Origin of the sequence: Paraburkholderia sp. EG286A, assembly GCF_040965375.1 — a bacterium.
Lineage (GTDB): Bacteria > Pseudomonadota > Gammaproteobacteria > Burkholderiales > Burkholderiaceae > Paraburkholderia.
Genome location: NZ_JBFRCB010000006.1, coordinates 283,259 through 339,723, shown reverse-complemented (window position 1 = coordinate 339,723; position 56,465 = coordinate 283,259). Strand labels below are relative to the sequence as shown.

Sequence of the window (56,465 nt, the reverse complement as noted above, 5' to 3'; positions counted from 1 at the left end):
GAGGTTTGAATTGTTCAGCCGCGCATCGCTGACGGCATGTCTGGCGCGGAAGGCCTCCCACCGTTGACGGCACGTCGCTGTTAAGTGTCTTCGCCGTCAATGTCGGGATAGCCGTCGAACGTTTCCTTGATCAGTTGACGCAACCAGATGTTGGCGGGATCGTTGTGGAAGCGCGGATGCCAGTGCTGGCGCAGCGCGAAAGGCGGCAACGCCACAGGCGTTGGAACGATCCTCACTGTTCCAAGCTTTGCGAACACATTGGCGAGTTCGAGCGGAACCGTTGCGATCAGGTCTGGCTGTGCGTTGATCAGATGCGGCACGGCAAGAAAGTGCGGAGTGCTGAGGTAGACGTGACGCTTGATGCCGTACTCGTCGAACGCGCTGTCGTATGCTGCACTAGCGCGACCAGTCAGCGAGACGACGATGTGCGGCATGCTCTCGAACTGCGCACGGCTGATCGTCTTGCCTACCGCCTTATTGCGGACACTGACCATTGTCACGAAGGAGTGCAGAAACAATTGCTGCTGAAACAGCCCGTCGGGTGCCGCGTGCACGGAGCCGAGCGCGAGATCAGCTTCTCCCGCCGCGAGCGTTGCTTCGATTAGCTCAAGCGGCATCTGCACTGACCGCACCGTGCAATTCGGTGCGATCTTGCGTAGTCGCTTGATCAGGGGCGGCAGAAAGACGAGTTCGCCCATGTCGGTCATGCTGAGCACGAACGTACGTTGTGCCGTGGCGGGGTCGAAGCTTGCCTGTGAAATGACGCGCTCGCGCAATGCGGCCATCACTTCGGAGACCGTTTGGCCGAGTAGAACGGCCTTCTCCGTCGGCTCCATGCCAGCCGACGTCTTGATGAACAACGGATCTTCGAAGAACGCTCTCAGCCGGTTGAGAGCGTGGCTCATTGCGCCTTGTGATAGCCCGACCTCGGTCGCGGCTCTCGTCACGCTGCGCTCGCGAAGCAGCGCATCGAACAGGACAAGCAGGTTCAGGTCCAGATCGCGGATATGCATTGGGTGCATTCACCAAATTAATGCCATTACATTGACGCATGATTAACGCAACCCTATCGTTGCGTCAAGTGTTCGAGAAAACCAGATAACGAATCAAATCAGGAGACAAATGATGTTCATCAAGAACACGTGGTATGTGGCCGCCTGGTCGCATGAAGTCGAAGGTGAGACGTTGTTCTCCCGCACCATAATCGGCACGCCCGTCTTGCTGTATCGGAAAGAGGACGGTGAGATTGCAGCGCTCGCAGATCGTTGTTGCCATCGCGGCGCGCCGCTGTCCATCGGGCGGCGTGAGGGTGACTGCGTCCGTTGCCTCTACCACGGCCTGAAGTTCGACGGCAACGGCGCATGTGTCGAAGCGCCGGCACAGGCACGAATTCCGCCGCAGGCGAAGGTCAGACAGTTCCCTGTCGTCGAACGTCATCGATGGATCTGGGTCTGGATGGGGGACCCCACGCTGGCTGATCCTTCCACGATTCCAGATACGCACTGGCTCGACGATCCGGAGTGGCGCTCGTTGCCCGGCTACATTCACTACGACGTCAACTATCTGCTCATTTGCGACAACCTGCTGGACTTCTCTCATCTGCCATACGTACATCCGACAACGCTCGGGGGCAGTGAGGATTACGCCACTGTTCAGCCCAAAGTCGAGCGAGCAAAGGATGGCGTGCGTATCACGCGCTGGACCATCAATACCGATCCGCCGGCATTCGCGGCTGCGGTACGGGATTGGGACGGTAAGGTGGACCGCTGGAATATCTACGATTTCACGATTCCGGCAATTCTGCGAATGGACTCTGGCATGGCGCCGACGGGAACGGGCGCACAGGAAGGCGTTCGCGTTGGTGCGATGGAGTTTCGCGGTTGTCAGGCCTTGACGCCCGAAACCGAGAATTCGACTCACTACTTCTTCGCTCATCCGCACAACTTCGCAATCGATCAGCCGGAAGTCACACGATCGATTCATCAGTCCATCGTCAATGCTTTTGACGAAGACCGCGAAATGATTACGGCCCAGCAACGTAATCTCACGCTCGACCCCAACTTCAAGATGATGGCCTTTGGCATCGACGCGGCCCTCTCACAGTTTCGCTGGGTTGTGGACAAGCGGTTGGAAGAGGAGGGCGCCGCGGTCGGCGAGAGAACCGGGGAAACCGCGTGATCAACGTGAGGGTTGCACAGATCGTCGAGGTCGCCGAGGGCATCATCGACATCGAACTGCGCAGAACGGACGGTCTGGCGCTTCCTTCGTTCGAGCCAGGTGCGCATGTGGATGTGCATCTGCCTGACGGGATGGTGCGTCAGTATTCGCTCCGTAACGATGCGCACGATACGTCTCACTATCGGCTTGGTGTCGGCCGTAGTGTGAAGTCGCGGGGTGGCTCGGCGTGGCTGCACGAGATGTTACGAAGTGGCGATACGCTGCGCATCAGCGAACCCCGCGTGCTCTTCGGGCTCGCGCCGGAAGCGCCGCGTCATCGCTTCGTCGCGGGCGGTATCGGTATCACGCCGATCCTGAGCATGATCCAGTGGTGCCATCGACACAAACTGCAGTGGCAACTGAGCTACTGCGTGCGTTCCAGGGCGCACGCAGCTTATCTGGACGTACTCGGCGCAATGGGGGGCGACGTGCGTCTGTACATCGATGATGAGGTGGCGTCGCCTCACGATATCGGCGGCATGCTCGCTGGCATGGACCCCGCCGAACACATCTACTGTTGCGGACCGGGTGGACTCATGGATGCAGTCGGCTCGCACGCCGTTGAACGTGGTATCTCCCCGGACCGTGTTCATTTCGAGCGATTTGCCGCACCAGCCGTCGATCGCGTGAACGCTGCTGATGCAGCCTTCACCGTCGTGCTCGCAAAAAGCGGCGCGAGCTGCAAGGTTGCAGCTAGTGAATCGATCCTCGAGGCGCTCGAGCGCAACGGCTTCAATCTCCCGTTTTCGTGTCGCGAAGGGCTATGCCGAACCTGTGAAGTGGGCATCGTATCGGGAGAGGCTGAGCATCGCGACTACGTGCTGAGCGACGAAGAGCGGCGCGAAGGGCGTTCGCTCATCGCTTGTGTATCAAGGGCAGCGACTGAGGAAATCGTCATCGACCTGTGACGCAACGGCGGGCTAATCCTTATTTCTGACACGCCGCGCCGACGGCTCCTGTCACGGCACTGGTATCGCTGCATCCGCGATAGACGCAAACGACGTGTAGGCGGGTTGGCGGGTTGGCGGTGCGCCAGGGCGCTCCTCGCCGCACGCTGGTTCCCACATCAATTTCAATGCATACAACCGGGAAAGCAATGTCTTCTCCTCCCATTCGAACATCGAGCCACTACGCCTGGCTCTTGGTCTTTGTACTCTTCTGCGCAAGCGTGGTGTCGTACCTGGACCGGAACATACTTTCGCTGTTCGTCGGTCCGATCAGAAGCGAGCTCGCCCTTTCGGACGTTCAAATTAGTCTGTTGCAAGGCCTCGCGTTTGCCCTCTTCTACGCCGTAATGGGATTGCCGTTCGGGCGGCTCGTGGACAGGCGATCGCGCAAGAACATCGTCGCGATCGGCATAGTGCTGTGGAGCTTCATGACAATCTGCTGCGGTTTGAGCACAAACTTCTGGCAGCTGTTTTTCGCGCGGATGGGTGTGGGCATCGGCGAGGCCTGCCTCGCGCCCGCAGCGTTCTCGATGATTGCCGATTCCTTTCCGCGGCAGCAGCGGGGTCGTGCGATCGCAGCGTACAACATGTCCAATTTCATGGGCGTCGGCGCTTCCCTCGTGTTTGGGGGGCTTGTCATCTCGATGCTCGCGAAGGTCAGGGAAATGGGTTGGCTGGATCTGTCCAGCATCCAGACCTGGCGGCTGGTATTCGTCATTTCCGCGCTACCCGGATTGTTGATTTCGTTCTTCGTCTTTGCGCTCAAGGAGCCACAGCGGCGTGAAGTCATGCATTCGCCCGCTGATTCAACGACGCGGGAGGTGAGACTGTTGCCATACCTTCGCCGCCATAAGGGGGCGTTCGCCAGTGTCTTTCTCGTCTATATGCTCACGGCAATGGTCGGGTACATCATCGTCGCCTGGGCGCCTTCGTTCTATATGCGACATTTCGGCATGCCTGCGGCGAGCGTTGGTCTCACGATGGGTGCTATGACGATTGCAACTGGCGTAAGTGGGTGCCTGCTCGGTGGCGTCGTCAGTGACAAACTGGCCGCTGGTGGGACGGTCGGTGGCCGATTCCGCATTCCCCTCGTCTGGTGGCCGCTCGGCGTTGTCGCTATCGTTGGGATGACCCAGGTTGCGAATGTCACTGTGAGTTTTGCTTGCCTCGGGCTGTTGACGTTCTCAAGCGCCCTCGCGTTTTCAAGCGCGCAAGCCGTGATTCAGGATGTAGTGCCTAATCAAATCCGAGGCCAGGCCACAGCACTGTATTTCATCTTCGTCGGAATCATTGGCTTGTCGATGGGACCCACCGCAGTCGCGCTCGTTACGGAACACGTGCTTGGGGACAGCAAGCTTCTCGGCAATTCGCTTGTGATTGTAGTCGTCCCGATCGCTTTCGTTGGATTCGTGGCATGCGTTGCCGGCCAGCGTAGTTATCAGAAGGCGAAGCGAGAAATGGCCGATGCACTCGCGACCAACTTTGGCGATTCCGCTAGCTCCACGGACAGGTTAGATGTCGGGCAGCCTCGCGCAGCAGAGCAAGCCTGAACGACCTCTATCCGCAATGGACGCGTGACGCCCGGTCAGATTGGAGGGCGCGTTCGCATTCGGGCAGAGGACTGGCACCACAACTTCAGCGCACGGGTCTAGGCTTAGGTTGACGCGGTTGTACCAGATGGGCGCAGCGTCAAACGCAAATCTGTTTGCGGTGGATATTGGAGTACGCCGCAACCTTCAGGCGGAGCGGCTCGTGATGTATAGGTGAATTTCGGGTAGCGATGGTGGGGCTGCCGCCCCACCGTCCCCTGTAGCGCGGTGACTGGGCTACTGCGAATCCGGCTGCCAGTACGCGCTGACATACAGACCGTTGTCTACCCGCAGCGGAATAGGCACGAGCCGCTGACCTGTGCAGGGCCCGGAAATGCATAGTCCGGTGTCGAGCGTAAATTGAGCGCCGTGTCCGTGGCAGACGATACGGCTAGCGGCGCGGTCAAGGTACGCATCTCGCCGCCAGGGGAGTGAGGCGCCGGGCCAGTGCGGGCACGAGTTTCGGTATGCGCGCAGCAGTTCGGGCGTGCGGATAACGAAAAAATCGTCGATGCCGCGCTTCTGCAAATCGAAACCGCGTGCGCCGTTCAGAGGCAAGGCGTTCAGTTCGCAGAGACGAATCCACAGTTCGGCGGCATCAGGCATGGTCAACCGCGTTTAGGCTTTCGGAGCCGGCGGTCCACCCGGCGCCCATGTATCGCGGCGCTGGAACAGGAATTCCTGCGAATTCTCCGCCATTGCCGGTGCTACGCGCGGCACCCACGAATCGTCGAGTTGGTCCATGTCCGCGTCGTATTCGATGTGGCAACCCATCGGGCTATTGAAGTACCAGAACCAGTTGGACCCGAATCGGTGACGGCCGGGGCCCCAGAACGATTCGTAGCCCTTTGCCGCAAACGCGTATCCCGCGCGCAGCACGTCGGACGGTCCGCTCATATGGAACGTGAAGTGTTCGCAGCCCTGCATGAAAGCAGGCGTCTGGATGAAGAACAGGGTGTGGTGATCCAGCGTGCCCTGCGGACGCAGGAACGGCCCCATGCCGGTGAAACGGTCGTTCACGCGGAATCCGAGCCGATTGACGTAGAAAGCCTCTGCCTTGTCGGTGTCGGGCACGAAGTAGACAACGTGCGAAAGCGTGAGCGGCAAAGGGGGCGGTTCGTCGCGATTGGCCGATGTGCCCGTAACGTTAAGGCCGCGGCGAGCATCGCCGGGCGCGTTAATCAGTTCGGGCGAATGTACCGCTACGCGCCGGACGGAGACCTGGAAGCCGAGGACAAACCCCATGTCGTCAACGGCTTCGATTGAGCCGTCGTCGAGGAACCGGACTTCGCGATCCTTGCCCAGTTCGCGCGCGATTTCGTCGATCGCTGCCTGGTCGGCGACACCGTAGATCGTCTTACGCAACTGGTTGGCCGTAGGTAGCGTCCAGGCGGGGAGCGTCGGGTCATCCTTGTGGCGAATGATGACACCCGTGCCGTCGACGGCCTCGAATGTGCCGTCGCCGGTTGGCTTCAGGCCGTAGTCCACAAGAAACGTCGAGCAGCTTTCGACGTCATCAACGCCAAAAACAAGAGTGTCGGGTCCAAGGATTCTCACAGTAACTGTCCTGTCGGTAAGAGAAGAATGCGTGTCGCTAAATACGATACGGTGTGGGCCATAATATTCTTCTTACCTGCCGCGAAGCAAGCCCAATTCGCATTCAATACGAGCGATTCTGCATGAGGAAAAACCCTCACTAACAAGACGAGGCGTATCGTATATATAATCGATCGCATCCCTAACGCGGATGCACATTACCGCTGCCCATCAGCGGGCTGCGCATCCCCACACACTGGAGCCAAAGAATGAAGCTGGGACGAATTGCTGTGAACGGGCCGGACGGAGACGTTCCCCGCCTCGTGCTGGTCTTGCCGGAAGAGGGGCGTGTTATCGATCTGAAGCGTGCGTCGACCCTGGCGCTGGAGAAGCAAGGCGCCACGGCAGAAGCAGCGCGTCGGCTTTCGGAGGCGCTGTTTCCTGGGAGCATGTCGGCGGCAATAGGCCTCGGTGACCGCTTTCTCGATGCAGCACGACGCGCGGACCGCGAACGCCCTGACGAAGCATCGCTCCCGATCTCCGAAGTGAAGTGGCTGCCGGCCAGCGACCCGTCGGTGGTCCGGGATGGCCTGACGTTCATCGGGCACATCAAAGGCTTTCACGAGAAGATCGGACACAAGCCGCACGACAGCCTGCTGAAGGTTCCGGGCTACTTCAAGGGGACGCCGCATACCGTGATCGGCCACGATGCGGATGTGCCGTGGCCCGGCTACATCGAGCGGATGGACTACGAACTCGAACTGGGTTACGTAATCGGCCGACGCGGCGGCAATCTGAAACCGGAAAACGCGCGACCGTACCTTTTCGGAATCACGGTGTTCAACGACTTCAGCGCGCGGGATCGACAGTCGATCGAAATGCCGATCCAGATGGGGCCGACGAAGTGCAAGGACTTTGCCTATGGGATCGGACCGTGGATTACGACGATCGACGAATTTGCGGATCTCGACGCGATTCCGATGGAAGTCAGGGTCAACGGGGAAACGTGGGGCAAGGGCACGAGTGCGAACAAGCTGTGGACGGTGGACGAACTGATTGCCTGGGCTAGCCTCGGCGAGGTGCTCGAGCCGGGCGATGTGATCGGCTCGGGGACGATGGGTGGCGGCTCGGCTCTGGAGCTCGATCGCAAGCTGGCTCCCGGCGACGTGGTCGAACTGGAGGTAGGCGGCATCGGCGTTCTGCGTAACCGTATGGGCCAGCCGCAGACGGGCCTGTGGTGGCCGGAGGAACGCGCGCCGTTTATGTGACCCAGCGCGAATAAAATTACTTCAAGGAGACACAGTCATGGCTACTCAATACAAAGTCCTGATCGTTGGGGGCGGGATCGGTGGCATGACCCTCGCGCACGGTCTCGCACGCGCCGGTATGGACGTGCGAGTCGTCGAGAGCAGCCACCGTACGGATCAACAGGGCACAGGTATATCGCTGCTCGGAAACGCATTGCGCGCGCTCGATCGCGTTGGTCTTGCCGACAGTTGCATCGCAGCCGGCTCGGGATGGGACACGGTCAGCGTTCACAATGACGCGGGTGAAGTGCAGAACGTGCAGCGCCCGCCGCGCACTTTCCGGCCGGATGCGTCAGGTGCGATGGGCATCATGCGGCCGAAGCTTGCGGAAGTGCTCGAGGGACACGCTCTGGCAAGCGGCGCGCGCATCGACTATCGAACGACGGTTGAGGACTTTGAGCAGCACACGAATGGTGTCTCGTACCGTCTCTCGAACGGTGATACGGGGCATTGCGACTTGCTCGTCGCGGCCGATGGTACTTACTCGAAGACCCGAGCGAAGGCGTTCGGAGAGCAGTACCGCCCAGCTTACGCCGGGCAGGGCGCGTGGCGCTTTACCGTCGAGCGTCCTGCAGGCTTCGACGGCTTTATGCTTTACAAGCATAAGGACGGTCGCGCCGTTGGTGCGCTCCCGCTCTCGGACACGCTGTGCTACTACTTTTTTCTCGAGAATGCGGACGTGCACGTCCACATGCCGCAGGAGAGGCTCAGCGAGATGTTTCGTGAGCGTCTCAACGGTTTCTCTGCGCCGGACCTGCGCGCAGTAAGCGATCTTTGCGACGGCACGCGGTACCTCAGCTATCGCCCGTTCGATATTCTCTTCATGCCGCAGCCGTGGTATCGGGGTCGTGTTGCTCTTCTCGGCGACGCCGCGCATTCCGTTACACCGCAGTTGACTTCGGGCGGTGGCATGGCGATCGAAGACGCGGTCGTTCTTACGGAGGAGCTGAGCCGGCATTCGACCGTGGACGCTGCACTATCGGCGTATGTCGAGCGACGCTGGGACCGTGCGAAACGTGTTTTCGATATCTCTCTCGCTATCTGCGAAGCGGAGAAGAATCCTGCTTCGGATGGACGAAGGGCGGTCGAACTTTTGTTCGAAGGCTACGGCGTACTTGCGCAGCCATTCTGAGTGACGTCAGGGTACTGCTCATAGTTAGACTCGCCGCGGGGTGGCAGGGCCGATTGAGGCCCCGCGGCGCAGTCGCGTTCCAAGTTGCTGAGTTTCGCCGATTCCTTTATCGCGGACAGACATCTTCCTCGTGGCGACGCGACACAGGACATTGCGAGCAGATTTTCCGCGTTTCAGATCTAGAAATGTTGGGGAGGGTCGGTGGAGAGTTGCCTTCATTGATCAGGACTACAACTTATTATGAATATCCATTCTCTAAAAATCGGAACGCGACTGACTGCAGGTTTTGGAATCGTGCTCATCCTCAGTGGCATCGCAATCTACGTAGGATTCTCCGGCCTCAACGATCAACGTCGTAGCGCGGACTATGCGACATCCGACGTCTACGCCGCTCTGGCGACAGTCCATGCCGACGCGCTGCTTGATCTCGACAGTGCGCGGCTGGTTCGCAATTTGATTCTACGGACGGACGCAAAGGCGATTGCCGGCGATCTCACAAAGCTCGAGCAGATCAAAGAGAAGTCCGATGAACTGATGGCCCGTCTCGGTCGAATGGTCGATACGGAAGAAGGAAAGCGGCTATACCACAATGTTGCTCTCGCACGAGGGAGATACGGTGTCCATATTGGCAAGGTCATCGAGCTTGCGATGCAGGATAGAAAGGCTGAAGCCACAGCCATTCTGTATGGGCCAGACGCCGACTTGCAGGAGGCCTATCTCACTGCACAACGAGCGCTAGCCGCATATATGGAGTCGCGCATGGCGGCGGCGCGTGCGCAAATTGTCGAAGTCTCTGAGCACAGCGCGCTGTGGCTTCTCGTATGTGGTTTCATTGCACTCGCAGCTGGCGCTGGACTCGCCTGGTACGTGACACGATCGATTGTTCGCCCACTTTCAGATGCGGTGCGAGTATCGGAAGCTGTCGGGACTGGTGACCTCACAACCGTGGTATCGACTCGATACAGCGACGAGCCGGCGCAGGTCATCCGCGCACTTGGAAACATGAGTGAGAATCTCGTTCAGCTTGTCAGCGCGGTGCGTGCCGGTTCGGATCAGATCTCGATCGCGTCGAAAGAAATTGCGGTGGGGAACATGGACCTGTCCTCACGAACAGAGCAACAAGCGGCCTCGCTTGAGGAAACCGCAGCGAGCATGACGCAGCTGACGCAAACCGTTCGTCAGAACGCCGACAACGCGCGCCAGGCAAACAGTCTCGCCGTCAACGCAAGTGATCTCGCTGAATCAGGAAACGCGGCGGTTCAGGGCATGCTGCAGACGATTGAAAAGATCAGTGGTAGCTCGAACAAAATCTCGGATATAACTGGTGTCATCGAAGGAATCGCATTCCAGACGAACATCCTGGCGCTGAATGCCGCTGTTGAAGCCGCCCGGGCCGGAGAGCAGGGCCGCGGATTTGCCGTGGTAGCGGCCGAAGTGCGCAGCCTGGCTCAACGTTCGGCCGCGGCAGCCAGGGAGATCAAGGACTTGATTGGCTCGTCAGTTTCAATGATCAAGCTCGGCGAGGAGCAAGCCGCGAACGTGGGACTCGCGGTCGGTCAGGTCAAAGTGGCGATCGGCGACGTTTCGGCAATCGTTGGCGAGATTACGACTGCGTCTGAAGAACAGGCGGAGGGCGTGGAGCAAATCACCCACGCCGTAACCAGTATGGACGGGATGACGCAACGAAATGCCGCTTTGGTCGAGCAGGCGTCGGCGGCCGTACATGCACTCCTCGAACAGGTCACCCAGCTCAATGCCTCTGTTGCTGTATTCAGGATCGGCTAGCCCCGGCGAGAAGACGAGGACGACCAGCGACTGAGGTTGACGCGCTCCCCAACCAAGCGGAGCAAAAAAGGTCTTATCAGTTGTGAAGCCACGGTGGCGACGCATAGACGGTCATGCGTTGTGTGTGTCGCCGTTCGCTCAGCGTGCTCCGAACAGCCGGATTCGGACCGACTGCAAATGCTCGCGCATCAGGTGCTCGGCCTTGCCCGGGTTATGCGCGCGAATGGCATCCACGAGCAACCGATGCTCACCGTCGGTATCGTGTCGGGGACCGGTCTGCGCGGCGAAAACTTCCTCCATTCGCACGTCGAGATTGACGCGAACCTGTACGCGCATTGTGTCGTACAGCATCAGTAGAAGGGTGTTGTGCGTCGCTTCCGCGATGGTGCGGTGCAGGTGCTCGTCGAGCCGCTTCCACGGGACGAATGGACCGGTGGCGGCCATCTCTGAGAGGCACTGATCCATCGCGGCAATATCTGCGGATGTGGCATGAACTGCAGCCTGTGCGGCCAACTGCGGCTCCAGCACGAGCCTTGCCTCAATGATGTCGTCGACGCTGATCGACGATGACCACGATTCGTCGTCCGGCTTCACGTGCCTCGGACCGATGAATGTGCCTTTGCCAACGTGGCGCCAGATGAGCCCTTCGTCCTCCAGCCGCTTGAGCACTGTGCGTAGCCGTCCTCGGGACACACCCAACGCTTCGCTGAGCTTCGGCTCGGGGGGCAGGCGCACATCGCCGCTGCTCGCTACGTGACCTTCGATGTATTCGCGAAGCCGAAGAACATCGTCATCAATCAAGTTTGCTTGTCCCGACATCTTCAACGACCTCCCGCCGAGGGGTCTTCCTGTTCATGGGTTTAAGGGGGGTCTCCAGCGCCATCGCGTCGGGACGGTGCAGTTGAGACCTATCGATTGATTGGCAATTTCGTCGAATTGAACGCATCAATGATCTCATCATTATGCATCATGTCTCCCGGTCACGCGAATGATGCGCCAATTGTGGCGTTAATGGTGCATCAATGTAAAAAATGATGTGTGATAAAGCTTGCATTGATTCGGTTGCGGCGTGTAGCATCAACCTCAAGACAAACGGCCCCGACTAGCGGGGCATGGAGAAATCGCATGTGGAGCAACTTCTTGCGCGGATTGCGCTCGGGCGCGGCGATCGTGGAGTCGGCGCCGGCTGCCGCTTCGACGGACTGGACGATTGAACCCGCGCATACCCATATCGGCTTTACGGTTCGGCACTTGGGATTGACGCGTACTCCTGGAATCTTTCGGCGCTTCACTGCGGGTCTTGTCTTCGACGAGAAGCGCGTGGAAGCGTCGCGAGTGTCGTTTGAAGTTGAGGCCGCGTCGATCGATACCGCTTTCGATATGCGTGACGAACACCTTCGCGGCGCAGACTGGTTCGATGTGCAGACATATCCGACGATTGCCTTCGTTTCGCGCTCGGTGCGGCACGTGGAAGGGCGCCGATACGTGATCGACGGCGATCTCACCATACGTGGCATTACTCGTTCGACCTCGTTCGATGCGACTCTGATCGATCGTGCGCTTAACCCGTGGACGCAGAGCCCGGTCATCGGATTCGAGGCGACGGGGAGCATCAGCCGTGCAGCGTACGGAATGGATGCAATCCCGCACGCACTGTCCGACGACGTGCAGTTGACGATCGCGACCGAGGTTTCCCCGCAGGCCTGACCGCACTCTGCGTTATAGGACAGGCGGCTGGATCGCTTCCAGACCTCGCGATCGAATCGACGCCTTGCTCCAACGCTTTTCCACTCTCTATGTACCAACGGGGTTGCGCAGCGATCGGCGGCCCCCCCAAGATGGATTGAGACACTTACCCATGAGCACTAATCCGTTTGCCCCCGTGTTTGTCTCCAGCGATGCTGCTAGCGCAGTGTTCGACTGGTCTGATGCAGTCCGCGCCATTCAGTCCGCGTACGCGCGCCCGATTCCACCCAAATCGACGCCGCCCCGGACCGTTGCCGTCGCCGGCAAGACCTGGCTGCGCACGCTGCCGGCTGTTCCGGTCGGCGGTCGCTACTACGGCGCGAAGGTGATGGGTATGGCCATGGGTTCGGCTGCACCGGGGGTTGAATACGTGATCGTCCTTTTTGACCAGGAGACGAGTCGCATAGCGGCGTTCGTCGACGGCAATCTCGTGACGGGTTTTCGCACCGCGGCTACCTCTGCTGCAGCGCTCGACCGACTTGCGCCGGAGGGGCCGGCACGTCTCGCCGTGCTCGGCAGCGGTCTGGAAGCGTCGATGCATACGCGTGCCATCGCGAGTGTGCGCGAACTGACTGAGGTCGTCGTCTACAGCCCGACGCCTGAGCGTCGCAGCGCTTTCGCCGAAGCCGTCACGCGCGATCTGGGTGTCTCGGCGCGCGGTATCGCATCGGCACAGGAGGCCGTGGCTGGGGCTGACCTTGTGCTAGCGGCGGCTCGTTCCCGCGATGAGCAGCCCATTCTCTTCGGCGACTGGCTCAAGCCAGGCGCAACCGTCGTGTCGATTGGCTCGACGATTCCCGAGCAACGTGAAATCGATGTGTCGGTCGTCGGGCGCAGCGATCTCATCGTGTGCGACATGCTCGAAGAGGTGCTGGAGGAGACCGGCGACATGCTTGCGGCGCAAAAAGCCGGCATTGCGTTTCACGACAAGTCCTTCAGCCTTGCCGACCTTATGGGCGGCGCGATCGATGATCGTCTGAAAGACGCGCGCAATCGTATGTACAAGTCGGTGGGCGGCGGCCTGCAGGACATCGTCGTAGCCGAACTGATTCTCACAAAGGCGCTTGAGGCGGGCCTCGCCACGCCGCTGCCGATCGAATTCGAAACCAAGCGCTAAAGCGCACGGGATTCCATACCAACGCAGACGAAAGGAGCACTGCATGGCTCGCTACACCAAAAATGAAGCTCGCGACTGGGCGCGCGAACATCTCGTTGGCGTCGCCAACGTCACGATTCCGACAATGACGTCGGACTTCAAGCGGATCAACGAAAAGGCCGTTCGCCACGACGTCGAACTGGCCATCGAGCATGGATTCGTCGGTTCGTTGTCTTGCTCGGAAGTCGCCATCACGCAGGCGCAGTACGGGGAGTTCTGCGAGATCATGGCGGAGCAGGCCGCGGGACGCCTCGTGATCGTGCACCACGCCGTGTTCAACACGCTCGAGGACAACATTGAGGCGGTTAGGCTGGCAGAGGCCGCCGGCGCGGATCTCGTGCTGCTCGGCTATCCCCCGTTTTTCTACCCGAAGTCGTACGACGAGGTGTTCGAGTACACGAAGGCCATCTGTGCCGCAACGAATCTCGGCGTGATGGTCTTTCCGTTGCCGGCGTGGGGTTTCTCGCGCCTGCACCCGGCTGACATTCCGGTGCCGGTGCTGCGTCGCATGGTCGACGAGATTCCGAACGTCGTCGCGATCAAGGCGGAGGGCGGCTTGCCGTACATCATGTCGGCAATCGAGGTGCATCGTGAGTTTCATGAGGAAGTCGTCATCTCGTCGCCGCTCGAATATGAATATGTGCCTCTCGCGCAGGTGATGGATATCCCGTTTTGCGGCACCAACTACTCGTCCTACTACGGGCCGCTTCTGCCGCGCATTCACAAGCTGATTCGCGCCGGCGAGTACGACCAGGCCACGCAGCTCTGGTACCAGATGGACCCCGCCCGTAAGGCCTTCGCGAGCCTGCCGATGGCGGCCAACGGCCTGCTGAATCGCATGATGTGGAAATACCAGGGCTGGCTGCAGGGCTACAACGGTGGTCCCATGCCGCATCCGACGCAGCGTGTCTACCAGCGCGACATGATGGTGTTGCGCAAGGGCCTCGAAGCGGCAGGCCTGAACCCGACCCGAGATCTCGACGAGGCCTTCTTCATCGGCCGTAACCCCGTTTGAAGGCCGACAGTCATGAGTGAACCGATTGCACTACCTCTGAAGGACCCGGAACTGCTGCGGCAGGCAATGCTGATTGGCGGCGAATGGGTACAGGCCGACAGCGGCCAGACGCTCGAAGTGCGCAACCCCGCAACGGGCGAGTTAGTCGCCCGGGTGCCGAACGGCGGCGCGGAAGAAACCCGGCGCGCCATTGCTGCAGCCGAACGAGCCATGCAGGGATGGCGCAAGACGCTGCCGAAGGACCGCGCAAAGGTACTGCGCGCGCTCTACGACCTGATGCTCGAGAACATCGACGACCTCGCCGTCATCATGACGGCGGAGCAAGGTAAGCCCCTCGTTGAGTCGCGCGGTGAGATCCTGTACGCAGCTGGCTTCATCGAGTGGTTCTCGGAGGAAGCCAAGCGCGTCTACGGCGACATCATTCCGCATAACGTCGATGGCCGTCGAATCCTCGTGCAGAAGGCGCCGATTGGCGTGTTTGCGGCGATCACGCCGTGGAATTTCCCGTCCGCGATGATTACCCGAAAAGCCGGACCGGGATGGGCAGTCGGTTGCGCGGGTGTCATCAAGCCCGCGAGCCAGACGCCCTTGTCCGCGCTCGCACTGGCCGTGCTCGCCGAGCGCGCGGGGCTGCCGCCTGGCGTTTGCAATGTCGTTACGGGATCAGCCCGCGCGATCGGCGGTGAACTGACCGCAAGCCCGGTGGTCCGCAAGGTGTCTTTCACCGGATCGACCGAGGTCGGGGCGCAGTTGCTGGCACAGTGCGCGCCGACCATCAAGAAGACGAGCATGGAGCTTGGCGGCAACGCGCCACTCATCGTTTTCGACGACGCGGACGTGGATGCTGCTGTCAAGGGCGCGTTGGCTGCGAAGTACCGCAATGCGGGTCAGGCTTGTGTGGCGGCCAATCGTATTCTCGTGCAGTCGGGTGTCTACGACGTATTCGCAAAGAAACTCGCCGACGCGTCGGCTGCCCTGAAGGTCGGTAATGGCATGGAGGCGGGGGTCGTGCAGGGACCTCTGATCAACGAAGATGCCGTGCGTAAGGTCGAAGAGCACATCGAGGATGCAGTCGCCCGCGGCGCTCGCGTGGTAGCTGGTGGCAAGCGCCACGCGCTCGGTGGTTTCTTCTTCGAACCGACCGTCCTGGCTGACGTACCTCACGATGCCCTGATCTTCAGCGAGGAAACCTTCGGGCCAGTTGCGCCGCTGTTTCGATTCGAAACGGAGGAGGAGGCCGTTGCATTGGCCAATGACACGCCGTTTGGGCTCGCCTCCTACGTTTTTGCCCGCGACGTCGGCCGGATCTTCCGTGTGGTCGAGCAACTCGAGTTCGGCATGGTAGGGGTCAACGAGGGAATGATCTCGACGGAGGTCGCGCCGTTCGGCGGGGTGAAGACGTCGGGCCTTGGCCGGGAAGGCTCGAAGTACGGTATCGACGACTACCTGGAAATCAAGTACGTGGCGCTGGGCGGTCTTTGAAGGTGCTGGCGCGTCGGGAAAATTAAGGTACGATGTGTCTTATAATTGCTCCGTGCTGCCAGGACGACACGTCGTCGCCGGCGCCCCGCCCACTGTGGGCGAGCGTCGGCGATATTGCCCGCCGATTTTCCGTTACGCCAATGAAGACAAACGCTCAGCTTCCCGTTACAGCAACGGCCGCGGCACGGGGTGCCGGCCGGCCGCGCAGCGAAGAGGTCCGCACGCAGATTCTTGCTGCGACGGTTCGGCTGCTCGAGACGCGCACGATTCAATCCATCTCGATTGAAGCGATTGCGAAGGAGGCGGGCGTAGGGAAGGCGACCATCTATCGCTGGTGGGAATCGAAAGCTCTCGTCGTGATCGATGCGTTCATGGAGCATCACATCGTCAAGACGCCGATGCCGCACAATCTACCGCCCGGCGAAGCAATCGCGTTGCACCTGGTTTCGTTAATTCACGAGTACGCAGGATGGTCTGGCAGAATCGTCGCGCAGATCATCGCAGAGGGGCAAGCCGATCCGGCCGTGCTGCGTGAGTTCCGAGAGCGGTTTCACTACGGACGCCGCGCTCTGATTCGCGAAATGCTCGAAGCGTGGCGCAGCACGGCGCGCATCCCCGTCCCTCCGAACATTGAGACGCTTGGCGAACTTCTATACGCACCGGTTTATATGCGCCTTCTGCTGGGCAATGGTCCGTTAGACGACCATTTCGCTCAGGAGCACATCAGTTACGTCTACGGCTTGCTGGGCGTCGAAGTGCCGAATATTGTCCAGTTGCGCGCCGACCAGAAGCGAAAGGCGACGGCCAGGAAGGCTACCGCTGGCGCGCGGTGAACCAACGAGCCGTCAGGCAACGCCGACTTGGACCCCGTGCGGTGTTGTTGGCACGTGTCGCCTCGTTGGCGACACTCAACGTCAACGCGGTGACTAGGTTGGTATTGGTCGAGGCGATTGACGTTGTGATATCCGATAACCGGGACTCCGCGGCGAGGAGGCCCGCGCTACTGGGGTTCACTTGATCCTGTCGACGTGTGGGCCGTCCTGATCGCCTCAACTCGCTTTACCCTCTGGCATATAAACGCGAACATTCGCGGCTCGGCGCCGAGGGGCAATACTAACGGAATAGAAGTAGAGTCTTCGTTTCCCTTGGTAATGGCGAGCGCGCCCGTTCGGGACTGAAGACCTGTCTGGCAAAAGATGTGTGACCCAACACCTAAGCGATCCGATGAAGTACGGTAATTATTCCGCAGTCCTTATAGAATGGAACCAAGCGGAGAACTGGCTTGCCTGGTTCGTCGACGTCGAAAGAGCGATATTTCGGTCCGCCGATGGGAAATTGCGGTCGCTGGTTGGAGTGTCCCTCGCGCAGTCCAAAGTGATAGCGTTCCTGGCCCATGGTCAATCCATGACCCTGGTCGAGCTTGCCAATCAACTAGGTTGCGACACGGGCGCGTTATCCCGGCTTGTGTCGCGTCTCGCGGCTGGCGGGGTAGTGGCCAAGACCCGACACGCACAAGACAATCGCAGTTGGAGCATTGCTCTGACTGAGCACGGTCTTACGATGGCGGAAGAGGCCGCAGCGATCCTCAAGGAATTAGATGCGCAGCTTCTCGGCGAGCGGAACGACGACGGGCCGCGTTTTGTGACCCTTCTCAATCGCGTTCTTTCGAATAGCTCAGTGTCGAAGACGGTGTTCGGGAGCGAGCACTGTGAGATCTCGCCCTAGTGCGGAGTTAAGGCGACGCCGAGGTGATTGGCTGGACGGTTGCGACGGCGTGCTCACTATGACCAAGGAGCCGATGCGATGGGTCGGATTGCCTTAACCGACACGCGCAGCGGGCTAACGCGTTGAGAATTTTTCGACAGCCCGCGCATCTGCAGTCAATGCACCACTATTTGCCCTTTGCATAGCCGGCTTGCACGATGACCTGCACCAGGACCTCTAACTGCCCATCGATCTCCTCCTGTGCAACGTCGAACAGATCGAACATCCCCATCCCCCGCAAGCTCGCGAAAACGAAGCCGGCAAACTGCGGTGGATTCGGATGCGTGGCGGCCACCTCGGGGAAACACGTGATAAAGCGCGCGAAGAACACAGGATCGGAACGGGCCCGATTCGCATCAATTTTCGCAAATAGTTCCGGGGACGCCTTACATCCGAAGAACAGGCTCCACGCCGCGATGTAGCTTGGAACGCCGTAGATCGTTTTCCATGCCAGGTGCACAAACTCGCGGGCGCGCTGTTCAAGCGGCAGCTCGAGCGGAGGCCAGACCACACCGTTGTCTGACAGTGGAGCCATCACTTCATCGATGAGTCGCTCCATCAGGATCTGGCGATTGGCGAAGTGATGCTGCAAGGCGCCGAGTGTCACGCGCGCCCCTCGTGCAATGTTCTGAAGATTTGTGGCTTTGAACCCCTTTTTGTGCAAGAGATTCATCGCTGACTGGATGATGCGCCGACGGGTCGCATCGCTGCGCTCTTCCTGGGTTCTGCGCGGGGCCGCGCGGCGTGTCGGTTCGGTATTCGTAGCGGTACTCATGGCCAGCCTGTCGTGTGCGTGCGGCTGCAGTGTATTACGGGAAGCCCTAGGCGGGCGACCCGTGACCCTGTTTCAAGGGTATACCACAAACAAGTAACATTAAATTCTTATTGTGTCGTTTTTTGGCCGCTCCTATACTTGCCGGAAAGTGCAGTCGGCTTGATGTCATCGACCAGCTAAACCGCGACTCGCGGGCTCTGCCGTCATCAAACAATAAATAAATATTGTTTGATGACGGTGCGGTACCTGAACTCGGCAAGTGCCACAAGGTGCCAGATCGTTGCGCGACAAGTCACGGCACACCCGACCTTTTGTTAGTTTTCAGGAAGCTTCCATGCCCACACCTGCCGAGCACAAGACGTCTGACTACATGTTCACCTTCGAATGCCCCGATCGACTGGGCATTCTCGCAAAGGTGTCGAGCCTGCTGTACGAGCAGGGCGCGTTCGTCACGGAGTCGTTTCACTATGGCGACCCGCAGACCGCGAAGTTCTTCGCGCGCATGGTGTTCGACGACCACGTGCTCAAGGGCTCGATTGACGACCTGCGCGCGAAGCTGACGGTCCTCGCCGGGGAACTGGAAATGGGCTACGCGCTACGGCCGGCAAATTATCGTCCGAAGGTTCTTATCGCCGTTTCGAAGTACGACCACTGTCTGAACCTGCTGTTGACCAAGTGGCGAGCCGGTGCACTCGAAATCGACATCGTCGGTGTTGTGTCGAACCACAACGATTGTCGCAGTCTGGTTGAGTGGTATGGCATCCCGTTCCACCACTACCCGATTACGCCGGAAACCAAGCCCCAGCAGGAAGCGCAGATCCTCGATCTGTTCGCCACTACCGGTGCTGAACTGCTCGTGCTCGCACGCTACATGCAGATCCTGTCGGACGATCTGAGCCGCAAGCTCGAAGGGCGGGCCATCAACATTCACCATTCGTTCCTGCCGGGTTTCAAGGGCGCTCGTCCGTACCACCAGGCCCACGACCGGGGCGTGAAGGTCATCGGCGCGACCGCACATTTCGTCACGAGCGATCTCGACGAGGGCCCCATCATCGCGCAGGAGGTCAAAGCCATCGATCACACATACAGCGCGGAGGACATGGTCCTCGTGGGCCACGACACCGAGGCGGTGGCACTTGCCCATGCAGTTCGCCTGTTCAGTGAAGGTCGCATCTTCCTGAACGGCCATCGTACCGTTGTCCTGTAATTGAACCGCGGAAGAGGTCTCGCTTGGAACACTATTCTTTCTGGTCGATCGCGAAGCACGCGCTGTCCGGCCATCGTAATTGGACGCCAGCGTGGCGCTCCCGCGAACCGAAATCTCGATATGACGTCGTCATCGTCGGGGGAGGGGGGCAAGGCCTCGCCACCGCGTATTACCTTGCAAAAAATCACGGTATTACCAATGTCGCGGTGCTCGAGAAAGGCTGGCTCGGCGGCGGTAACACTGGGCGCAACACGACTGCCATCCGGTCGAATTATTTCTACCCGGAGAGCACGAACTTCTTTGAGCGCTCGCTGCAGCTGTATGAAGGCCTGAGCAAGGAGCTCAACTACAACATCATGCTGAGCCAGCGTGGTGCCTTGACGCTCGCTCATAACCCGCACCAGATGGACAACCTCGAACGCTGGTCGAATTCCATCCAGCTGCAGGGGATCGATGCCGAGATGCTTGATCTGGACCAGATCCGGGAATTCATGCCGGCACTGGATACCAGCCCCAATGCCCGTTTCCCGATTCTGGGCGGGTTCATCCAGCGCCGGGCAGGCGTTGCGCGTCACGATGCGGTTGCCTGGGGTTATGCGCGTGGCGCAGACAACCTGGGCGTCGACATCATTCAGAACTGCGAGGTGACCGGTCTTCGCATGAACGGCAACCGGATTCAGGGCGTGGAAACCAGGCTCGGTTACATTCACGCCGACAAGGTTGTGATCGCGGTTGCGGGGCACTCGTCGGTGATGGCGAAGATGGCCGGCCTGTCGTTGCCAATCACCAGTGTCGCGTTGCAGGCCATGGTCAGCGAGCCTGTTAAGCCCATCCTCGATGGTCTCGTCGTGTCGCCGCTTGTGCATTGCTACGTGAGTCAGTCCGACCGTGGCGAGATCCTGATCGGCGGTCGAGCCGATGCGTATCCGTCGTATGGGCAGCGAGGGACGCTCCCGGCGCTCGAAGACACCTTAAGCGCTGGATTGAACCTGTTTCCGGCATTCAGCCGCCTGAAGCTGATGCGTCAGTGGGCAGGCATCGTGGATATCTCGCCCGATACGAGCCCCATTCTCGGCAAGACGTCAGTGACTGCACTGTATATCAGCACCGGCTGGGGTACCGGCGGTTTCAAGGCGATCCCCGTCGGCGGAGAGACGCTGGCATACACCGTAGCCAACGATCGCCCGCATCCTCTTATCGAGCCATTCGGCATGGACCGCTTCGCAACCGGTCGTTTCGTCAATGAAGCCGCAGCCGCCGGCGTCGACCACTAAGCGAGAAGAATCATGTTACGCATCCCCTGTCCATACTGTGGCAGCACGCGCGACGAAGACGAGTTCACGTACGGTGGGCCGTTTGACCGCGTGCGGCCGGCGGCGCCGCAAGCACTCTCGGACCAGCAGTGGGCCGATTACCTTTTTACGAGAGACAACGTGCGTGGAAAATCGCTCGAACGTTGGCGCCATACCTTCGGCTGCCGGCAGTGGTTCGGCCTCGAGCGCGACACTGTCAGCCACGCGCTTGTTCGCGTCTTCACGTTAGACAGCGTTTCGCAGACGAGCGAGCCTAGCGGCGCAATCACCGGGGGCATCCATGAAGCTGCGTAACCGCGCGCGCGTATCGGTGTACGGACGGCCGGTCGACGCGCAGCGCCGCAAGGTGCCATTCACTTTCGACGGCAAGTCCTATGAAGGACTTGAGGGCGACACGCTCGCCGCGGCGTTGCTCGCAAACGGCATCGATATTGTCGGCCGAAGCTTCAAGCTGCACCGGCCGCGCGGCATCATGGGCAGTGCAGTCGAAGACCCGAACGGACTCATGCAACTCGAGTCGGGCCGCTTCGACGAACCCAACGTCCGCTCGACGATGATGCCGCTGTACTCTGGCCTGCAAGCTGCGAGCCAGAACGCCTGGCCGAATGCAAAGCATGACGTATTCGGCGTGATGGATCGTTTCGCGAAGCTGTTGCCCGCGTCGTTCTATTACAAGTCGATGATGTGGCCAAACTGGCACTTCTACGAGCGATTCGTGCGTCCTATTGCGGGTCTCGGCAAATCGCCGAAGCTGCCCGACGCGCAAAATTACCAAAAGCGAAACGCTTATTGCGATCTGCTTATTGTCGGCGGTGGTCCGGCGGGGCTATCTGCGGCGCTCATCGCTGGGCGCGCGGGACTGCGCGTGATGCTTGTGGATGATCGTGAAGAGTTCGGCGGGTCACTGGCTGCAGAGCGTTTCGATGTTGACGGCGTTCCGGGCGTGCAGTGGGTCGAGAATACGATCGCGCTGCTCAAGCAATTGCCGAACGTACAGTTGCTGCCGCGCACCAATGTCAGTGGCTATTACGAGAACAATGTCCTCGTCGCAGCGCAACGCGTGAACAATCACCTCGGACCAAATGGCCAGGCCGGACGCCTCCGGGAACGTCTGTGGCGCATCCGCGCGCGTTCGGTGATCCTCGCGACCGGCGCTATCGAGCGTCCCCTCGTCTTCGCGAATAACGATCGCCCCGGCATCATGCTCGCGTCGGCAGTTCGCACATACGTGAACCGCTTCGGCGTCGTGCCCGGCTCGCGCGTCGTCATCGCAACAAACAACGACGATGCCTACCGGACTGCGATTGACCTGCACGCGATCGGCATCAGGTCACTCTGTGTGGTCGACACACGCTCGAGCGTTTCGCAAAGGCTGGCCGCTGAACTGAAACGGTCGAACATCGAGCATTACGTCGGCTACGCTATCCGTGACGTGGTGGGCAAGCGCAAAGTCAGGGCAGTCAAGCTGTCGCCGCATCTCGGCAACGGCAAGCTAGCCAGCGAGATCACAACGGTCGACTGCGACCTCGTTGCGATGTCCAGCGGCTGGACGCCGACCATCCATTTATACAGCCAGGCCGGTGGCACCCTGCAGTACAAGGAGGCTGATGCGTGCCTCGTGCCGCTTACCTGCGGGCAGTCGGTGCGTGTGATCGGCGCTGCAAATGGTGATTTTGCGCTGACGACATGCCTTGAAGCCGGCATCGAAGCCGCCGAATCGGCCGCGCGGCAACTTGGCGCAGAGATCGCTTCGACTTCCGTCGCACCGAAGACACATGCGGCCGAACTCGAAGCACTGAACATCGAGCCCTACTGGTACACACAGAGCACGCGCACCGACAAGCAATGGCTCGATTTCCAGTACGACGTGAAGGTGTCCGACATCGAACTGGCGATGAGCGAAAACTTCCGTTCAGTGGAGCACGTCAAGCGCTATACAACGGGCGGCATGAGTGTCGACCAGGGGAAATCCAGCAACTTCAACATCCTTGCCGTCATGGCCGAGTTGAGCGGCCAGCCGATCGTGAACGTCGGTACGACGCGCTTCCGCCCGCCGTACCAGCCGGTGACGATCGGTGCATTTGCCGGCAATACGGTTGGCGAGCTCTATGCGCCGTGGCAGACGCTGCCGTCGGTTGCATCGCATCGGGAAGCGAAAGCCCGGTTCGGCGACTACGGATGGCGTCGGCCGGACTACTATCCGCTAGGCCAAGAAGACATCGTAGCGGCGACGCGCCGAGAGGTGTTCGCCGTGCGCAATGGTGTCGGCATCTTCGACGGCTCGCCGCTCGGCAAGATCGAAATCAAGGGGCCGGACGCGGCCACATTCCTGAACCGCGTCTACGTGAACAACCTTGCGACGCTGAAGCCTGGCTTTGCGCGCTATGCGATGTTGACGAACGACAACGGCGTGCTGATCGATGACGGCGTCGTGGTGCGGCTGGCGGAAGACCACTACCTGGTTCATGCGACGAGCGGTGCCGTCGCGCGCGTGGCCTTGCTGCTGGAGGAGTACCTGCAATGCGAGTGGCCGGACTTGCGCGTGCACGTCAATAACGTCACGACGCAGTGGGCCAACGTCACGGTGTCCGGTCCGAAGGCGCGCGATGTGCTGACACAGATCCAGTCGGACATCGACTTCTCTGCGGAGCGCTTTCCGCATATGCACTTCCGTAGTGGGACGCTCGCAGGCGTGCCGGTGCGTATCCTTAGAGCAAGTTTCACCGGCGAGGTCACATACGAAATCTCGGTTGCGGGCCGCTACGGCAAGTCGCTCTGGGATCTCATCGCTACGACAGGCAAGCCGCTCGGTATCACGCCGTACGGTATCGAAGCGCTTGAGGTGATGCGAACCGAAAAGGGCTATCTGCACGTGGGAGCCGATACCGACGGAAATTCGAATCCGCTCGATATCGGTTGGGCGAAGATTATCGAGAAGAAAGCTGACGACTTCATCGGCAAGCGCTCTCTCCAGCGACCGGCCGACAAGTCCGGCAATCGTCTCGAATTCGTTGGTCTGGAATCGGTCGATCCAAAGGCGAAGTTGCCCGTCGGTGGTCATTTCGTCGATGCGGGCGATCTGAAAGTCCCAGCCGCTTCACATGGCTATGTAACGACCTCGTGCATAAGTCCGATGCTCGACAAGGCAATTGGTCTCGGCATCCTGCGCAACGGAGCGTCGCGTCTGGGTGAGGTGGTGCACATCTACGCGAAGGGCAAGATCATCGCAGCCCGCGTCGTGCCAACCGCGCATTTTGATCCGAAGGGGGCGCGTCTCAATGGATAAGCTGATCGCACGTTCGACAGTAGCGGAGCAGTTCGCGGATGCGCGCGTTTTCCCGATCCGGGCAGACGGGCTGCAGATTTCGGAACTGCCACTTGCTGGCATCATCCGCGTGCAGGGGCGCACGACGCACGAAGCATTCCGGACGCAGGTCACCGCAAGCCTGGGTGTCGGCGTGCCGACCGCCGAACGAGTATCCATTGGCACCGATGTCCGGCTCGCATGGGCAGGGCCGAACGAATATCTGTGCTTTTGTGCGCTCGATGCTGAGGAGAAGCTCCTGTCCGCATTGACGGCTGCGCTTACCGGGCAATTTGCCACCGTAACGCTGGTTTCGGATAGCCGGATCGGCTTTCTTATCAAAGGGCGTGAAGCCCAGGCTTTCATCTCGAAGGGCTGTTCACTCGACATGTACCGCGAGAGCTTTCCTGTGAACCGTGTTGTTACGACGCGATTTGCCGGACTGCCTGCCATGTTGATGCACAGAAGCGAAAGCGAGTACGCCGTTTATTTCGACATCGGGTATGCCGAGTTCGTACTCAAGTGGATGTTGGACGCCGCAGCGGAGTTTCTCGAGGCGACACCCTGATTCTCCATTGATTGTTCGGTAGAGCAGGGGCACGTGCGATCCGCGTGCCCCCTTATGGAAATACTTCAATTCTTTCTGTTTTGGATGACTAATCATGGCTGATCTTTTTGAAAATCCGATGGGTCTGATGGGCTTCGAGTTCGTCGAATTTGCTTCGCCTGTGCCCAATGTGCTCGAGCCGCTGTTCGAAAAACTCGGCTTCACGCTCGTCGCAAAGCATCGCTCGAAAGATGTCGTGCTGTACCGCCAGGGCGACATCAACTTCATCGTCAACCGCGATCCGAAGAGTCCGGCAGCGTATTTCGCCGCAGAACATGGCCCCTCGGCGTGCGGTCTCGCGTTTCGCGTGAAAGACTCGCACCAGGCTTATGAGCGGGCACTCGAGCTGGGCGCGCAACCGCTCGACATGCCTACCGGGCCGATGGAGCTGAAACTGCCAGCCATCAAGGGTATTGGCGGCGCGCCGCTGTATCTGATCGATCGCTTCGAAGACGGACAGTCCATTTACGACATCGACTTCGAGTTCCTGCCTGGCGTCGACCGCCGCCCGAATGGGCACGGCTTGAAGCTCGTCGACCACCTGACGCACAACGTCTATCGTGGGCGTATGGCGTACTGGGCGTCCTTCTACGAGAAGCTGTTCAATTTCAAGGAAATTCGCTACTTCGACATCCAGGGCGAGTACACGGGCCTCACCAGCAAGGCCATGACTGCGCCGGACGGCAAGATCCGGATTCCGCTCAACGAGGAAGCGAAGCAGGGCGGCGGCCAGATCGAAGAATTCCTTCTGCAGTTCAATGGTGAAGGCATCCAGCACGTCGCGCTGCTAACGGATGATCTCGTCAGTACGCTCGATAACCTCCAACTGGCTGGCGTACCCATGACGACTGCGCCCAACGAGTACTACTACGAGGCGATCGAGACGCGACTGCCCGGTCATGGTCAACAGTTGCCTGAACTTCAGGCGCGCGGGATTCTGCTTGACGGTTCGACGCAAGGCGGACAGAAGCGACTGTTGCTGCAGATTTTCTCGCAACCTGTGCTCGGCCCGGTGTTCTTTGAGTTCATCGAGCGCAGGGGCGACGATGGTTTCGGCGAAGGCAACTTCAAGGCACTGTTCGAGTCGCTCGAGCGTGACCAGATCGAGCGCGGCGTATTGAACGTCGGAGAAAAAGAGTGAAGATCGACCGGATCCACCACGTCGCATATCGGTGCAGGGACGCGAAAGAAACGGTTCTCTGGTACCAGAAGATGCTCAACATGGACTTCGTGCTCGCCATCGCCGAAGACCACGTGCCATCAACCAAGGCGCCAGACCCGTACATGCACATCTTTCTGGATGCGGGCAGCGGCAATGTGCTGGCGTTCTTCGAGTTGCCGACGCAGCCGGAGATGGGCAGAGACCCGAATACGCCTGCCTGGGTTCAGCACATCGCGTTCCGCGTGAAGGACCGTGCTGAATTGCTCGAGTTCAAGGTGCACCTCGAAGCAAACGGCGTCGAGGTGCTCGGTGTCACCGACCACGGCGCGTTTCATTCGATCTACTTTTTCGATCCCAATGGGCACCGCGTCGAACTCGCGTGCCCAGACCCGGACGAGGAAGCGATGATTCGCAGACTCGACGCGGTGAAATGGGACATGCTGGATGAATGGTCAAGGACGAAGCGTGCGCCGAAGCACGCGACGTTTTTGCACGCGAACGAATTCGATCAGGCAAGGTAATGGCAAACCTCGACAGCTCACACGATCCGGCTCTGCGGAGCTGGGTCGAATCGGCCAACGATCCAGCAAGCGATTTCCCAATCCAGAATCTGCCGTTTGGCCGCTTTCGGCGCACCGACGAAGCAGACTGGCATGTCGGCGTGGCCATCGGCGATCAGGTGCTCGAACTCAAGCGCGCGGGGCTGATTCAGCGCGATGACATACACGAGGTGATGCGTTTGCCCCGTGCAGCGAGGCAAGCGCTCCGCAGCAGCATCTCGTCTGGGCTTCGCACGGGTAGTCACGAGGAGGCGCAATTTCGCGCGGCACTCGTGCCTCAGGCGCACGTCGTAATGGGGTTGCCGTGTACGGTCGGTGATTACACCGACTTCTACACGAGCGTTCATCACGCGACGACAGTCGGCAAGCAATTCCGTCCGGATAACCCTCTGCTGCCAAACTACAAGTGGGTGCCGATCGGGTACCACGGACGAGCATCGTCGATCGACGTCAGCTCGCCGGACCTTGGTCACACCTTCAGTCGGCCGCGCGGGCAGACGCTTGCACCGGGCGCGTCGGAACCGGAGGTGGGGCCGACGCAGAAGCTCGATTACGAACTCGAACTCGGCATCTTCGTCGCGGCTCCGAATGCGCCTGGCGAACCTATTCCCATTGCGGATGCCGACGATCACGTGTTCGGACTCACGCTTTTCAACGACTGGTCCGCACGCGATATCCAGCCTTGGGAGTATCAGCCACTCGGGCCGTTCCTCAGCAAGAATTTCGCGTCGACAGTATCCCCGTGGATGGTGACGCTCGACGCGCTTGAGCCGTTTCGGATGCCGTACCAGAGGCCGGCAGGCGACCCGGAACCGCTGCCGTACCTGGATTCGCCCGGCAACCGCGAGCGCGGCGCGATATCCATTGAACTCGAAGTCTGGCTTCAGACGGAGACGATGCGTGCCGCGGGACATGTGGGTGATCGCATCAGCCGCTCGAACTATGGCGAGGCCTATTGGACCGTTGCACAGCTTCTCGCACACCACACGGTCAATGGGTGCAACCTGCGTGATGGAGATCTGCTGGGTACCGGCACATTGTCTGGCCCCACGCCCGATGCGGCCGGCTCGCTGCTTGAATTGACCACAGGCGGCCGGAACCCGATCACGCTCTCGAACGGTGAGACGCGCGGATTCCTGCTCGACGGTGACACGGTCATCTTGCGCGCCTGGTGCCAGCGCGATGGCTTCCGCAGGATCGGCTTTGGCGAATGCCGCGGTACGGTGCTTCCCGCACGTCGCGCCTGAAATGCAGGCAAAGGAGTACTCAAGTGATCCAGGACAGGGCGGCGATCGTGACAGGGGCGGCCTGCGGCATCGGACTCTCTGTGGCCCGGAAACTCACGGCGCGGGGCGCAGGACTTGTGCTGCACGGACTTCGTAACTCCGGGGATGTAGAGCCGTTGCGTTCATCGCTAGCTGATCAATACGGCTTGCTCGTGATCGACCAGTGCGCGGACTTGAGTAACTCCGGTGAAGCCGTTCCGTTCGCGTGTTCGCCAGTTCAGGATGCGATCACGGACATTGCGCTCCCCTTAAACGGCAGCTGGGCCACGCGTTACGGGAACGACGAATGAGTCATGGTGTGCGCGATTCAATTGCGGTGTTGTCCGACGGTGAGCGCAGTAAGTGCGTACCCGCGGTTGATGCGGTCCGGCTGATTCGGCCGGGAGCGACCGTCGCGACTGGCGGGTTCGTCGGGATCGGTTTTCCAGAGGCGGTCGCGGCTTCCCTCGATGCGTTGTACCTCGACAACGACGTGCCGGCCGACGAAAAGCCTGCCGATCTCACATTGATGTACGCGGCTGGCCAGGGTGATGGAAAGCATAGAGGCCTCAATCACTTCGGGCACGCCGGACTTGTCCGGCGTGCGATTGGCGGGCATTGGGGACTCGTTCCGAAGCTACAGAAGCTTGCGCTCGAGAATCAGATTGAAGCGTACAACTTGCCGCAAGGCGTGATCGCACACCTGTTTCGCGACATCGCTGCGGGCAAGCCGGGACACCTGAGCCGTATTGGTCTCGGAACCTTCGTCGATCCGCGCCACGGCGGAGGCAAGCTCAATGCGCGCACGACTGAAGAACTCGTGTCGATCATGAAGGTGCGGGGCGAGGAGTTCCTGTTTTATCCGGCACTTCCGATTGATGTCGCGATCCTGCGCGGCACGACAGCGGATCCGGACGGCAACGTGACGATGGAGCGCGAGGCACTGACGCTTGAAACCCTGTCAATCGCCATGGCTGCACGTAACAGCGGCGGCCTCGTGATCGTCCAGGTCGAGCGGCTCGCGGCCCGTGGCGCCCTGAATCCGAGGCAAGTAGAGATTCCGGGCATCCTGGTCGACTGCGTCGTAGTAGCCGCGCCTGACCAGCATCAGCAGACGTTTGCGACCGACTACGATCCGGCCTACTCCGGCGAGCTGCGCGTGTCGACCGGCGGTGCGATGCCGATGCCGCTGGACCTGCGCAAGGTCATTGCGCGTCGCGCGGCAATGGAGCTTCGCGCTGGGAGCGTCGTGAATCTCGGCATCGGCATGCCAGAGGGTGTCGCGTCGGTGTCGAGTGAAGAAAAGATTTCAGATCTATTTACGCTGACCGCTGAGCCGGGCGTCATTGGCGGCATACCGGCAGGCGGCCTCAATTTTGGGGCGGCAGTCAATCCACACGCGATTATCGATCAGCCGTACCAGTTCGATTTTTATGACGGCGGCGGACTGGACGTTGCAGTGCTCGGCCTCGCGCAAGTGGACGCCGCAGGCAACGTGAATGTTTCCAGGTTCGGATCGCGGCTGGCCGGCGCAGGAGGCTTTATCAACATCAGCCAAAGCGCAAGGAAAGTCGTCTTTGCCGGGAGCTTCATGGCAGGCGAATGCGACGCCACGATCGAGTCGGGTGTTTTGCACATTACCCGCGATGGTGGTGCGCCAAAATTCATTGCAGAGGTCGAACATCGCACATTCTCTGGCTCGCGCGCGACAGAACAGAATCAGGAGGTGCTATACGTGACGGAGCGATGCGTGTTCGAACTGCGTGAGGAAGGCCTTGTGCTAACCGAAATCGCACCGGGTATCGATCTGGAGCGAGACGTGCTTGCCCACATGGCGTTTCGACCGCAGATAGACGGCCCGCGGCGGATGGATGCGCTGATCTTCCGTGATGAGCCGATGCAACTGCGCAGGCTGCTGGTCGATCTGCGGTTCGACGAGCGCTTCGCATACGACCCGGCGAAGAATGTGCTCTATCTGAACTTCGCGCAACTGGAAATCAAGAGTTCGGGTGTCATTCAGGCGATTAGCACGAAGGTCGCAGAAATTTGCGCACCGATTGTTGCACAGGGCCGTCGCGTTCAAGCCGTGGTCAACTACGAGGGCTTTGCACTCGACCGTGATTTTGAAGATTCGTATTCAGAGATGGTGCACGACTGCGTACAACGCTACTACGCGAGCGTGACCCGGTTCACCACAAGCGCATTCATGCGCGCGAAGCTTGGTGACGCACTGTCTCGACGCAAGCTTGCTCCCTGTATCTTCGAAAGCGAAGCTGAAGCAATCGAAAATCTATCGGTGGTGCAGAAGGGAGGCCTGTAGCAAGCATCGTTGTACCCGAATTCAGAGTGATCGGGACGGCACCGTTGCGCCGTTTCGTTGGCGCAGCCGATGCCGCTGCCCTGGTGTCAGCCGTGAAGGCGTCGCGCGACATCGGCAACGCGCGACCCGTACAGCTTTGCCGTTTCCAGGTCGCCGACGGCCATTTCGTCTGCGCTCGCGTCGGCAGGCGTTTGTACAAGAACGCCAACGGAACCGCCCAGGTTATTGACGTCATGACGGCTGGAGGATTTTCCGTTTGCTGGCAACAATCCGAGGCTGACCCATACGCCGCCGTGCTGGGATGCAAGCGTTTGAAGGTAGATCAGTGTGACCTGCTTGTCGCCGTTAAAGCTCGCGCTGTTGGTAAAACCGCCGAATACCTTGTCTTGCCATTCACGCGTGTACCACTTTTTTGAAGTTGCATCCGCAAATTTTTTGAACTGCCAGGGGACCGAGCCCATATAGGTTGGCGCACCAAGGATGATGGCATCGGCTTCGGAAAGGGCTGCCCATCCTTGTTCGTCAACGTGGCCGTCGGAATCGACAGCGACAAGGAGCGCGCCGGCGCCCTCGGCGACCGCTTCGGCTACACGCTTCGTGTGACCATAACCAGAGAAGTAGACAACGACGGCCTTCGCCATGAATGCTCCTGTTCAGATGTGGAATTTAAGTGGCCAAATGGTAGAGATTCAAAACACTGCGCACAAGAAGGAACCGTGATGTCAGCTAGTTACCCAGAGGAAACCTCACTGCGGCAAGTCTCCGCACCAGGTCAAGAAGTGGGCAGGGATGCTTCCCGCAGCTATAGCGTTTATCAAGAAGGATGTCCCGCGCGACTGATATTCGAGCGACTGGCAGACAAGTGGGCGTTGTTGGTCGTGAGGCTACTGAAATGCCGGCCGACGCGTTTCAATCAGTTGCGGCGCGAGATCGAGGGGGTATCACAGAAGGTGCTAAGCCAAACGCTGCGAAGACTCGAACGTGATGGTCTCGTAAGTCGCGAAGTGATTACCAGCATGCCCGTTGCCGTCGAGTACTCGCTCACGGAGTTGGGAAGGACGCTTGCTGAAGCCATCGAGCCGCTGACGGCCTGGGCCGTCGTGCACATCGAGGACGTACTGTCCGCTCAACACCAATATGACGCGCAGACTGCCGGTCGCGCGCGATAGCAGAAAGCCCGGTGCCGGGCGGATGTTCGTCCCTGGGTGAACCGATGCGCCGTGCAGCACTCCAGACGGCGCACCGGGTTGGACGTACGCCTTAGAATTTGTGGCGGATTGCAACGCGCACGGCAGTTTGGACGTCCGTGCTGGAAGGTCCACCGAGCGCAGCCTGCGCCTGCGCGCCGAATGCGTGATCGTGCGCGAGCGCGCCGACCAGGTACACGTCGGTTCGTTTCGACAGGAAGTAATCGGCGCTTAGCACAAGTTGGTTCGCGCTGCCAAGACCGTTGTTCCGGTGCTGGTATTGAAATCCGCCGCCCACTTGCAACTGTGGGACCCACTGATAGGTGGCGCCGCCTTCATAGGTCGTTGCACGATCCTTTGTGCCGCTGGATAGTTGAACGTCCGTGACGAGCGCGAAGAGTCGTGCCTTGCCTATGTTGTACGCAGCACCGCCCGCGAATTCCCGTGAATTGGCGGTGGCGGTCGCATTGTGGATCGACATGTACGCAAGCGACCCACTGAACGGGCCGTTGTCGTAGTTCAGCACAAAGTTACTGGAGCTGTTCGTGCCGAGCGAGCCGGCGACATTGCCGAAACCATACATCGCGCCGAAGTTGAAGCCGGCGAACGTCGGTGACTGGTACTTGACCGAATTGTTCACTTCGTCGCCCCAGACGCGGTTGTCGAGCACGTAGCCGCCGGCAGCATAAGCTGGCAGGCTCCATGCGAGCAGTCCGGCAGGTGTGTTGGCGCCGATGGCATAGGCGGGCAGAATGTCACCAATGAAGTCATACTGGCGGCCGAGTGTCAGCGTACCCCAGTTGCTGCTGAGACCAACGAATGCCTGGCGTCCGAACATAAGCCCACCCTGACCTAGTTGTCCACTGCCGACGTCGAAGCCATTTTCCAGGGTAAAGATCGCTTTCAGGCCGCCGCCAAGGTCTTCCGAGCCTTTCAGGCCCCAGCGACTGCCTTGAGACGAGCCGGAAACGAACTGCACCACCGAGCCGTGACCAGCCGGTGTCACGACGTTGTTGGTGTAGGTCACACCCGCATCGATCAGGCCATAGAGCGTCACTGAGGACTGGGCAAAAGCAGTGCTGCTGCAAAAGAGTGCGGCAGTAAGAATCGTTTTTTTCATTAGTAGTTCGAAATTATTTGGTGCGGAATCGGGATGCGATTCCGGTTCTGGTCAGCAGAAGCTGGATAGGTTCATTTGAGCGATACTGTGTCGATAGGGACGAACTTGCCACCCTTCGCTTCGTACAATGTCACGTTCGCGGTGCGAAGATCGCCCTTGTTGTCGAATGCGATCTTGCCGGTCACGCCGTCAAAGTCGACCTTCTTCATGGCGGGCAGATAGTCGGCTGGCGCCGTCGAATCCGCGAGGCGCATCGCATTGATCAGGGCCCAGGTCGCGTCATAGGCGTACGGTGCATAGAGCACGACGGTACCGTATTTCTTGAATTTCTCCTCAAACGATTTGCCCTTCGGCATGTGGTCGAGCGGTTGCCCCGATTCAGCCGACACGGTACCTTCGGCATCGGTTGCGCCTGCCAGCTGGATGTACTTGTCGGTTTCAATTGCCTCGCCAACGAGTGGCATCGTCATGGCCAGACTCGTCATCTGCTTGCGCATCGGTCCCGCCTGCGCATCAACGCCGCCATAAAAGATTGCCTGCGGATTCTTCGATTTGAGTTCGGTGAGAATGCCGCGAAAATCGATAGTCTTGTCGGTCACGAACTGACGATCGACCACGTCCACGCCGGCTGCCTTCAATTCGCTGGCGACTACGTCGGCGATGCCCTGACCGTAGGCGGTTCGGTCGTCGACGATCGCAACGCGCTTGTAGCCTTTCGTCTTCGCCAGGTACTGTGCGACTACGCGGCCGACGGAGCTGTCGTCTCCGATGACCCGGAAGGCAGTTGCAAATCCCTGACGGGTGAGTGTGGGGTTGGTAGCAGACGGCGAAACCTGCGGAATTCCGGCGTTGGCATACGTCCGCGATGCGGGGATGGTCGCGCCGGATGTGAGGTGTCCAACTACGCCACTGACTTTCTCGTCGACGAATTTTTGTGCGATTGTGACAGCCGTTTTCGGGTCTGCCGCGTCATCTTCCGCGTCGAGAACAAAGTGCACGGTGCTGCCCTTGATCTTGATGCCGGCGGCATTGGCGTCGTCGATTGCGAGTCGAACGCCGTTTTCCGCATCTTTTCCAACGTGGGCGACCTGGCCCGTCAGCGGTCCACCATATCCAATGGTGACAGTCTGGTCGGCATGAGCAATGGCTGTCATGGCTGCCATGCAGGCCAACGCGAGCGCGGTTTTCGTTGCCGTTTGCATGTGGTTTACCTCTGCAGGTTATGTATAAGTAAAAAGATCCTCAGGCTGTGCGGGGCGACAGTTGTGGATCTCTGGTCAGTGGAACTGAACGAACATCCCGGCTCGTCGATACGCTGCAGCCGAAACGGCGTGGCGGGACGGCACTCGCAAACAATGGACAGTTCTGTACGTAAGATAAGATTTCCAATATTTTTGAGCAATCTCTTTTGTCATTTGTGGCGTAGTGGTTTACGCCCCTGCAGTATCCGCCGGTAACCTGGTGACTTCAGGCTAGCGCTTGCGGCCATTGGAGCCTAGAATGTGCCGAGGAAAGGCGGACACCGTTTGAGCCATGTAGTGCTATCCGCGGTAGGGACGATGAGATCGGCCCGGGTGGGACTTCCGCATCACGTGGATTACAAGGGGTGTTTGTTAATGGGCAAAGGTGTCCATTGTCTGTTTATGTAGATCTACCGCCGATGAAGGAGCGCAAACGGGGCGGGTCGGACGGAGCCACGGCTCAGAGGCGCGGGTGTTGGCCGGAGGGAGCGAGTGCTTGCTACGGCAAATCAACTTGGACCAGTTACGGGTGCAGCGTGAAATGGTAAGTGAGAAACCAACGAGGAAGATGACCAAGGCGGCTCGACCTGTCGTCGACCGTACTGTCTGGCTTGATGCCGCACGGGCAATTTTGATTGAGCAAGGTATCGACGCCGTCAAGGTCGAACCGCTAGCTACGATGCTGGAAATAAGCCGGAGCAGCTTCTACTGGCACTTCAAGAACCGACAGGAATTGCTCCACGCGTTGATTGAATACTGGACGGAGGTCAACGATCGGGTGCTCCGGTCGCTCGTCGAACCTGACGAGTCGCATCCGAGGGGGCGGGAGCAGTTGGCGAAGGCACGGTTGCGACAGCTGGTGAACCTTTTTGTCGATGAGCGGCAGTTTTCGTCGGAATTCGACATGGCAATGCGCGAATGGGCTCGAAAGGACACGGCTGTGGCGAAGGAGGTTGCGCGGATCGACCGCGAACGCATCGCCCATCTGCAGAAGATCTTTCAGGAGATGGGGCACTCCAGGCCCGATAGCCTCATCCGCGCGAAAATTCTCTATTTCCACCAGCTTGGCTACTACCTGACGGGTATCAAGGAGAGCCAGGAGGTACGCAAGCGCGTTGCGCCGCGTTACCTGGAAGTGCTGAGCGGAATCAAGCTCTGAATTGGGCGCATACAAAAGAAGCGGCGACGCACGGCGCGTCCCGCCGCTCAAATCGGCTTTCCTTTCTCTTAGCGTACTTAAGGGCGGTGGCGCTCGCACGCCATCGCCGTCAACTTGAAGCCGGGATCGGCGGACCCGCGGCCCCGACGCAGGCCAGTGTCTTACCGCGAGACCTTCGCGAACGCGTGTGCAACATACTCCACGTTGCTTTCGTTAAGCCCGGCGATGCAGATGCGGCCGGTCGATACCGCGTACACGCCGAAGTCGGTCTGAAGTGCGGCAACTTCCTGAGGGCTCAGCCCCGTATACGCGAACATCCCACGCTGTTTGACGATGTGCTCGAAGCCCCGTTCGGGAATGGCTTCGACCAGCGAAGCATGTAGTTTCTCGCGCATGGTGACGATGCGAGTTCGCATTTCCTCCAACTCGTCAGTCCATTGCTTGTGCAGCCCGCTATCAGAGAGGACCGTGGAAATCAGGCGCATACCTTGTGTCGGCGGCGAAGAATAGTTGCGCCGAATTGTGAACTTTAGCTGGCCGAGCACGTTGCTCGTCTGGGCCGAGTTGGCACAATGGATGGTCAGCGCACCGCATCGCTCACCATAGAGGGAGAAGATCTTCGAAAACGAGCTACTGACGAGAAAATTCAAACGGCGACGCGAGAGATCTCGGACGACATAGGCGTCGTCCTCAAGGGTGGCAGCAAACCCCTGATACGCGATGTCGACGAATGGGATCAGATTGCGCTCCTCGATGATGTCGAGAATTTGCGTCCATTGTTCGCGCGTCGGGTCGACGCCCGTCGGGTTATGGCAGCACGGATGCAGAAGCACGATGTCTCTTGGTTTGAGATTACGCAGATCCGCTGTCATCCCCTGGTAATCGAGCCCTTTCGACTGCGCGTCGTAGTAGCGGTAGCGGCCAACCGCGAAGCCAGCACCTTCGAAGATGCCGACATGATTGTCCCAGGTCGGATCCGTCACATAGACTGCGCTCGACGGGAAATGATGCTTCAGGAAGTCAGCGCCGACCTTCAGCGCACCGCTACCGCCAATCGATTGCACGACGGCGAGCGAATCGGAAAGCGATTCCACCTGTGTGCCGAAAAGGAGTGCGGCTACGTGTGACCGATACACGCTATCGCCCTCAATCGGCAGATAGCTTGTCGGCGCGTTTGTTTCGAAGACACGCGACGCCGCTTCACGTACGGACGGAAGCACAGGAATGCGGCCGGCTTCGTCGTAGTAGATGCCCACGCCGAGATTTACCTTCTGTTCGCGTGGATCTAGTGCGTACTTTTCCATCAGCCCCAGGATCGGATCGCCCGCAAAAGGCTGGACATTCGAGAACATGTAACTTCCTCAATAAAGATGTGATGATGCGGCTGACTGCGGCCGCGAGTACGCCGTCTGATCGGTTCGCGCGCAGCGTGACGCTTCGGCAACCAAGACCTCATTGTTGGGTCATTCGTTCGCCTTCGCCGATTAGGTTCCCGCTTTCTTCGTCGATCACCTCGATGCGGGCACGTCGCACCGGCCAGTTCGCCAGGTCGTCGAGCACAGTCGAGATAAACCGTCCGACGGTCGAGGTGTCTGCTTGAAGCAGGGCGTCGCGCATGACGCTGTAATCGACAACATCCGCAAGTTCATCATCTGGGGAGGTCGAGTTCTCGTACGAGACCCAGATCTCAACGTTGACGACGGGTCGACCTGCTGGCCCCGCGTACGTCACCGCCTTGCAGCCGCGAAGAAACAGACGCCGGCACGTACGGGCCCAGTCATCCCCAAATTGAGTCGTCTCGCTCATGGTGTCGTGGGAATCGCTCTGGGACCCAACAATAGACATATATGTACGGAGATTACATCCACGCGATAGGCGCATCAACAAAAAAATAAAGGGTGCTACGCGTAGATACGTGTGGTAACTTCCGCTTCAATGATTATGTACGGTTGTGTCCAATGTCATGGAAGCGGGAGAGCCTAAGGTGGCTATGAGTCAGGCGAAAGTAATCGATGGTGTGGCGGTCTCGAAACAATTGCGCGACGAAGTGTCGAAGCGCGCGGCGGCGTTGAAGGTCATTGGGGTGACGCCGGGGCTTGCGGTCCTGCTGGTCGGGGATGATCCGGCAAGCGCCGTGTACGTGCGCAACAAGGTCAAGGCCTGTGAACAAAATGGCCTGTATTCGCGGCTTGATCGGCTGCCCGCCACCGCGTCGGAAGAGGATCTGCTTGCCAGGATCGGGGAACTGAATTCGGACCCCAGTATTCATGGCATTCTCGTCCAGCTTCCTCTTCCGGCACACATTGATAGCCATAAGGTGATCGAGGCCATCGCAGCAGAAAAAGACGTCGATGGCTTCCATGTCGCTAACGCGGGCGCTCTTATGACCGGGCAGCCGCAGTTTCGGCCGTGTACGCCGTATGGCGTGATGAAGATGCTCGAAGCCTACGGTATTGCCGTGACGGGCAGGCACGCGGTCGTCATCGGCAGATCGAACATCGTAGGCAAGCCGATGGCGCTGATGCTCCTTGAGGCGGGTGCAACGGTCACCGTTTGTCACAGCAAGACTGCGGATCTGGGCTCTTACACGAGATCGGCAGACATCATCGTTGCGGCCGTCGGGAGGCGGGCCATCCTGACGTCGGATATGGTGAAGCCGGGTGCGACGGTCGTCGACGTCGGGATGAATAAAAACGACGAGGGAAAATTGTGCGGTGACGTTGACTATCCGTCTGTCAGCGAGGTGGCGGGATACATCACACCGGTTCCGGGCGGGGTGGGTCCCATGACCATTACGATGCTGCTGGTCAACACGATCGAATCTGCTGAGCGCACTGCGAGGCGATGATGATGATCATTGTGTCTCTCCTCGGGCGCAGCCGCCGTCGCAATCTTGTCTCAGCGCGTGACGTTTCCGCCTGACGATATTCGTTTCCCACTCCAAGTGTGTATGAAGCTATATAGCTATTTCCGTAGCTCAGCGTCGTTTCGGGTACGCATTGCGTTGAACCTGAAGGGACTGTCTCACGAATACGTGCCGATCCATCTGGTGCGCGGAGGAGGTGAGCAGCTCGCCGCCGACTATCGTCAACTGAATCCAGACGGGCTCGTCCCGACGCTTGTTGACGGTGAGGCCACTCTGCAGCAGTCGCTGGCGATCATTGAATACCTTGACGAGCGGTATCCCGGCCAACCGCTTTTGCCGGGGGATCCCGAGGCGCGGGCATACGTACGTGGACTCGCGTTGCAGATTGCGTGCGAAATCCATCCGCTCAATAACCTGCGCGTGCTGAAGTATCTGCAGGACGAGTTCGGCATCAGCGAGGATGCGAAGAGCGCCTGGTACCGGCACTGGGTTGAGGCCGGGTTCGAGACGCTTGAAGCACGGCTCGCGCGTGACACCTGCACCCGCGCTTTTTGCTATGGCGACACTCCAACGATTGCGGATATCGTGCTCGTGCCGCAAGTGTTTAACGCCCATCGCTTCTCGATTGACACCACACGTTACCCGACGCTGCATCGGATCCACGATCAGGCGATGCAGCTCGATGCGTTTGTCAACGCATCCCCATCCCGTCAGCCTGACGCGGGGTAGGTGGAGGGCATCGCTCCGTGAGTCCGCGGACTGCCACGACGACAATTCCTTGTCCGCAGACGAAACCTTGACAGCTGACCTGCTTTTGCTCGCGGCGCGGCTCCGTCCGCGAGCCGTTTCGGTTTTGCCGGTTGTTCTGGCGCGCAGCCAGACGCGTACGCGCACGACGCCGCGTGTCGCTGATCCGGCTCTTTTTACGCATTGGGCTCCTGATCGCTGCATTCACGTGCAGCCGGGAGCGCGCCACTGCCGGTGAACAGCGGCTCGCGGCGGTCCGGAACGGCCCGTCAGTTACATAAAACAATAAACGTGTATTGCAACTTGCAAATTCCTGTTTTAGACTTGGCTCATGAATCGTCGTAGACGGTTGATTTGAATGGGTTTTTAGGGTTTTCACCTAGATCATGCCACGCCAGATAGACAGAACTCCCGCTGATGACCAGACCAACGGTTGGAGCGCCTTGTTGCCGACGCGCAAGCCACAGCCGTCGCTTTTCGGTGAGCACGTGTTCGACTGGGTCATTGTGGGCGCCGGGTATGCCGGACTCGCCGCAGCACGAACGCTCGCTTCCCAGCAGCCCTCAGCTTCCATCGCCGTGATTGAGGCGGGTGAGGTAGGTGAGAACGCGTCTGGCCGCAACTCTGGCTTCGCGATCGACTTGCCGCATGCGTCCGGTGTGTCGGAGAAGTCGGTCGAGGAGGGGCGCAGTGCAATCCGCGTCGGTCGCTACGCTTTGGACGAATTGAACCGCCTGATTTCTGGCAACCAGATTGATTGCGACTGGGAGCGGCGCGGCCGTTACCACGCCGCGGTCACGCCCGAGGTGGCCGGCAGCGCGTTGAAAACATACGCATCGAACCTCGAGACATGGGGGGAGCCGTATGAGTGGCTAAAGAGATCGGAGATCGAATCTCGTCTCGGGACGCACTATTACGGCGATGCGATTTTTACGCCAGGCACCTATCTGCTCAATCCGGCCGCACTGGTCAGAGGGCTCGCAGACAGTCTTCCGTCCAACGTCAAGCTGTTCGAGCGCTCGCCGGTCACCGAAGTGGAATTCAGTGGCTCGTCCCCTTACGTCAAGACGGCGCGCGGAAGCGTCCGGTTCGGAAAGCTGATCCTCGCAGTCAACGCGTTTTCGCAGTCATTTGGCGTGTACAAGGAAAGGCAGATTCCGGTGCTCCTGTTCGCGAGCCTGTCGAAGCCGCTGTCGGACGAGCAGATCGCGAACATGGGATCCGACAGTTCGTGGGGAATTACGCCAGCGCACGGTGTCGCAGGTTCGACAGTTCGACTGACGAGCGACCGGAGATTGATGATTCGCCAGGGTTTCGAATATTCGCCGTCGTTGCGGACGACCGACGGACGCCGCGAGGCAGCGCGCGACACGCACCAGCAGTTGCTCGGCCGCCGCTTTCCGAACCTCGGTGCACTCGAAATCGAGCACTTCTGGATGGGTTGGCTCGCGGTGTCCCAGAACCATGCTCCGGCTTTCGGTCAGATCTCGGACAACGTGTACGCGACGTCTTGCTGTAATGGCTCGGGCATTGTTCGCCACACGGCGGCGGGAATGTTGATCGCCGATCTCGCACTTGGCCGGGAGAATCCGCTGATCGACGATTTTCTGGCGCAAGGCACAGCCAACTACATTCCGCCGCGACCACTTCGCGATGTCGGTGTCGGGCTCACGATCTCATGGGATACGTGGAGGGGGCGCGGCGAGGAGTGACTTTCGGACACTATGATGGTTTTTTGATAGATATTTTTAAGTATTACTAAGGAGACGATTCAGATGAAGAGCATCAGATTGATCAAGGGCAGCACGATCGCCACCGCCGATCGTGGTGGCGCAGCCAACGGCGTTGCCGAGATTTCGTGGGCGATTGGCGACAACGAAGGTGCCGCATTGCCTTGCGGTTTCGGCGCGTGGGATGAAGCGCTCTGCGAACCGAAGACCCTGGGCTATGACGAAGTCATCCTGGTTCTCGAGGGGGCGTTCGGTGTTGAGGCGAGCGACGGCACCCGGGTGCAAGGCAATCCTGGTGACGTAATCGAACTCTCCAAGGGTGCGACCGTCAAGTATTTTGGTAGCAAGGCGAAGTTGTTCTTCGTGACCAACTAAGCAGCGGAGGAAACGATGCACAGCACTTCTTCGTCGGGCCACCTTCAGCGTCGGCTCAAGAACCGTCACATTCAGCTCATCGCGCTGGGTGGCACAATCGGTACCGGACTTTTCCTCGGATCAGCTGGCATCATTGAGCTCGCCGGGCCGGGTGTGATTCTGGGCTATACCATCGGCGGCCTGATCATCTTCTTCATCATGCGCTTCCTCGGCGAGATGCTGGTCGAGGAGCCGACCGCAGGCTCATTCAGCTATTTCGCGAACCGGTACGTCTCACATTTTGCAGGCTTCATGTCCGGCTGGAATTGCATTGCGCTCTACGTCCTGGTGGGGATGCTCGAATTGACCGCTGTCGGAAAGTTTATTCAGTTCTGGTGGCCTGGCATACCGACATGGGTGACGGTGGCGGTGTTCTTCGTGTTGATCAATTCGGCCAACTTCATCAACGTAAGAATCTACGGCGAGTTCGAGTTCTGGTTTGCGTTGATCAAGATTGCCGCCGTGCTCGCGATGATCGCTGTCGGCGCCTATCTTCTTGCGACGACGCACAACCCGAACCAGTCCGTGACGAATTTGTGGGCTCATGGCGGATTCCTGCCGCATGGTATCTCGGGATTGGGCATGTCCTTCGCGTTCATTATGTTCGCGTTCGGTGGCGTCGAGATGTTAGGTTTTGCCGCAGCAGAGACCGATGAGCCGCGCAAAGTCATCCCGAAGGCGATTAATCAGTTGGTCTACCGCGTGCTGGTCTTTTATATCGGCTCTATGGTAGTTCTGCTGTCGCTGACTCCGTGGAATACCCTGGTGGATCAGCTTAGGGCCGGCGGAGGTACGTACAGCAGCAGCCCGTTTGTTCTGGTTTTCTCGGGAATTGGCGAGCATCTCGCTGCGAACGTCCTGAACTTCGTGATTCTGACGGCAACCCTGTCCGTTTATAACAGCATGGTCTACAGCAGCAGCCGACTGTTGTATGGCATGGCCCGCCAAGGCAACGCGCCGAAATCACTCATGCAGGTCAACAAGCGGGGAGTGCCTGTTCGAGCAATTGTTTATCCCGGCATTGTCACCGCCTTTTGCATCCTGCTGAACTACGTGGCGCCTGCTGGTGTAATCGAGCTTCTCATGTCGCTCATCGTCGCCGCGCTGGTCATCACGTGGGTCGTTATCATCGTGGCCCATATGGGCTTCCGCAAAGCGAGCAAAGAACGGGGCGTTTCCGCGCGATTCCGTGCACCTTTTTCGCCGCTGTCAAACTATGTTTGTCTGCTGGCGATGGCTGTGGTGGTCGTGGTCATGTTGATGACGCCCGCCATTCGCCTGTCTGCAGTGGCGATTCCGGTCTGGATTGCAGTTGTCTACGCCGCCTACCGCATTATCTCACCGAAGGCATCACCTGTCGTTGCCGTAGACGTTACGTGAAATGAGCGTGACTGAACCGTGACTGGTCTCTTCGGCGCCGGGCTCGACAAAGCCTGAGTTCGGCGCCGATTAGCCGACCGTCCCGGTTATCGGACTTTGATTGATACCCGCTTTGCTGGCATCGACAATCATCCGGACAACTATCTCGAGTTGCTTTGTTGTTGTCTCTTCCTCGATCTGGAAGAGTCGCATGATCGACAGTCCACGCAGAGCGGCGAACACCACTGCAGCAAAATGCTCAGGTTCAGGGTGAGTCCGGGCAATCTCCGGAAACGCGGCCACGAAGTGTGCAAAAAATAATGGATCGTGCTTCGCTCTGTGCTCTTCGATTCGCTTGAATAGCTGTGGGGAAGTCTTGCATCCAAAGAAAAGACTCCACGCCGCAATATAGCTCGGTGGGCCATAGACACTCTTCCAGGCCGAGTGCACGAATCGGCTCGCACGCTCTTCGAGGGGCAGTTCAGCCGCGGCTGCAGGCCATACCGTTCCAAGTTCACCGAGCGGCTGCATTACTTCATCTACGACCCGCTCCAGTAGTGCATTTCTGTTGCCGAACTGATGCTGAACGGCGCCAAGTGTGACTTTGGCACCTCGCGCGATCTCCTGCAAATTCGTTTCCTGAAAGCCAACCTTCTGTAGCAGTCGAATCGCGGACGCGATGATTTTTCGCTGGGTGGTCTCACTGCGCTCAGACTGCGTGCGCGACTTCTGCGGGGATCTCGCCGACCGGGTCGATGGCTTATTCATGATCTCTTCCAGACGTGTTTCGTTATACGATTAACGATTATTGCATTCTACATATTCACCCGATGGAGTCGTGGTTCCGCGGAGCAGGGCGCCGACTTCCATTCCGCAGTCCTCGAGCCTCTGCCGGATGCGTAGCGATTTTTACTCGGTGCGGCCATGTTCGTGATCAACGACGCGCACTTACATCACTACGTCGCGGACCCGCAGGTCCCAATCAGCTGCGCGGATGAGGCCACATAACAGGCGGTGTGATGCGGCGACGCGAACGGCTTGACGGTCGTACCCGTACTCTCGCTGACGAACTCACGGACCTGAGCGAAGGGCAGGACGAAATTCAAAGCTATCTGGCATTGCGCGTCGCCGCTGCTAAGCCGCTGGCGCGTCCGGCAGGACGCTGAAGAGTTAGCGGCGCCTTCGCGTCGCACGGTGGGGACCGGCGGCGTGGCGTGGGCGACTCGCCCGCCAACTCCTTCGTGGCGTAATGCATCGCGACCACGCAGCGCGATCGATGCCATTTACGCCGGCGATATGGCGCGCGTGGATCGGAGGCCGCGGGTCGGTTTGCGTGGAAAGGATACGTGACGATCCTGTCGTGCTTGTCCTCGGTCGTAGCCGTTCAGGTGAGCCGGATTTTCGGCTGCACGAGGCCGTTGATTCGCTCAGCGGTCCACAGCATCGTTGCTTTGCCGAAGCCGTGCAACGCCTGCTGATGCCTTCGGTAGAGCATGGTGTGACTGAGCTGGGCGAAGCGGCCCTTGATAAATCCGCCGCGGAAGAAGCCGAACTGCCCGAGCGTGCCGAAAGCGTTGTAGTCGCTCAGTGACACGAGCGCGCCGAAGTCGCGAAATGCAAAGGCGGGCAACGAACCGCCAGTGAGCCAGTTGGGCAAATGCTTCGCGAGATGTTGTGCCTGTTGGGTCGCGACCTGAGCGGTTGGTGCGAGCGGGCGATCACTGCCCGCGAGCGTCAACGTCGAGCAATCGCCCAAGGCGAACAGGTTGTCGTCCTCCAGCGCCTGCAAGGTTGGCCTGATGGAGATCTGATTGGAGCGATTGATTGCGATCCCATCCAGTTTGCCGAGGAAATCAGGAGCCTTGACACCGGCCGCCCAAACCATCAAATCGGCCTGTTGCTTGCTGCCGTCATCCAGCCGAAGTCCGTCCGGGTCTGCGGCGGTCACCCGCGTGCCCGTTCGGACCGTGAATCCGATATGTCGAAGCTGTGCCTCGCTGGACTCCGATACTGCGGAGGGAAATGCTGCGAGAATGCGCGGGGCGCTCTCATACAGGGTGAGATTCAGCCGTGAGCGGATACCGGGATCGCCATAACTTGCTGCCACTTCGAGCAAACGGCTCAATTCTGCCGCCAGTTCGACGCCGGTCGCGCCAGCGCCGACGATCGACACGCGCAGCGGTTTGTTCATCACAACGCTCTGCAGGATACGAATGCGCAGTGCCTCGTTGAAAACTTCGGCCTGTGCCTGGCTGTCGATGAAATGACAGTGATCGGGTACGCCCGGAGTACCAAAGTCATTGGCGCGACTACCCAGGGCCAGAATCAGCACATCGTATTCGACGGTGCGTCGGCCGATGACGATTTCGCCTGATGACGAGCGCAGTTCAGCCAGCTTTACGACACGCGCATTGCGATCTAGACCTTCCATCTCGCCGGGCTGGTAGCTGAAGCCATGGTCGCGGGCGTGGGCGAGGTAGATGACCTGCTGTTGCTGGACATCGCGAGTGCCGGCCGCGATGGTGTGCAGCATAGGCTTCCAGATGTGTGTCGCACTTTTGTCGATCAACGTAACCTGAGCGCGGCCGTTGTGGCCTAACGTGTCACCCAGCCTCGTCGCGAGCAGAAGTCCAGCGATGCCGCCGCCGACGATGACGATCCTGGGGATTTGGCGCATAGTCAAATATTCTACGAGTGTTGAATTAAAATGATGTTACGGTCTCGATGCCTGCATGTCAAACCTGAGCGCTACCCGGCGCAACGCCGTACTCGTTAAAATCGGGGCCCACCTATAGGAAGCTGTGCACCCGCGAATGAAAGATCCTGCCGACCCGGTCAAGCACGACACAATGACTCCGACGCTGCGCCGGTCTCGCGGTCGCCCCGCATGCAGCGAAGCAGGCGGCGCCGAAGCATTGCTTCGCACAGCGCGGTGGTCATTCGCCAGAAGGGGTTATGAGGCCACGAGCGTGCGCGATATCGCCAAGGCTTCGGGAGTCGACCCGGCGCTGATCAAGCATCATTTCGGTTCAAAGGAGGCGCTCTGGATCGCGGTTGTGGAGCAAATCGCCGACGAAGCGGCGGCGATGACCGCGAAAACTGCCGCCCTGCAGGAAATGGCAGGCTTAGGGCCGCGAGCACGCGTTGAGCATGCAGTGTCAATCCTCATCGACCAGGTGTTTTCGACCCCTGACGTGGGCATGCTTTTCTCGACTGCCGCGACAGAGACAGGCCAGCGCCTCACTCTGCTGATTGAACGAGTGGTGCGACCGTTTCATGACGTGTTCGTGCCGCTACTCGTTGATGCGATTGAGGCTGGTGAAATCTCGCCCCAGGACCCCGAGATCCTGTTTGCGATCGTGGCGAACGGGATCAGCAAAACGGTCGCCTATAGCCATGTACTGGGTTCGTTCTCGTCCTTGCCGCGTCGCCCTGACGAATTCAAGCGCGCCGTTCTAACAACGGCTCTAACCATTTTGAGGTGAATTGCTGTAAGCACGCCCGGCGGCGTTTCTCAGATCGCACCGGATCGATCCAGTTTGCTCGTCAGCTGCAGGGCTGAGAATGGCGAGATCGCGATCACGCACCGGCGTGTGCAGATGATCGCGGCTAGCTTTCTGCATGGCCCGCGTTGCCTTCCCGCGCTTTGAGCCCTTCGTGGCCGCTTGCTGGCGCGCCCAGTAACGCACCCATCATCGCGGGCGAGTCCCGGTTCCACGCTCTGGGATTCGCCACCGCTGGGCGCCGCGCGCCGCGTTCTCACGACTACCCTTTCCCCCTAGCATGCTCCCGAGCGTGCGCCACATTGCGCGCACGTCGAGCGTCGCTTGTCGTTGCATGCGTGCCTTGATGGCTCGAGCATGACACGGCATTTGGACAGTGTTTCGTTATACGAAGAAATATTCAGGAGACTGTGCGTGAAGATACCGCGCATCAAACTATTGAGCGCTGTGGCTATCGCTTTGCCAATGGCCGCCCATGCCCAAAGCAGCGTGACTTTGTATGGCGTGCTAGACGCTGGGTTCCTCTATGCGAACAACGTGAATGGATCGCAACAGTACGCAATGACGGCGGGCTGGTTCCAGGGCAACCGCTGGGGTATCACGGGCGTTGAGGATCTCGGAGGCGGTTACCAGGCGATCTTCCGGCTGGAAAGCGGCTTCTCGCCGCTTAACGGCTCGATGAGCCAAGGCAATGCCTTGTTCGGTCGCCAAGCCTTTGTCGGCATTGCGAGCCCCTATGGCACGGTGACACTCGGCCGTCAATACGATGCCATCGTCGATTATGTGGAGCCCGCGCGCGCGAGCACAGCTTTGCTCATCAACCATCCCGCCGAATTTGACAATCTCGGCAACGATTACCGCTTGAACAACGCTGCTAAATTCTCGAGCGTAAGCTACGGCGGCTTCAAGTTCGGCGGCATCTTCAGCACGGGCGGCGTGGCCGGCAGCTTTGAAAAGAACCGTGCTTGGTCACTAGGCGCTTCCTATGCGCACGGGCCGCTTTTTCTCGGTGTCGCGTATTTGAATGCGCGAGACCCGAACTTCTCCTACTACGGCAACAACCCTGCTTCGAGCACGACGGGGAGCAACATGTCGTCGTATCGCATCTTCTCCGGATATGCATCCGCGCAGACGCTGGAAACGCTCGCCGCCACGGTGGGCTACTCAAGCGGGCCGGCAAGTATCGCTGCGACCTATACGAACGTGCGCTTCAGTGGGCTCGGAGCTATCGCCGCGCTCGATGCCAACGGTTATCGTGGTACCGCCGCGTTCAACACGGCGGAACTCGCGCTCGGCTATTGGATCACACCGGCGCTCAAGTTCGGCACGTCCTATCAGTACATACACGGCTCGCCTGTGGGCGAAGACGGCGCTGGCCGCGTGACTTATCACGAGGCTGATTTGTCGCTCGATTACTACCTCTCCAAGCGCACTGATGTCTATGCGTTGTTGATGGCTCAGCAGGCGTCAGGAAAGGATTCGACGGGGCAAACCGCGGTCACGCAATTGTGGGCGCTCTCGGCGTCTTCGACGAACCGGCAGGTTGGAGCGGTAGTCGGCCTGCGGCATAAGTTCTGAGCCCGGCTTAGGAAGGTATTCCGGCGTGCTGCGCGCGCCGCAGTTCCACCGACTGGGACAATGCCTCGACCGAAAAGAGGGTGCCATACCCGCGTGCTGGTGGCAGCCACTACGATGCACATCGAGGCTGCAGCGCAAAGCGCAGTCAGCGCTCCTGGCGCAAGTCGGTCGAAACAATATGTATGGAGACAGGAAGCGATGAAATTTCGCGGACAATATCGTACGACCATTCTGGCGATGCTCCTGCTCGCCACGGTCATCAACTACATCGACCGCTCGGCGTTGTCGATCGCCATGCCTTTCATCACGCGCGACTTTCATATGAGCGCGAGCGAAAAGGGTGTGATATTCGGCGCGTTTTCGATCGGCTACGCGCTTTTCAATTTCCTGGGCGGCTATTTCGCCGACCGCTTCGGCGCGCGACGCGTGCTGAGCGTCTCGATGACCGGCTGGTCCATAGCATGTGGCCTCACCGCGGCAGTGTCGGGTTTCTGGTCGATGCTTCTCGTGCGCATTGCCTTCGGCATGGGAGAAGGTCCGAATGCGTCCACGGCGAACAAGGTCGTGAATACATGGTTCCCCCTCGGCGAACGCGCAACTGCAGCGGGCATCAGCCAGGCGGGCGGCCCAATCGGCGGCGCGCTCGCGGGCCCCGTCGTAGGATTTCTCGCACTTGCGTTCGGCTGGCGGGCGTCGTTCATGGTGATGGCTGTGCTCGGCATCATGTGGGCCATTGCATGGCGCCGCCTCTCGACCGAAACACCCGCGCAGCACTCGCGCGTGAAGCAGGCCGAACTGTCTCATATAGAAGCTGGACAGGAAGCTGTGACGGCACCCACGCGTGCAAAGGTATCGATCCGCGAGGTAATCACCACGCGCGCCGTGCTTGTCACGGGGATCTCGCTCTTTTGCTACAACTACATCCTGTTCTTCTTTATCTCGTGGTTCCCGAGCTATCTTGTCGACGCGAAGAACATTAGCCTGAAGGACATGAGTCTCGTAAGTTCGCTTCCGTGGATCACGGGCGCGATCGGTTTTCTCTCAGGCGGTTTTCTCTGCGATGCGATCTACAAACGCACCGGCCGGCGCATGTTCTCGCGTAAGGTCGTACTGGTGACCTCGTTGTTAATCGCGGCATCCTGCATCATGTTGACGGGTCTGGTTGACTCGGTCTGGACAGCGGTGGGCGTCATGACAATCGCTATCGGCCTGCTGATGCTCGCTGCACCAGCGTACTGGGCGATGATTCAGGACAGCGTGCCAAGGCACCAGGTGGGCACGGCGAGTGGATTCATGCACGCGCTCGCCAACTGCTCCGGCATCGTAGGGCCAGCTATCACTGGCGTGCTGATCCAGACTACGGGTAGCTTCGCGAGCGCCTTCGTACTTGCTGGCATTGTCGGTCTCGTAGGATCGCTGATTCTCGCGTGCTTCGTCGATACCAGCGATCGCTTGCCGGAACCGACGCCGGCCTGAAGCGCTGCGTGCCTTCGAACCTTCATTCTCTTGCGCATGTCCCGGTCGGGGCATGCGCTTTCCTATTTATTTGGTGTCGTTCATGAAGCCCACTGAAGCATCGCCGTTAAGCGAAGGCATGCGTGATTTTGTCCGCATTGCAATTAGCTTCCAAAGCGCCAGCGATGATTGGCTTTCGCGCCGTGCCGCGTTCGCGCGCCAGTGCTCGCATTTCACGCGGCCCGCGACGCGTGCACTCGCGGTAACGGATCAGCGTGTTGGCGGCGTGATGACGCGCTGCTACTGTCCTGTGGCGAAAGCGCCCGAGCGCGGTTGGCCGGTACTTGTGTTCTTTCACGGTGGCGGCTGGACGACGGGCAGCCACGCGACGCACGATTGGTTCGCCCACGCTCTGCTCGAACGCGCAGATCTTGCAGTCATTTCACTCGACTATCGACTTGCGCCCGAAGCCTCATTCCCCGCGCCGCTCGACGATGGCCTTGCGGTCTGGCGCGCACTCGCATCGTCTGGCTTGCCGCTAGATTGCGAGCGCCGCGCGGTGTCGGGTGACAGTGCAGGCGGGACGCTCGCGGCGGCCTTGTGTGTCGCCTTACGTGATACGCGTGAGGCGCAGCCGCTCGCGCAAGCATTGCTTTATCCGGTGCTCAGCGCGGACGATGCCTTCGCCTCTGTCGCCCAGCACGCACGCGCGCCCATGCTCACGGCGCAGGGGCTTGCCGCGACTATCGCACTCTACGCGCCCAACGAACGCGACCGTCATACGCCGCTTGCAATGCCGCTTGAATGTGACGACTTTTCGCGTCTCGCGCCTGCGTTCATCGTGGCTGCGATGGAGGACGTGCTGCGCGACCAGGGGATCGAGTACGCAGCCCGTTTGCGCCAGGCTGGCGGCCCCGTTGAACTGTATCGCGGTCACGGTTTTGTGCATGCCGCCTTGCGAGCGACGCAGCTAGAGGAGGTTGCACGATGTTATGACCGCCTCGCAGGTTTTCTGATTGAACGCGGTGTGGCACATTCTCGCGACGCGGAATGAAAAAGAAAAGCGGCGAGCATTGCGCTCGCCGCTCACTCCACCTATGCGCTGCTAAAGCATGCGTTCAGCGCGCGCGCACGAATTGCGTAACAACCGCTCCATCGGGAGCAAGGCCCAATCCTGGTGCGTCGTTAAGCCGGAACTGATGACGGTCCCGAATGGGGGTAAGGTCAATCAATTCGGCGGCCGGGTTGGCATAGTGATATTCGACTTGCAGCGTGTCGCTCGCGCTTTGATACGCGGTTGCGAGATGGAGCGTCGCAATCAAGCCGGGCCCGAAGTAGGGGCTATGCGGCAGCACACCAAGCTTTGCGTCACGGGCGAGCGACATGATCTCAACGAATTCCGTAATGCCGCCCACCTTGGTTACGCTTGGTTGCAGAAAGTCCACCGCGCCCGCCTCGATGGCCTGCTTGAACTGCGTCGAGGTACACCAGTTCTCGCCTGCCGCGACCGGCACCCCATGCGTGCGCAGGCCCGCGAGGCGCGTGAAATCTTCAGGCGGAAAGATCGGCTCCTCGACCCACGCAATGCTTTCGAGCGCGCGTAAGCGCTCGATGTTGTTAGGCGCATCCGTGTCGTCCCACGCGCAGTTCACGTCGACGGAAATGGGTGCCCGGCCCGCAACTTGTGCATGCGCGGCCTCCACGACATCAATGGAAATTTCATGCAGCTTGATGTCGCGATAGCCTTCGTCCAGCGCGCGTTGGCAAAGCGCCGATGTGACAAGCGGGTCGTTATAGCGAACAAGACTGGCATAGGTCCTGAGCGATCCTGCCTGTTCGCCGCCGAGCAGCTTCCATAAGGGCGATTTCGCACGCTTGGCTGCGAGATCCCAGAGCGCCATGTCCACGCCTGAAATGGCGAACATCGTGATGCCGTAGCGCCCAAAAATATGAAGCGCGCGTTGCGTGGCCTGTGACCACGCACTAATCGATTCGATCGTCGAACCTTCGGTGAGCGGCTTAACGCGCGTTTCGACCACGCTACACACGGCGTCGGCCACGAAATAGCCGAACGCTTCGCCCCAGCCCACGTTACCGTCGGTGTCCTCAACTCGGATCAGCACGGTTTCGAGCGTTTTCCACCCGGACGGCGTGAGGCCGAAAGCCTCGCGGCCATCCTCGAATGGAATTTCGATGACGCGCGTTTCGACCGAGCGGATCTTCATTGCGGCGTCCTGACGATGAGCGGCTGCGGAACATACGGGCCGCCGACGAAGTCCGGGCCTGCCGAGGACGGCATCGCGTCGCGCGGGACGAAGGAGGGGGAAAGATGATCGAGCGCAGAGTCTTGCGGCGCGTAGCCGAGTTCGACGGCGCGCGCATTGTCGAAAAACGGGGCGGGACAACGCGAAACGCCGTAGACGACGTCGTGGGTGATGTCCGCGTGCTCGAAGCCGATACGAATGAGCTGTGCGAGATCGCGTCCGCTGACCCAGATATGCTGCCGGCGGCCGTCGGCGACCTGGTCGTCAGCGTTGCCGATGCGGATCGAGAGCGCCTTGATGCCGTTCCGGTGCGCGTAGAGCGCGCAGGCCGCTTCGCCAAATACCTTGCTGAGTGCATAAAAGCCATCGGGCGCGACGCTTGCGGCGTCGCCAGCAAAGTTGTCTACGCGATGATGGCCGAGCACGTGGTGGCTGCTCGCGAACACGAAGCGGCCGATGCCGTATTCCCGGCACGTGTCCAGCAAATATAGCTGCGCGCGATAGTTGGCATCGAGCGTGGCCTCGAAGTCGATGTCGAGGCTATAAGCACAGGCCAGATGCAGGATGCCATCTACGCCATCGGCGGCGCGGCGCACGGCGTCGCGATTGGTGATGTCGCCGACGAGTGCGGTTTCGTTGGCGGCGAGATCGCCAGCTTCGCGCAGATCGAGCAGGCGCAGGTTGTAGTGCTCCCGCAGCCAGGGGCGCACGCGTCTCGCCACGCCGCCTGCTGCGCCGGTCACCAGTATGGTTTTCATCGGAAAGTCCTTAAGTGTCGCTATCGAGTGTAGTCGCAAGCGACCCATTCGAAGTAAGTCTTCAGATCTGTAACGAGAGCTTGGTGCGCGGGATGCGGGAGATAGCGCTCAACAGCGTCGGCATCATCGAAGGTCGCTTCGAGCAAGTAGTCCCAGCAGATGGGGCGCGCGAGCTCGTTGGCGGAGACGCGCCAGCCACGGATGAAGTCGATTTCGCACTCAAGGTTACGCATGCGCTCCACAAGCGCAGCTTCGCGATGCGCGTCTTCTGCGACGTGGGAGAGGCGGCGGAACATCACGACGTGCTGCATCATACGGCGCTTCCTCCGTTGTTCGCCTCGATCGCCCATTGCGGCGCGTCCTGCAGTGCGACAGGGCGTAGAAAGCGTTCGATGGCGGTGTACCCGACCGACGTCGTCTGTGGCTGCGTCGAGGCAGGCCACGGGCCGCCGTGCTGCTGCGCATCGCAGACGGCGACGCCCGTGGGCACGCCGCCGAACAGCACGCGACCGGCTATACCTTGCGCAGTGGCGGCGAGCGCGCGATTCGATGCGGTGTCCGCTTGTGCGCCCCAGAGTGTGACTGTGAGCGAGCCCTCGACGGCGGCGAGCACGCCGAGCGTTTGTGCGTCGTCGCGCACCTTTACGACTAGCGCGGCGGGACCGAACATCTCCTCGCGCAGGGTGGCGTTGGCGATGAACGAAGCAGCATCGGTCTCGTAGAGACGCGGCGCGGGCGCTGCGCTTTCGCCGTCATCGGCAGGCGCGGCGAGGCGCACGCGTACGAGCGCTTGTGCGGCAATATGCGCGGCGGCGCTTTCGAAGCCACGACGCATGGTGGCCGTGAGCATCGCGTGGGGCTGCTGTGCGGACAACGCCTGCTCCAGCGCCTGTACAAAGCGCTCGCCGTCAGTATCGTCGCGCACGACGATCAATCCAGGGCTCGTGCAGAACTGCCCACAACCCATCGTAATAGAACCGGCGAGTGTTGCTGCAGGCGCTTCGACGCCGTCCTTGAGCGCTTCGGGCAACACCACCAGTGGGTTGATTGAACCCAGTTCGCCAAAAAACGGAATCGGGCGCGGACGCGCGTTGGCTGCGCGCCAAAGCGCGACGCCCCCCTGATACGAACCCGTGAACGCGACAGCGGCAACATCTGAGTGACCAACGAGATGTACCGCCGCTTCCCGCGAGGCCTCAACGAACGCGATGATCCCTTCTGGCAGGCCCTGTTCGCGCAACACGCCCGCGGCGAGCTCGTGCACTCGGCGCGAGAGTTCGGGGTGGCCCGAATGCGGCTTCACGATGACTGTGCAACCGGCTGCGAGCGCCGAGGCCGTATCGCCGCCGAGCACCGAGAACGCGAACGGGAAGTTGCTCGCAGAAAACATGGCAACCGGGCCGAGTGGCACCTGCACGCGCGTGAGATGAGGGCGTCCCGCGGGCGGCGCGCCGGGCACCGCTGCATCGTCGATCTGACGATGTGCGATGCCCGCTTCGACGCGCTCCGCGAAACCGCGCAACTGGAACGCCGTGCGTGCGAGCTCGCCATTCAGGCGCGCGCTGCCGAGCGAGGTTTCTTCGTCGGCGATAGCGACAAGCTGCGCGGCATCGCGCTCCAGCGCAACGGCGAGGCTGCGCAGCAGAGCGCTGCGCACGCCACGCGGTGCGCTGCGATAGAACGCTTGCGCATCGCGCGCGCTCGCGACGACATCTTCTACTTGCGCGAACGACATCGTTTCGACCACGGCGCTCACGATTTCGCCTCCAGGTGATAGTCGCGTGCGGCGTAATCAAAATCGACGAGTTCGTTGATGGTTACGTTCTTGTCGGCAGGCGAAGCGTAGTAGGCGCGGATCTCCTTTATGCGCACGGTCTCGGGATCGAACACGTACCATTCGTCACCACGCAGCGCGGTCCCGGCCTTCGCCTTCCAATGCGTCCACTCGATCACGGCTTCGTGCGAATCGTGCGAAACGAGGATCTTCTCGATGGTCCATTGCGAGCCCAGATTCTCGACGCACCATTGCCATTTGCGCGCGATGGTGTCGGCGCCGCGCCAGGGCACATCGGGCAGGCCGGCGGGGAAGTAGTGCACGGCGTCGGGCGTGAAGCACGAGACGAGCTTGTCGTAGTCGGCTTCGTTGCAGGCGTCGAAGTAGCGGCGAATCAGCGCCGCATAGCGGTTCGGATCGAAATCGGCCATGAGTGGCATGCCTCCTGGTGAAGCCCGCAGCGAAGCACGCGGGCATTGTGTGTGCGTCATGGAATACGCATTGACTCTGGCCTTCAGTGTAAAAGTGAGTGCGAGCCGTGTTTGCCATCGCCGCGCGGTCACGGACTGCCGAGTTCCAGCATCTGGAACATCGGTGGCGCTGAGGTGCGTCAGCGCTTCGGTTCCCAGGCGAGCGTCGCGCTCGCCGCGAAGCTCGCACCGGGCGCGAGCGTATGCATGCCCGTGCCGTCGATGCCACGCGCCGCGAAGTTAAAGCCGTTGGCGACGTGGCTCACAGGTTCGAGGCAGAAGAACGTCCCTTCACGGGGCGTATAGGCGACGAGATGCGTGAACGGCGCTTCCGCCGAGAGGCGCACGGTGCCAGCGTGGCGCTCGATGCGTGCTTCGCCGGTCCATTCGCTCGCGTAGAATGCACAGGGGCGCGTTTGCCAGTCGTCGCGCGTGAGTGTGGTGGGTGCATCTACGGTGAACGCGTGGCCCGTCGGCAGGAACGTCTCGTCCAGTTCCCAGCGCCGCCGCGCGTCGAAATCAATGGTGGAAGCGGCGTCGAGGGCGAGGAACGGGTGCCAGCCTAGCCCGGCTGGCATCGTGCTGGTGCCGGAGTTGCGCAGTGTGAAATGCACGTTGAGCGCGTTCGCATCGAGTTCGAATGCGATGCGTGCCTCGAACGGCCAGGGCCAGTGCTCGCACGCTTTTGCGTCCAGAACGAGTTCCGCGCGTTGGGAATGGTGTGCGTGAATGCGCCAGGCGCAGCGTTGTGCGTGGCCGTGTAGGGTGTTTGGCAGGTCGAGCGGATGGGGCACGAGCGCATGCGATACGCCTTCGAATTCAAGGCGCGCGTTGGCGATGCGGTTCGAGTACGGGATCAGCGGATAAGCGCCTGCCCTCGGCCACCCGTGTTCCGGTGCATCCCATTCGCGCAGTGGCACGACGAGGTCGGTGCCGCGTTCACGTCCACCGAGTGAGCGAAGGCGGCACAGGCGAGCGCCGAGATGCGGCGCAATTTCGGCTTCCAGGACGCCGTTCGAAAGGGTAAGTCGGGCGGGGTCGTTCATGGTGTCGATAAGGCGAAGTTGACGAGACGTATTTACACGTCGAATTGCAGGCGCAGCAGATGCCCCGAGAGCGGTGCACTCGCGAGTGATTCGATCGGCTGATGATTGCGGTCGCTCGTGATGTAGAGCGAGGCACGACGGGTCGCGTCGCGCACGAAAGCGAGGCCCGTGGGTGCTGCGACGGGCAGGCTCACAATGCCTTCGAGCGCGCCCTCGGCAGTGAAACGCATAAGGCTCCAGCCGTCGCGCAGCGCGGCCCATACACCGCCGCGGTCGTCGAGCGCCACGCCCGAGAGGCGGCCCGAACCAGGCGGCATGGAAGCGAAGCGACGCACACTTGAGGAGCCGCGGCGCAAGAGGTACAGCGTTCCGGACGCTGAAGCGGCCGCGAAGGCCTGCTCGCCGTCTGCCGACCACGTGAGCGAGTCAATGCGCTCGCTGAATTTCCACACAGCTTCGAAGCGCTGCGAGTCGTTGATGAAGCCGAGATGGCCGTGGTTGCCGCGCTCGAACCACGCCCATGTGTGACCGCCGGGATCTGTAGAAAGCAGGGCGATGTCGGGGTCGGTCCAGACACTGGTACCCTCAAAGACGGTAAGTGTATCGTCGGGTCCAAACACCAGATGACGGCCGGTCTGCGCGATCAGCAGCCCTTCGGGACGCAACTGCATTCCGTTGATGGGCGCGTCGAGTTGGCAGGCTATACGGTCGTTCTGGTCACCCGCCGCCGGCGAGAACACATGTAGTGCGGGCGCCAGTGTGTCGGCCCAATAGAGTGCCTCCCGCTTAGCCCACCAGACGGGAAACGCGCCGTGAAATGCCCACGACGCGCTCACAGGTGAGACTTCGTCGGTCTCCGTGCCGGCGCTGCCCGCCTGCAACTGGGCGCCGACGCGTCGCGCGGCCTCCGCCAGTTCTGGCCCAAGCAATTCGAGCCGCGCAAGCGACATGCGGTAAGCGGGGCCGGCTACGCTCAGCGCCCCACGAACGCGACCTTCGCTGTCGACAATGGGGGCAGCAACGCAGCGCACGCCGAGCACGATCTCCTCGTCGTCGATGGCGTAGCCGCGTGTTGCCGTAATGCGTAGTTCGACCTGGAGCCGGCGCCGATCCGTGATTGTGTGCGGTGTGAGCGCGGTCATCGTCACGTTGCGCAGCAGTGCCTCGCGTTCGTCTCGCGGCATGCGCGAAAGAATCGCCTTACCCTGGCCTGTGCAATAGACCGGCTTGCTGCGCCCGAGCGCGGCGGCCGAACGCTGCGAATGTGCGCCGTCGCAGCGTTCTAGCGAGATAACGTCGCTGCCGTCGAGCGCGGCGAGATACGTGGTTTCTCCCGTGAGGTCTCGTAACGTGCGCAGCTCGGGAGTCGCGGCAGCCACGAGATCGGGCATGAGATACGAGTTGCGCACGAGTTCCAGATAGCGGAATCCGAGCCGGTAGACGCGATGCGTGGCATCGCGCCGCAACAATCCGTGCTCGATGAGCGTCGCGAGAATGCGATAGAGCGTCGTTTTTGGCAGTCCCGCGTGTTCAAGCAACTCTGCGTTGGTCAGCCCATGCGGCGTCGCCCCCACCATTTCCAGCACCGTGAGCGCCTTTGAGAGC

At 60.1% G+C, this 56,465-nt stretch carries 53 protein-coding genes (2 of these 53 running past the window's edge); 34 read left to right on the top strand and 19 right to left on the bottom strand.

Going from position 1 to position 56,465, the window contains the following annotated elements; all coding sequences use genetic code 11:
- Positions 1–2, top strand: a 2-nt sliver of a protein-coding gene (locus AB4Y35_RS28545; RefSeq protein WP_368707013.1) for a PaaI family thioesterase. It extends 475 nt beyond the left edge of the window; only 2 of the gene's 477 nt are visible here; the start codon falls outside the window, past its left edge; its stop codon straddles the left edge of the window (only 2 of its three bases are visible, at positions 1–2).
- 78 nt (positions 3–80) lie between these two features.
- Here AB4Y35_RS28545 and AB4Y35_RS28540 read toward each other — a convergent pair whose 3' ends face one another.
- A complete protein-coding gene (locus AB4Y35_RS28540; RefSeq protein ID WP_368707012.1) occupies positions 81–1,013 on the bottom strand; it encodes a LysR family transcriptional regulator in 933 nt (310 codons plus the stop codon).
- Between the two features lie 112 nt (positions 1,014–1,125).
- Here AB4Y35_RS28540 and AB4Y35_RS28535 point away from each other — a divergent pair, with 112 nt between their 5' ends.
- The 3 genes from AB4Y35_RS28535 (at position 1,126) to AB4Y35_RS28525 (ending at position 4,714) form a co-directional block, all read left to right on the top strand.
- A complete protein-coding gene (locus tag AB4Y35_RS28535) occupies positions 1,126–2,178 on the top strand; it encodes a Rieske 2Fe-2S domain-containing protein (protein ID WP_368707227.1) in 1,053 nt (350 codons plus the stop codon).
- The gene (locus AB4Y35_RS28530) at positions 2,175–3,125 is read left to right on the top strand and encodes a 2Fe-2S iron-sulfur cluster-binding protein (protein WP_368707011.1); all 951 of its coding nucleotides are present in this window, start codon (positions 2,175–2,177) and stop codon (positions 3,123–3,125) included. The genes AB4Y35_RS28535 and AB4Y35_RS28530 overlap by 4 nt, the downstream gene beginning before the upstream one ends.
- A 188-nt stretch (positions 3,126–3,313) precedes the next feature.
- Positions 3,314–4,714, top strand: a complete 1,401-nt coding sequence (locus AB4Y35_RS28525; protein ID WP_368707010.1) for a spinster family MFS transporter — start codon at positions 3,314–3,316, stop codon at positions 4,712–4,714.
- Between the two features lie 276 nt (positions 4,715–4,990).
- Here the strand turns inward: AB4Y35_RS28525 and AB4Y35_RS28520 are convergent, their stop codons facing one another.
- Both AB4Y35_RS28520 and AB4Y35_RS28515 read right to left on the bottom strand, forming a co-directional pair.
- A complete protein-coding gene (locus AB4Y35_RS28520; RefSeq protein WP_368707009.1) occupies positions 4,991–5,359 on the bottom strand; it encodes a Rieske (2Fe-2S) protein in 369 nt (122 codons plus the stop codon).
- Positions 5,360–5,371: 12 nt separating this feature from the next.
- The gene (locus tag AB4Y35_RS28515) at positions 5,372–6,310 is read right to left on the bottom strand and encodes a VOC family protein (RefSeq protein WP_368707008.1); all 939 of its coding nucleotides are present in this window, start codon (positions 6,308–6,310) and stop codon (positions 5,372–5,374) included.
- Between the two features lie 248 nt (positions 6,311–6,558).
- Between AB4Y35_RS28515 and AB4Y35_RS28510 the strand changes: the two genes are divergently transcribed.
- The 3 genes from AB4Y35_RS28510 (at position 6,559) to AB4Y35_RS28500 (ending at position 10,513) form a co-directional block, all read left to right on the top strand.
- A complete protein-coding gene (locus AB4Y35_RS28510) occupies positions 6,559–7,557 on the top strand; it encodes a fumarylacetoacetate hydrolase family protein (RefSeq protein ID WP_368707007.1) in 999 nt (332 codons plus the stop codon).
- 37 nt (positions 7,558–7,594) lie between these two features.
- A complete protein-coding gene (locus AB4Y35_RS28505) occupies positions 7,595–8,728 on the top strand; it encodes an FAD-dependent monooxygenase (RefSeq protein WP_368707006.1) in 1,134 nt (377 codons plus the stop codon).
- A 240-nt stretch (positions 8,729–8,968) separates the two neighbouring features.
- Positions 8,969–10,513 carry a methyl-accepting chemotaxis protein gene (locus AB4Y35_RS28500; RefSeq protein WP_368707005.1) on the top strand — a complete coding sequence of 515 codons (1,545 nt, stop codon included), beginning with the start codon at positions 8,969–8,971 and terminating at the stop codon, positions 10,511–10,513.
- Between the two features lie 138 nt (positions 10,514–10,651).
- Here AB4Y35_RS28500 and AB4Y35_RS28495 read toward each other — a convergent pair whose 3' ends face one another.
- Positions 10,652–11,314: a FadR/GntR family transcriptional regulator gene (locus AB4Y35_RS28495; RefSeq protein ID WP_368707004.1), complete on the bottom strand. Its 663-nt coding sequence runs from the start codon at positions 11,312–11,314 to the stop codon at positions 10,652–10,654.
- A 324-nt stretch (positions 11,315–11,638) separates the two neighbouring features.
- Between AB4Y35_RS28495 and AB4Y35_RS28490 the strand changes: the two genes are divergently transcribed.
- The 6 genes from AB4Y35_RS28490 to AB4Y35_RS28465 all read left to right on the top strand — a co-directional run bounded on the left by AB4Y35_RS28490 (position 11,639) and on the right by AB4Y35_RS28465 (position 17,637).
- Entirely contained in the window at positions 11,639–12,220 is a 582-nt protein-coding gene (locus AB4Y35_RS28490; RefSeq protein WP_368707003.1) for a YceI family protein, read from the top strand.
- Positions 12,221–12,284: 64 nt separating this feature from the next.
- On the top strand, positions 12,285–13,376 hold the full coding sequence (locus AB4Y35_RS28485) for an ornithine cyclodeaminase family protein (protein ID WP_368707002.1): 1,092 nt from the start codon (positions 12,285–12,287) through the stop codon (positions 13,374–13,376).
- A gap of 43 nt (positions 13,377–13,419) precedes the next feature.
- The gene (locus tag AB4Y35_RS28480) at positions 13,420–14,430 is read left to right on the top strand and encodes a dihydrodipicolinate synthase family protein (RefSeq protein WP_368707001.1); all 1,011 of its coding nucleotides are present in this window, start codon (positions 13,420–13,422) and stop codon (positions 14,428–14,430) included.
- Positions 14,431–14,442: 12 nt separating this feature from the next.
- The gene (locus AB4Y35_RS28475; RefSeq protein WP_368707000.1) at positions 14,443–15,912 is read left to right on the top strand and encodes an NAD-dependent succinate-semialdehyde dehydrogenase; all 1,470 of its coding nucleotides are present in this window, start codon (positions 14,443–14,445) and stop codon (positions 15,910–15,912) included.
- 140 nt (positions 15,913–16,052) lie between these two features.
- Entirely contained in the window at positions 16,053–16,745 is a 693-nt protein-coding gene (locus tag AB4Y35_RS28470) for a TetR/AcrR family transcriptional regulator (protein WP_368706999.1), read from the top strand.
- Positions 16,746–17,136: 391 nt separating this feature from the next.
- On the top strand, positions 17,137–17,637 hold the full coding sequence (locus AB4Y35_RS28465) for a MarR family winged helix-turn-helix transcriptional regulator (RefSeq protein WP_368706998.1): 501 nt from the start codon (positions 17,137–17,139) through the stop codon (positions 17,635–17,637).
- Between the two features lie 166 nt (positions 17,638–17,803).
- Here the strand turns inward: AB4Y35_RS28465 and AB4Y35_RS28460 are convergent, their stop codons facing one another.
- Entirely contained in the window at positions 17,804–18,451 is a 648-nt protein-coding gene (locus AB4Y35_RS28460) for a TetR/AcrR family transcriptional regulator (RefSeq protein ID WP_368706997.1), read from the bottom strand.
- A gap of 334 nt (positions 18,452–18,785) precedes the next feature.
- Here AB4Y35_RS28460 and purU point away from each other — a divergent pair, with 334 nt between their 5' ends.
- From purU to AB4Y35_RS28410, 10 genes are all read left to right on the top strand, one after another.
- Positions 18,786–19,658 carry a formyltetrahydrofolate deformylase gene (gene purU / locus AB4Y35_RS28455; RefSeq protein ID WP_368706996.1) on the top strand — a complete coding sequence of 291 codons (873 nt, stop codon included), beginning with the start codon at positions 18,786–18,788 and terminating at the stop codon, positions 19,656–19,658.
- Between the two features lie 23 nt (positions 19,659–19,681).
- Complete coding sequence (locus tag AB4Y35_RS28450) at positions 19,682–20,932, top strand: sarcosine oxidase subunit beta family protein (RefSeq protein ID WP_368706995.1); 1,251 nt, start codon at positions 19,682–19,684, stop codon at positions 20,930–20,932.
- A gap of 12 nt (positions 20,933–20,944) precedes the next feature.
- The gene (locus AB4Y35_RS28445) at positions 20,945–21,265 is read left to right on the top strand and encodes a sarcosine oxidase subunit delta (protein ID WP_368706994.1); all 321 of its coding nucleotides are present in this window, start codon (positions 20,945–20,947) and stop codon (positions 21,263–21,265) included.
- Positions 21,252–24,257 (top strand): sarcosine oxidase subunit alpha family protein, encoded by a 3,006-nt coding sequence (locus AB4Y35_RS28440; RefSeq protein WP_368706993.1) that lies wholly within the window; start codon positions 21,252–21,254, stop codon positions 24,255–24,257. The genes AB4Y35_RS28445 and AB4Y35_RS28440 overlap by 14 nt, the downstream gene beginning before the upstream one ends.
- Positions 24,250–24,843 carry a sarcosine oxidase subunit gamma gene (locus AB4Y35_RS28435; protein ID WP_368706992.1) on the top strand — a complete coding sequence of 198 codons (594 nt, stop codon included), beginning with the start codon at positions 24,250–24,252 and terminating at the stop codon, positions 24,841–24,843. The genes AB4Y35_RS28440 and AB4Y35_RS28435 overlap by 8 nt, the downstream gene beginning before the upstream one ends.
- A 94-nt stretch (positions 24,844–24,937) precedes the next feature.
- Positions 24,938–26,023, top strand: a complete 1,086-nt coding sequence (gene hppD, locus AB4Y35_RS28430; RefSeq protein WP_368706991.1) for a 4-hydroxyphenylpyruvate dioxygenase — start codon at positions 24,938–24,940, stop codon at positions 26,021–26,023.
- The gene (locus AB4Y35_RS28425; protein ID WP_368706990.1) at positions 26,020–26,565 is read left to right on the top strand and encodes a VOC family protein; all 546 of its coding nucleotides are present in this window, start codon (positions 26,020–26,022) and stop codon (positions 26,563–26,565) included. The genes hppD and AB4Y35_RS28425 overlap by 4 nt, the downstream gene beginning before the upstream one ends.
- A complete protein-coding gene (gene fahA, locus AB4Y35_RS28420) occupies positions 26,565–27,851 on the top strand; it encodes a fumarylacetoacetase (protein WP_368707226.1) in 1,287 nt (428 codons plus the stop codon). The genes AB4Y35_RS28425 and fahA overlap by 1 nt, the downstream gene beginning before the upstream one ends.
- Positions 27,852–27,874: 23 nt before the next feature.
- On the top strand, positions 27,875–28,180 hold the full coding sequence (locus AB4Y35_RS28415) for an SDR family NAD(P)-dependent oxidoreductase (protein ID WP_368706989.1): 306 nt from the start codon (positions 27,875–27,877) through the stop codon (positions 28,178–28,180).
- Positions 28,177–30,189 carry an acyl CoA:acetate/3-ketoacid CoA transferase gene (locus AB4Y35_RS28410; RefSeq protein ID WP_368706988.1) on the top strand — a complete coding sequence of 671 codons (2,013 nt, stop codon included), beginning with the start codon at positions 28,177–28,179 and terminating at the stop codon, positions 30,187–30,189. The genes AB4Y35_RS28415 and AB4Y35_RS28410 overlap by 4 nt, the downstream gene beginning before the upstream one ends.
- An 86-nt stretch (positions 30,190–30,275) precedes the next feature.
- Here the strand turns inward: AB4Y35_RS28410 and AB4Y35_RS28405 are convergent, their stop codons facing one another.
- Entirely contained in the window at positions 30,276–30,830 is a 555-nt protein-coding gene (locus AB4Y35_RS28405; protein WP_368706987.1) for a flavodoxin domain-containing protein, read from the bottom strand.
- Positions 30,831–30,908: 78 nt separating this feature from the next.
- Between AB4Y35_RS28405 and AB4Y35_RS28400 the strand changes: the two genes are divergently transcribed.
- Positions 30,909–31,358 carry a winged helix-turn-helix transcriptional regulator gene (locus AB4Y35_RS28400; RefSeq protein ID WP_368706986.1) on the top strand — a complete coding sequence of 150 codons (450 nt, stop codon included), beginning with the start codon at positions 30,909–30,911 and terminating at the stop codon, positions 31,356–31,358.
- 91 nt (positions 31,359–31,449) lie between these two features.
- Here the strand turns inward: AB4Y35_RS28400 and AB4Y35_RS28395 are convergent, their stop codons facing one another.
- Both AB4Y35_RS28395 and AB4Y35_RS28390 read right to left on the bottom strand, forming a co-directional pair.
- Complete coding sequence (locus tag AB4Y35_RS28395; protein WP_368706985.1) at positions 31,450–32,496, bottom strand: porin; 1,047 nt, start codon at positions 32,494–32,496, stop codon at positions 31,450–31,452.
- 71 nt (positions 32,497–32,567) lie between these two features.
- Positions 32,568–33,698 (bottom strand): branched-chain amino acid ABC transporter substrate-binding protein, encoded by a 1,131-nt coding sequence (locus AB4Y35_RS28390; protein WP_368706984.1) that lies wholly within the window; start codon positions 33,696–33,698, stop codon positions 32,568–32,570.
- A 607-nt stretch (positions 33,699–34,305) separates the two neighbouring features.
- On the opposite strand from AB4Y35_RS28390, the gene AB4Y35_RS28385 reads away from it, so the two are divergent.
- Entirely contained in the window at positions 34,306–34,896 is a 591-nt protein-coding gene (locus tag AB4Y35_RS28385) for a TetR/AcrR family transcriptional regulator (protein ID WP_368706983.1), read from the top strand.
- Between the two features lie 161 nt (positions 34,897–35,057).
- On the opposite strand, the gene AB4Y35_RS28380 is transcribed toward AB4Y35_RS28385, so the two are convergent.
- Both AB4Y35_RS28380 and AB4Y35_RS28375 read right to left on the bottom strand, forming a co-directional pair.
- Positions 35,058–36,248, bottom strand: coding sequence for an amino acid aminotransferase (locus AB4Y35_RS28380; RefSeq protein WP_368706982.1), 1,191 nt, complete (start codon positions 36,246–36,248; stop codon positions 35,058–35,060).
- Between the two features lie 100 nt (positions 36,249–36,348).
- Positions 36,349–36,702: a hypothetical protein gene (locus AB4Y35_RS28375; protein WP_368706981.1), complete on the bottom strand. Its 354-nt coding sequence runs from the start codon at positions 36,700–36,702 to the stop codon at positions 36,349–36,351.
- A gap of 184 nt (positions 36,703–36,886) precedes the next feature.
- Between AB4Y35_RS28375 and folD the strand changes: the two genes are divergently transcribed.
- The 5 genes from folD (at position 36,887) to AB4Y35_RS28350 (ending at position 42,033) form a co-directional block, all read left to right on the top strand.
- Positions 36,887–37,744 carry a bifunctional methylenetetrahydrofolate dehydrogenase/methenyltetrahydrofolate cyclohydrolase FolD gene (gene folD, locus AB4Y35_RS28370; RefSeq protein WP_368706980.1) on the top strand — a complete coding sequence of 286 codons (858 nt, stop codon included), beginning with the start codon at positions 36,887–36,889 and terminating at the stop codon, positions 37,742–37,744.
- Positions 37,745–37,846: 102 nt separating this feature from the next.
- The gene (maiA, locus tag AB4Y35_RS28365; protein ID WP_368706979.1) at positions 37,847–38,491 is read left to right on the top strand and encodes a maleylacetoacetate isomerase; all 645 of its coding nucleotides are present in this window, start codon (positions 37,847–37,849) and stop codon (positions 38,489–38,491) included.
- A gap of 461 nt (positions 38,492–38,952) precedes the next feature.
- The gene (locus AB4Y35_RS28360; RefSeq protein WP_368706978.1) at positions 38,953–40,221 is read left to right on the top strand and encodes an NAD(P)/FAD-dependent oxidoreductase; all 1,269 of its coding nucleotides are present in this window, start codon (positions 38,953–38,955) and stop codon (positions 40,219–40,221) included.
- 63 nt (positions 40,222–40,284) lie between these two features.
- Positions 40,285–40,614, top strand: coding sequence for a hypothetical protein (locus AB4Y35_RS28355; protein ID WP_368706977.1), 330 nt, complete (start codon positions 40,285–40,287; stop codon positions 40,612–40,614).
- Positions 40,615–40,629: 15 nt separating this feature from the next.
- Positions 40,630–42,033 carry an amino acid permease gene (locus AB4Y35_RS28350; RefSeq protein ID WP_368706976.1) on the top strand — a complete coding sequence of 468 codons (1,404 nt, stop codon included), beginning with the start codon at positions 40,630–40,632 and terminating at the stop codon, positions 42,031–42,033.
- Between the two features lie 69 nt (positions 42,034–42,102).
- Here the strand turns inward: AB4Y35_RS28350 and AB4Y35_RS28345 are convergent, their stop codons facing one another.
- Together AB4Y35_RS28345 and AB4Y35_RS28340 are read right to left on the bottom strand one after the other, a co-directional pair.
- The gene (locus tag AB4Y35_RS28345; protein WP_368706975.1) at positions 42,103–42,780 is read right to left on the bottom strand and encodes a TetR/AcrR family transcriptional regulator; all 678 of its coding nucleotides are present in this window, start codon (positions 42,778–42,780) and stop codon (positions 42,103–42,105) included.
- A gap of 616 nt (positions 42,781–43,396) precedes the next feature.
- Positions 43,397–44,689: an NAD(P)/FAD-dependent oxidoreductase gene (locus AB4Y35_RS28340; protein WP_368706974.1), complete on the bottom strand. Its 1,293-nt coding sequence runs from the start codon at positions 44,687–44,689 to the stop codon at positions 43,397–43,399.
- A 136-nt stretch (positions 44,690–44,825) separates the two neighbouring features.
- Here AB4Y35_RS28340 and AB4Y35_RS28335 point away from each other — a divergent pair, with 136 nt between their 5' ends.
- From AB4Y35_RS28335 to AB4Y35_RS28320, 4 genes are all read left to right on the top strand, one after another.
- Entirely contained in the window at positions 44,826–45,497 is a 672-nt protein-coding gene (locus AB4Y35_RS28335; RefSeq protein ID WP_368706973.1) for a TetR/AcrR family transcriptional regulator, read from the top strand.
- Positions 45,498–45,929: 432 nt separating this feature from the next.
- Positions 45,930–47,093, top strand: coding sequence for a porin (locus AB4Y35_RS28330; protein ID WP_368706972.1), 1,164 nt, complete (start codon positions 45,930–45,932; stop codon positions 47,091–47,093).
- Between the two features lie 198 nt (positions 47,094–47,291).
- The gene (locus tag AB4Y35_RS28325; protein ID WP_368706971.1) at positions 47,292–48,569 is read left to right on the top strand and encodes an MFS transporter; all 1,278 of its coding nucleotides are present in this window, start codon (positions 47,292–47,294) and stop codon (positions 48,567–48,569) included.
- Positions 48,570–48,621: 52 nt separating this feature from the next.
- Positions 48,622–49,602, top strand: a complete 981-nt coding sequence (locus tag AB4Y35_RS28320) for an alpha/beta hydrolase (RefSeq protein ID WP_368706970.1) — start codon at positions 48,622–48,624, stop codon at positions 49,600–49,602.
- Positions 49,603–49,666: 64 nt separating this feature from the next.
- On the opposite strand, the gene AB4Y35_RS28315 is transcribed toward AB4Y35_RS28320, so the two are convergent.
- From AB4Y35_RS28315 to AB4Y35_RS28285, 7 genes are all read right to left on the bottom strand, one after another.
- Positions 49,667–50,773 (bottom strand): mandelate racemase/muconate lactonizing enzyme family protein, encoded by a 1,107-nt coding sequence (locus AB4Y35_RS28315; RefSeq protein WP_368706969.1) that lies wholly within the window; start codon positions 50,771–50,773, stop codon positions 49,667–49,669.
- Positions 50,770–51,570: an NAD-dependent epimerase/dehydratase family protein gene (locus tag AB4Y35_RS28310; RefSeq protein WP_368706968.1), complete on the bottom strand. Its 801-nt coding sequence runs from the start codon at positions 51,568–51,570 to the stop codon at positions 50,770–50,772. Before AB4Y35_RS28310 ends, AB4Y35_RS28315 begins: the two co-directional genes overlap by 4 nt.
- Positions 51,571–51,590: 20 nt before the next feature.
- Entirely contained in the window at positions 51,591–51,884 is a 294-nt protein-coding gene (locus AB4Y35_RS28305; protein ID WP_368706967.1) for a Dabb family protein, read from the bottom strand.
- On the bottom strand, positions 51,881–53,326 hold the full coding sequence (locus AB4Y35_RS28300) for an aldehyde dehydrogenase (NADP(+)) (RefSeq protein ID WP_368706966.1): 1,446 nt from the start codon (positions 53,324–53,326) through the stop codon (positions 51,881–51,883). The genes AB4Y35_RS28305 and AB4Y35_RS28300 overlap by 4 nt, the downstream gene beginning before the upstream one ends.
- Entirely contained in the window at positions 53,323–53,775 is a 453-nt protein-coding gene (locus AB4Y35_RS28295; RefSeq protein ID WP_368706965.1) for a nuclear transport factor 2 family protein, read from the bottom strand. Before AB4Y35_RS28295 ends, AB4Y35_RS28300 begins: the two co-directional genes overlap by 4 nt.
- A gap of 179 nt (positions 53,776–53,954) precedes the next feature.
- Entirely contained in the window at positions 53,955–54,860 is a 906-nt protein-coding gene (locus AB4Y35_RS28290; RefSeq protein ID WP_368706964.1) for an aldose 1-epimerase, read from the bottom strand.
- Positions 54,861–54,892: 32 nt separating this feature from the next.
- Positions 54,893–56,465, bottom strand: the 3' portion of a protein-coding gene (locus AB4Y35_RS28285) for an IclR family transcriptional regulator C-terminal domain-containing protein (RefSeq protein WP_368706963.1). 26 nt of this gene lie beyond the right edge of the window; 1,573 of the gene's 1,599 nt are visible here — the last part of the coding sequence; its start codon lies off the right edge, out of view; it ends in the stop codon at positions 54,893–54,895.

Bases quoted from the DNA above. Each gene is read 5' to 3' on its own strand.
- AB4Y35_RS28540 (WP_368707012.1), bottom strand. From the start codon at position 1,013: ATGCATATCCGCGATCTGGACCTGAACCTGCTTGTCCTGTTCGATGCG.
- AB4Y35_RS28535 (WP_368707227.1), top strand. From the start codon at position 1,126: ATGTTCATCAAGAACACGTGGTATGTGGCCGCCTGGTCGCATGAAGTC.
- AB4Y35_RS28525 (WP_368707010.1), top strand. From the start codon at position 3,314: ATGTCTTCTCCTCCCATTCGAACATCGAGCCACTACGCCTGGCTCTTG.
- AB4Y35_RS28520 (WP_368707009.1), bottom strand. From the start codon at position 5,359: ATGCCTGATGCCGCCGAACTGTGGATTCGTCTCTGCGAACTGAACGCC.
- AB4Y35_RS28510 (WP_368707007.1), top strand. From the start codon at position 6,559: ATGAAGCTGGGACGAATTGCTGTGAACGGGCCGGACGGAGACGTTCCC.
- AB4Y35_RS28505 (WP_368707006.1), top strand. From the start codon at position 7,595: ATGGCTACTCAATACAAAGTCCTGATCGTTGGGGGCGGGATCGGTGGC.
- AB4Y35_RS28500 (WP_368707005.1), top strand. From the start codon at position 8,969: ATGAATATCCATTCTCTAAAAATCGGAACGCGACTGACTGCAGGTTTT.
- AB4Y35_RS28490 (WP_368707003.1), top strand. From the start codon at position 11,639: ATGTGGAGCAACTTCTTGCGCGGATTGCGCTCGGGCGCGGCGATCGTG.
- AB4Y35_RS28480 (WP_368707001.1), top strand. From the start codon at position 13,420: ATGGCTCGCTACACCAAAAATGAAGCTCGCGACTGGGCGCGCGAACAT.
- AB4Y35_RS28475 (WP_368707000.1), top strand. From the start codon at position 14,443: ATGAGTGAACCGATTGCACTACCTCTGAAGGACCCGGAACTGCTGCGG.
- AB4Y35_RS28470 (WP_368706999.1), top strand. From the start codon at position 16,053: ATGAAGACAAACGCTCAGCTTCCCGTTACAGCAACGGCCGCGGCACGG.
- AB4Y35_RS28465 (WP_368706998.1), top strand. From the start codon at position 17,137: ATGAAGTACGGTAATTATTCCGCAGTCCTTATAGAATGGAACCAAGCG.
- AB4Y35_RS28460 (WP_368706997.1), bottom strand. From the start codon at position 18,451: ATGAGTACCGCTACGAATACCGAACCGACACGCCGCGCGGCCCCGCGC.
- purU (WP_368706996.1), top strand. From the start codon at position 18,786: ATGCCCACACCTGCCGAGCACAAGACGTCTGACTACATGTTCACCTTC.
- AB4Y35_RS28445 (WP_368706994.1), top strand. From the start codon at position 20,945: ATGTTACGCATCCCCTGTCCATACTGTGGCAGCACGCGCGACGAAGAC.
- AB4Y35_RS28440 (WP_368706993.1), top strand. From the start codon at position 21,252: ATGAAGCTGCGTAACCGCGCGCGCGTATCGGTGTACGGACGGCCGGTC.
- AB4Y35_RS28435 (WP_368706992.1), top strand. From the start codon at position 24,250: ATGGATAAGCTGATCGCACGTTCGACAGTAGCGGAGCAGTTCGCGGAT.
- hppD (WP_368706991.1), top strand. From the start codon at position 24,938: ATGGCTGATCTTTTTGAAAATCCGATGGGTCTGATGGGCTTCGAGTTC.
- fahA (WP_368707226.1), top strand. From the start codon at position 26,565: ATGGCAAACCTCGACAGCTCACACGATCCGGCTCTGCGGAGCTGGGTC.
- AB4Y35_RS28410 (WP_368706988.1), top strand. From the start codon at position 28,177: ATGAGTCATGGTGTGCGCGATTCAATTGCGGTGTTGTCCGACGGTGAG.
- AB4Y35_RS28405 (WP_368706987.1), bottom strand. From the start codon at position 30,830: ATGGCGAAGGCCGTCGTTGTCTACTTCTCTGGTTATGGTCACACGAAG.
- AB4Y35_RS28400 (WP_368706986.1), top strand. From the start codon at position 30,909: ATGTCAGCTAGTTACCCAGAGGAAACCTCACTGCGGCAAGTCTCCGCA.
- AB4Y35_RS28395 (WP_368706985.1), bottom strand. From the start codon at position 32,496: ATGAAAAAAACGATTCTTACTGCCGCACTCTTTTGCAGCAGCACTGCT.
- AB4Y35_RS28390 (WP_368706984.1), bottom strand. From the start codon at position 33,698: ATGCAAACGGCAACGAAAACCGCGCTCGCGTTGGCCTGCATGGCAGCC.
- AB4Y35_RS28385 (WP_368706983.1), top strand. From the start codon at position 34,306: ATGACCAAGGCGGCTCGACCTGTCGTCGACCGTACTGTCTGGCTTGAT.
- AB4Y35_RS28380 (WP_368706982.1), bottom strand. From the start codon at position 36,248: ATGTTCTCGAATGTCCAGCCTTTTGCGGGCGATCCGATCCTGGGGCTG.
- AB4Y35_RS28375 (WP_368706981.1), bottom strand. From the start codon at position 36,702: ATGAGCGAGACGACTCAATTTGGGGATGACTGGGCCCGTACGTGCCGG.
- folD (WP_368706980.1), top strand. From the start codon at position 36,887: ATGAGTCAGGCGAAAGTAATCGATGGTGTGGCGGTCTCGAAACAATTG.
- maiA (WP_368706979.1), top strand. From the start codon at position 37,847: ATGAAGCTATATAGCTATTTCCGTAGCTCAGCGTCGTTTCGGGTACGC.
- AB4Y35_RS28355 (WP_368706977.1), top strand. From the start codon at position 40,285: ATGAAGAGCATCAGATTGATCAAGGGCAGCACGATCGCCACCGCCGAT.
- AB4Y35_RS28350 (WP_368706976.1), top strand. From the start codon at position 40,630: ATGCACAGCACTTCTTCGTCGGGCCACCTTCAGCGTCGGCTCAAGAAC.
- AB4Y35_RS28345 (WP_368706975.1), bottom strand. From the start codon at position 42,780: ATGAATAAGCCATCGACCCGGTCGGCGAGATCCCCGCAGAAGTCGCGC.
- AB4Y35_RS28340 (WP_368706974.1), bottom strand. From the start codon at position 44,689: ATGCGCCAAATCCCCAGGATCGTCATCGTCGGCGGCGGCATCGCTGGA.
- AB4Y35_RS28335 (WP_368706973.1), top strand. From the start codon at position 44,826: ATGAAAGATCCTGCCGACCCGGTCAAGCACGACACAATGACTCCGACG.
- AB4Y35_RS28325 (WP_368706971.1), top strand. From the start codon at position 47,292: ATGAAATTTCGCGGACAATATCGTACGACCATTCTGGCGATGCTCCTG.
- AB4Y35_RS28320 (WP_368706970.1), top strand. From the start codon at position 48,622: ATGCGCTTTCCTATTTATTTGGTGTCGTTCATGAAGCCCACTGAAGCA.
- AB4Y35_RS28315 (WP_368706969.1), bottom strand. From the start codon at position 50,773: ATGAAGATCCGCTCGGTCGAAACGCGCGTCATCGAAATTCCATTCGAG.
- AB4Y35_RS28310 (WP_368706968.1), bottom strand. From the start codon at position 51,570: ATGAAAACCATACTGGTGACCGGCGCAGCAGGCGGCGTGGCGAGACGC.
- AB4Y35_RS28305 (WP_368706967.1), bottom strand. From the start codon at position 51,884: ATGATGCAGCACGTCGTGATGTTCCGCCGCCTCTCCCACGTCGCAGAA.
- AB4Y35_RS28295 (WP_368706965.1), bottom strand. From the start codon at position 53,775: ATGGCCGATTTCGATCCGAACCGCTATGCGGCGCTGATTCGCCGCTAC.
- AB4Y35_RS28290 (WP_368706964.1), bottom strand. From the start codon at position 54,860: ATGAACGACCCCGCCCGACTTACCCTTTCGAACGGCGTCCTGGAAGCC.